Raw genomic sequence first — 44,019 nt, forward strand, 5'->3', positions numbered from 1 at the left:
TACCTGACGCGTTGATGTTCCGTGGCCGGCGGCGTTCTGCCGCACGGCCGAAGGACGGCGACGATCCGCGGCTAGTCCGGATCGTCCACCGAGGGAGCTGCCACCGAATCCCGCTTGACCAAGAGGTGAGCCACCACATGATCGACCATCGCCGTGCGCTCTTTTGCCCGGATCGTCTTCAGCAGGATGTCCAGGGCGGCATCGGCCATGGCGGCGATCGGTTGTTGCACGGTGGTCAGCTCCGGCCAGACGCCGGTAGCGGCGGAGGTGTCGTCGAAGCCGACCACCGACAGGTCGCGCGGCACGTCCAGGCCACGGCGGTGCGCCACCGAGATCGCCGCGGCCGCCATGTCGTCGTTGCTGGCGAAGATCGCGCTGGGTGCGCGCTTGCGGGCCAGCAGCTTCTCGGCCGCCAGCAGACCGGAGCGGTAGGTGTAATCGCCCGGCTGGACCAGATGGCGGTCCAGGCGCAAGCCGGCGGCCGTCAACGCGGCCTGGAAGCCTTCGAAGCGACGCGCACTGGCCGACAGGTTGGGATGGCCGGCGATGTAGCCGATGCGGGTATGGCCGTGGGCGATCAGATGTTCGGTGATCTCCTTGGCGGCGGCGAATTCGTCGATACGCACGCTGGCGACATCGGGACTGAAGTGATTGGAGGCGATCGCCACCACGGGCACCTTGGCCCGCACCAGTTCCTGCACGGCCGCCTGCGATTCGCACAACGGCGGCGGCAGGATCACCCCGGCCACGCCCTTGGCCAGCTTGCGTGCCGCCTTGCGTTCGGCGTCGGCATCCAGGTCGTCCCAGCAATCGATCACCAGCTGGATCGGCGTGCGCGAGGCCACGCGCAACACGCCCAACAACAGTTCGCGCAGATAGGCGCCGCTGGGATCGCTGTAGATCAACGCCACTCGCGTGCTCTGCGCGGCGGCCAGCGTGCTGGCGGCCAGATTGGGCGTGTAACCGAGCTTCTCGACCGCGCGCATGACCCGTGCACGGGTCGTCTCACGCACGCTGCCGTTGTTGTTGACCACGCGCGAAACCGTCATCGGCGAGACCTTGGCCAGCGCCGCCACCGCGTCGATGGTGGGCGCCTGGCTGGTACGACGGACCGATTTCCTGAGCTTTTCCAAGCCTGGCCTCTTCACGTGATGGACAACCTCATCGGTTGCCGGGTCATGGTACCGGTAAGTCCCCAGGGGAGCGATACGCGCACGGCGCGCCGCCGCGCAACGGAACATCGCGCATGAGCGGAACCGGGTTGTGTCAACGCGTGCGCCATGTGTGGCGTCTGAGCGCGCGCAGCGGCGTGCTGCTGGTGCTGTGGGCGGTCGTCGCACTGCAGGCCAGCACGGCCGCGCATGCCGAGGATGGCTACGATCTCTGGTTGCGCTACCAGCCGGTGCCGACCACCGTCCGCGCCGACAGCACGCTGCCGGCGCTGCTGCTGGCCGGCGATAGCCCAACCCTGCAGGCGGCGCGCGCCGAGCTGCAACGCGGGGTGCACGGCCTGCTGGGAACCGCGCTGGCAGACACCGCTGCGGTCGCGACCGATGGCACCCTCGTGCTGGGCAACGCCGCGGCCCCACAGATCGCCGCACTGCAGCTGCCGACCGCCGGACTGGGGCGCGATGGCTATCTGCTGCGCAGCGTGACCATCGGCGGGCACCGGGCCATCGTCATCGTCGGCGGCAGCGATGTCGGTGCGCTCTATGGCAGCTTCCATCTATTGCGCTTGCTGCAGACCGGCCAGTCGCTGCATGCGTTGGCGATCCGCCAGGTGCCATCACTGCAATTGCGCCTGCTCAACCACTGGGACAATCTCGATGGGGTGGTCGAACGCGGCTATGCCGGCGCCTCGCTGTGGAACTGGCAAACCCTGCCCGGGTATCTGGATCCGCGCTATACCGACTACGCGCGCGCCAACGCCTCGCTAGGCATCAACGGAACCGTCCTCAACAACGTCAATGCCAATGCCTGGAGCCTGACGCCACAGTACCTGGACAAGACCGCGGCACTGGCGAACGTGTTCCGGCCTTACGGCATCCGGGTGTTTCTCAGCGCGCGCTTCAGCGCGCCGATGGAGATCGGCGGCCTGCCGACCGCCGATCCGTTGGATGCGCGCGTGCAGCAGTGGTGGCGCGACAAGGTCGCCGAGATCTACGCACGCATTCCCGACTTCGGCGGGTTTCTGGTCAAGGCCAATTCCGAAGGCCAGCCCGGACCGCAGGACTATGGCCGCACCCACGCCGACGGCGCCAACCTGCTGGCCGATGCGCTGGCACCGCATGGCGGTGTGGTGATGTGGCGGGCCTTCGTCTACGCACATGCGCAGGTGGACGACCGCGCCAAGCAGGCCTACGACGAGTTCATGCCGCTCGATGGCGCCTTCCGCGACAACGTGATCGTGCAGGTCAAGAACGGTGCGATCGACTTCCAGCCGCGCGAGCCCTTCCATCCGTTGTTCGGCGCCATGCAGCGAACCCCGCTGATGCTGGAATTTCAGATCACCAAGGAGTATCTGGGCTTCTCCACCCATATCGCCTACTTGGGCACGCTGTTCGCCGAGACGCTGCAGGCCGACACCTGGGCGCATGGTCGCGGCTCGACGGTGGCCAAGACGCTCGCCGCTCCGCCGCCGGCATGGACGCGTGGACGTCCGCCACTGAGCGGCATCGCCGGCGTGGCCAACATCGGTGCCGATCGCAATTGGTGCGGATCGATCTTCGACCAGGCCAATTGGTATGCGTTCGGACGCCTGGCCTGGGATCCGCAGGCGGATCCGCAGGCCATCGCCGAGGAGTGGGTGCGCATGACCTTCGGCAACGATCCGGCGGTGGTGAGGCCGATCGTCGGCTTGCTGATGCGCTCGCGCGAGGCCGTGGTGGACTACATGACACCGCTCGGCCTGCATCATCTGATGGGACGCGGTCACCACTATGGGCCGGCGCCCTGGGATGCCGGCAGCGAACGCCCGGACTGGGACCCGGTGTACTACCACCGCGCCGATCGCAACGGCATCGGTTTCGACCGCACCGCCAGCGGCAGTAACGCGGTGGCGCAGTACGCCGCGCCGGTGGCGCGCCAGTTCGGTGATCTGCGACGCGTTCCCGAGCGCTACCTGCTGTGGTTCCATCATGTTCCGTGGACGCATCCGATGGCCTCGGGCCGTCCGTTGTGGGACGAACTGGTGTGGCACTACGACCACGGCGTACAGGAGGTGGCGGCCATGCAAACGACCTGGCAAGGTCTGGCCGGCAAGATCGATGCGCAACGCTACCGGCAGGTGGCCGACTTTCTGGCGATCCAGCAGCGGGAAGCGCACTGGTGGCGCGATGCCAGCATCGCCTACTTCCAGAGCATCTCTGGCCTGCCCTTGCCGGCCGGTGCCGCCGCTCCCGCGCATCCGCTGTCGTACTACCAGGCCCAACGTTTTCCATATGCCCCAGGGAATCCGCAATGACACGCTCCTTGTTCCCGACACTGGCGCTGCTGCTCGCGCCGCTTGCACAGGCGCAGATGCCACCGACGCTGTTGCATGGCGTGTTTCAGGATCACCTGGTCCTGCAGCGCGACGCACCGATCCCGGTGTGGGGCCAGGCGCAACCGGAGGCGCGGCTGACGGTGCGGCTGGATAATGCGCAAGTGCAGGTGCGCGCCGACCGCCAGGGCGCGTGGTCGGCACGCTTGCCGGCGCACCCGGCCGGCGGTCCCTATACCCTGCAGGTGCAGGCTGCCGGCGGTGGCCAGCAGCAGGTGCAGGACGTGCTGGTCGGCGATGTCTGGCTCTGCTCGGGGCAGTCGAACATGGAGCTGCCGGTCAACCGCACCCTGGATGCGCGCAGCGAAATCGCCGATGCCGACCACCCGACCATCCGCATGTTCAAGGTGCCGGCGCAATCCAGCCCGACGCCGCAACGCGGCTTTGGCGGCCCGACCCATTGGCAATTGACCACGCCCGAGAGCGTGCGCGACTTCTCTGCAGCCTGTTACTACTTCGCACGCGAATTGCAGAAGACCGTGAACGTGCCGATGGGATTGATCGATGCCTCGTGGGGCGGTTCGCAGATGCAGGCCTGGATCGGCGAGCGCGCCTTGCGCGCCGGCAGCGACGCCGGTCCGGCCCTGGACGTGCTGGCGCGCTACGCAGTCGATCCGGTGGCCGCCGCGCCGCGCTGGGGCGCGCTGTGGGAACGCTGGTGGAACGCGCATGGCGAAGGCCAGCCGTGGCAACCGGATGCACCCGGCGCCTGGCAGCTGGCGCCGCCGGCACTGGGCGCCTGGGACGACTGGGGCGTGCCGCAGCTGGTCGGCTTCAACGGCATGGTCTGGTATCGCACCAGCGTGACCTTGAGCGCAGCGCAGGCAGCGCAAGCCGCTGAGCTGCTGCTGGGGCCGGTCGACGAAATGGACCAGACCTGGGTCAACGGACAGCCGGTGGGCAGCAGCTACGGCGCCGATCAGCCACGCCGCTATGCGCTGCCACCCGGCCACCTGCATGCGGGCCGCAACAGCATCGTGATCAACGTCCTCAACACCTATCGCCGCGGCGGCTTGCTCGGCGAGGCCGACTCACGTGCGTTGCGATTGGCCGACGGCACCACGGTGGCGCTGGATCAGCCCTGGCAGTACCGCATCGTGCCCCAGCAGATCGGCATGCCGCCGCGCGCGCCGTGGTCGTCGGCGGCCGGATTGACCACGCTGTACAACGGCATGATCGTGCCGCTGGGTCAGCTCGGCTTGCGCGGCGTGCTGTGGTACCAGGGCGAGTCCAATGCGGGCGATGCCGCGCATTACCCGGCGCTGCTGGATGCCTGGCAGCGCGATTGGCGACAGCGCTTCGGTGCGCAGCTGCCGCTGCTGGTGGTGCAGCTGGCCAACTACGGCATGCCGCCGACACAGCCTTCGGAGAGCGGATGGGCGCAGTTGCGCGAAGCGCAGCGACGCTTCGTCGCCAGCGACCCGCATGCCGGGCTGGCGGTGGCGATCGACATCGGCGATCGCTACGACATTCACCCGGCCAACAAGCAGGAGCTGGGCCGGCGATTGGCGCGTGCCGCGCGCCATGTGGTCTACGGCGAGGCGATCGCTGCCTCCGGACCGGTGCCGCGTAGTGTGCAGCGCGACGGTGCGCAGCTGCGCATCGACTTCGACGATGTCCAGACCGCATTGGTGAGCTACGGCGCCGACGCACCGATCGGCTTCGAAGTCTGCGGCCGCAGCGCCGGTAGCTGCCGCTACGCCAGCGCCAGCGTGCGCGGCAACAGCGTCGTGCTGCCGATTGCCGACGGCAGCGAGGCCGCACGCGTGCGCTATTGCTGGGCCGACAGCCCGGTGTGCACGCTCTACGACCGCAGCGGCCTGCCAGCCGGGCCATTCGAACTTTCCGTCAACGCCTCCTCCCCCTGAGCGAACGCCATGTCAGACGCCTCATCCGATACCGCCACTGTTCCCGCACAAGGCTCGGCCCGCGATCGCGAGATCGTCGAGGCCCGCGTCATCGTCACCTGCCCGGGACGCAACTTCGTCACCTTGAAGATCCGCACCCGCGCCGGCATCACCGGGCTGGGCGATGCCACCCTCAACGGCCGCGAGCTGGCGGTGGCGGCCTACCTGCAGGAACACGTGGTGCCGAACCTGATCGGCCGCGATGCCGGCCGCATCGAGGACATCTGGCAGTTCCTCTACCGCGGCGCCTACTGGCGGCGCGGGCCGGTGACCATGAGCGCGATCGCCGCGGTGGACGTGGCGTTGTGGGACATTCTCGGCAAGATGGCCGGCCTGCCGCTGTACCAGTTGCTGGGCGGCCGCTCGCGCGAGGGTGCACTGGTCTATGGCCATGCCAATGGCCGCGATATCGCCGAAACCAGCGATGAAGTCGGCCGGTTTCGCGAGATGGGCTTCATCGCCATTCGTGCGCAGTGCGGCGTGCCAGGCATCAAGAAGACCTATGGCATTTCCATCGGCGGCAAGCCCTACGAGCCGGCCGAGAGCGAATTGCCGACCGAGACGGTGTGGTCGACACCGCGCTACCTCGGCATCGTGCCGCGCCTATTCGAGCAACTGCGTGCCGACCATGGCGACGAGATCGAGCTGCTGCACGATGCGCATCACCGGCTCACCCCGATCGAAGCCGCACGCCTGGGCCGCGATCTGGAGCCGTACCGGCTGTTCTGGCTGGAAGACGCCACCCCGGCCGAGAACCAGCGCGCGTTCGAGATCATTCGCCAGCATACGGTGACGCCGCTGGCGGTGGGCGAGGTCTTCAATTCGATCTGGGACTGCAAGCACCTGATCGAGCAGCAATTGATCGACTACATCCGCACCACGATTGTCCATGCCGGCGGCATCACCCATGTGCGCCGGCTGGCTGATTTCGCCGCGCTGCATCAGGTCCGTACCGGCTTCCACGGCGCCACCGACCTGTCGCCGGTGTGCATGGGCGCCGCCTTGCACTTCGACACCTGGGTACCCAACTTCGGCATCCAGGAATACATGTTCCATTCCGACGAGGCCAATGCGGTATTTCCGCACGACTACCAATTCCGCGCCGGACGCCTGCATTGCGGCGAAACGCCGGGGCATGGCGTGGACATCGACGAAGCGCTTGCAGCGAAGTATCCCTACGTGCCCAAACAGCTGCCGGTGGCGCGGCTGGAAGACGGCGCGATGTGGGATTGGTGATGCGCGCACTTTCCACCCTCTGTGCGACATTGCTGATGGCCTTGGTAGCGGCTGCGACCGTACAGGCGCAAGCGGCTGCCGACGTCGCCTTCGACTGGTTCGACTACCGCGGCGACGATGCGGTGTTCGCCACGCCGCTGCCAGCGGGCCATTACCGCAACCCGGTGTTGGCCGGGTTCTATCCTGACCCCAGCATCACCCGGGTCGGCGAGCGCTATTACCTGGTCAATTCGACCTTCGCGTATTTCCCGGCAATCCCGGTGTTCGAAAGCACCGATCTTGTGCACTGGACGCAGATCGGCAACGTGGTCGACCGCCGCGAGCAACTCGATTACGACGGGCTCCGCATCTCGCGCGGCATGTTCGCGGCCAGCATCCGTCATCACGGCGATCGGTTCTACGTGGTGGGCACCGCAGTCGATAGCGGTGGCAATTTCATCGCCAGTGCCAGCAACCCGGCGGGCCCGTGGTCGCCGCTGACGTGGCTGCCGAGCATCGACGGGATCGACCCGTCGCTGTTCTTCGATCGCGATGGCAGCGCCTATCTGCTCAACAACGGCCCACCGGAAGGCACGCCGCTGTACGACGGGCATCGCGCGATCTGGATGCAGCGCTTCGATATCGCCACCCATCAGCCGGTCGGTCCGCGCAAGGTGTTGCTCAATGGGGGCGTGGACCTGGCCAGCAAGCCGATCTGGATCGAGGGCCCGCACCTGTATCAACGCGACGGCTGGTACTACCTCTCGTGTGCCGAAGGCGGTACCGGGCCACAACATTCGCAGGTGGTGTTGCGCAGTCGCACCGTATGGGGTCCGTATGCACCCGCACCGAACAACCCGATCCTGACCCAACGCGATCTGCCGGCCGAGCGCGCACATCCGATCAGCAACGCCGGTCACGTGGACCTGGTCGACACACCGGACGGCCAGTGGTGGGCGGTCTTTCTCGCAAGCCGCCCCTACGCTGGCGATCGTTACAACACCGGCCGCGAAACGTTTTTGCTGCCGGTGCAGTGGCGCGATGGCTGGCCCTCGATCCTGCCGGCGGGGCAGCCGATTCCTTACATCGCCAAGGCGCCCGCGGGCATGAAGGCAGGTGCCACGCAGGCGCCATTGTCGGGCAACTTCGTCTGGCACGACGACTTCGATCAGGCCACGCTGCAGCGCGAATGGCTGACGGTCCGCGTGCCAAAGCAGGACGTGGCCGATCTCCGCACGCGTGCCGGCTGGTTGACGCTGCACGCCGGCAGCCAGGGCCTGGATGGGCCCGGCACGCCGGCGTTGTTGGCACGGCGACAGCAGCACACGCGCTTTACGGCAAGCACGGCGCTGGCCGTCCCCGCGCGGGCAGGCATCAGTGCAGGCTTGGCCGCATTTCAGAATTCCACCGCGTGGTATGCACTCGGCATTCGTCGCGATGGCGACGCAGTGCAGGTGTTCCTGGACAAGCGCGATGGCGCGGCTACCACCACGCTCGCACACACCCGCATTCCGGCCACTGCGCAGGTGCGGTTGCAGATCAGCGGCGATGGCGGTGCCTACAGCTTCGCCTTCGCCGCCGATGGCGGCAGCTGGCAATCGCTGCGCCGCAACGATGATGCCGGCTTTCTCAGTACCGCACAGGCCGGCGGTTTCGTCGGCAGCATGATCGGGCCGTTCGCCCACTCGCATCCCGACCGCCCTCAACAGGACTGACCATGCCTTCGCATCCGCCCGCCCGTTTCCGTTCGCTCGCGCACGGCGTTCTGCTCGCACTGGGGTGCGTCGCAGCAACCGCCCATGCCGCCACGCCGCCACCGTATCTGGATACGCAGCGCTCTTTCGAGGCGCGCGCGGCCGATCTGGTGTCGCGCATGACGCTGGAAGAAAAGGCCGCACAGATGCAGAACGCTGCGCCGGCGATTCCGCGCCTGGGCGTGCCGGCCTACGATTGGTGGAACGAGGCCCTGCACGGCGTGGCGCGCGCCGGCGGCGCAACGGTGTTCCCGCAGGCGATCGGCATGGCCGCGACCTTCGACCTGCCGCTGATGCACGAGGTCGCCACCGCGATCAGCGACGAGGCGCGTGCCAAGCATCATCAGTTCCTGCGCCAGAACCAGCATGCGCGCTATCAGGGGCTGACCTTCTGGTCACCGAACATCAATATCTTCCGCGATCCACGCTGGGGCCGCGGGCAGGAGACCTACGGCGAGGATCCCTTCCTCACCGCACGCATGGGCGTGACCTTCGTGCAGGGCCTGCAGGGCGAAGGCGACGATGCACCGAAAAACGCGCAGGGTGAGCGCTACCGCAAGCTCGACGCCACCGCCAAGCATTTCGCCGTGCACAGTGGCCCGGAAGCCGATCGTCACCACTTCGATGCGCGCCCCGCCCAGCGCGACCTGTACGAGACCTACCTGCCGGCGTTCGAGGCACTGGTCAAGGAGGGCAAGGTGGATGCGGTGATGGGCGCCTACAACCGCGTGTATGGCGAGTCGGCCAGCGCCAGCAAGTTCCTGCTGCAGGATGTGCTGCGCCAGCAATGGGGCTTCAAGGGCTACGTGGTCTCCGACTGCTGGGCGATCGTGGATATCTGGAAGCACCACAAGATCGTCGCCACCCGCGAACAAGCCGCCGCGCTGGCGGTCAAGCACGGCACCGAACTGGAATGCGGGGAGGAGTACTCCACCCTGCCGGCGGCCGTGCATCAGGGCCTGATCGACGAAGCGCAGATCGACACCGCGCTGACGACCTTGATGACCGCGCGCATGCGCCTGGGCATGTTCGATCCGCCCGGGCAGTTGCCGTGGTCGACGATTCCCGCCTCGGTCAACCAATCACCGGCGCACGATGCGCTGGCGCGGCGCATGGCGCGCGAATCGCTGGTGCTGCTGAAGAACGATGGTCTGCTGCCGTTGTCGCGCGCCAAGCTCAAGCGCATCGCGGTGATCGGTCCCACCGCCGATGACACCATGGCGCTGCTCGGCAACTACTACGGCACGCCGGCCGCGCCGGTCACCGTGCTGCAAGGCATTCGTAACGCGGCCCCGAACGCGCAGGTGCTGTACGCGCGCGGCGCCGACCTGGTCGAGGGGCGCGACGATCCGGCCGCCACGCCGCTGATCGAACCGCAATACCTGCGGCCGTCGGCCAACTCGCCCGAGCGCGGTTTGCGTGGCGAGTACTTTCGCAATCGCGACTTGTCCGGCACGCCGGCCCTGGTGCGGGTGGATGCGCAGATCGGCTTCAAATGGGACCGCGGCTCGCCGACCGACAATCTGCTGGCGCGTGGCGAAGCCGGCCCGAGCGAAGCGGTGCCGGCGGACAACTTCAGCATCCGCTGGAGCGGCCAGCTGGTCCCGCCGACCACCGGCACCTACCACCTGGAAGCGGCCGCCGATGACGGCGTGCGCCTGTACCTGGACGGCAAGCCGGTGATCGACCGTTGGAGCACCAGCGACCGCCTGCACGCCGATGGCGTCGACGTGCAGCTGCAAGCCGGCCGTGCCTACGAGGTGCGGCTGGAATACTTCGAAGGCGAGCGCGATGCCGCCGTGCGCCTGGCCTGGCGCCAACCCGGGGCCAAGCCGCCCTTGCAGGAAGCGCTGGACGTGGCGCGCAGCGCCGATGTGGTGGTCTTCGTCGGCGGCCTGACCGGCGATGTCGAAGGCGAAGAGATGAAAGTGAATTACCCCGGATTTGCCGGCGGCGACCGCACCGACCTGCGCCTGCCCAAGCCCCAGCGCGACCTGCTCGAAGCCTTGCAGGCCACCGGCAAGCCGATGGTGGCGGTGCTGACCACCGGCTCGGCGCTGGCGATCGACTGGGCGCAGCAGCACGTGCCGGCGATCCTGCTAGCCTGGTATCCCGGCCAGCGCGGCGGCACCGCGGTGGCCGACACGCTGTTCGGCGATGCCAATCCTGGCGGTCGCTTGCCGGTGACGTTCTACAAGGAAAGCGAAACCCTGCCGGCGTTCGACGACTACGCCATGCGCGGCCGCACCTATCGCTACTTCGGCGGCACGCCGCTGTATCCGTTCGGCCACGGCCTGTCGTATACGCAGTTCGCCTATTCCGACTTACGCCTGGATCGCGATCGCGTCGCCGCCGATGGCAGCCTGCGCGCCACCGTGACAGTGACCAACACCGGCAAGCGCGCGGGCGACGAGGTGGTGCAGCTGTATCTGCATCCGCTCGCCCCCAAGCGCCCGCATGCGATCAAGGACCTGCGTGGTTTCCAGCGCATCAGCTTGCAGCCCGGCGAGCGACGGGAGCTGCAGTTCGTCATTTCACCGCAGCAGGCGCTGCGGATCTACGACGAGGCGTCCAAGGCTTACACGGTCGATGCCGGCGACTACGAAGTGCAGGTGGGCGCGTCCAGCGCCGATATCCGCGCCAAGCAACGCTTCAGCGTCACCGCCGCCGCCGGCAGCACGCGGTGAGGGCGTACACGCCTTGCGCAGCACCGTCATGGCCGGACCAGGTCATGGCGGCGGCGGCCGAGCAGGACAGACCAGACAGCACACACGCCGCTCCTGGTGTGTTGCGCGGTGGCCCGCCGGCCATGCCGGTGGCGATGCAGCACGGACGCCCTCGCCGGGCGGCCACCGCGGATGCATCGCAACCGATGGCGGTCGTCATGGCAAGCTCTGCGCCGTCACTGCGCGCAGGCTGCAGGCGTGCACCGCCGGTGCTGCCGCTTGCTCTCTCATCACCCGTGCTCCGATCGTCGCGATGACCCACGCCCCCGCATCCCTCCCCAGGCTCAGTGCCGCCACGCTGACGCAGCTGCCGGCCGCCATCGTCCGGCCGGGCTACGACCCTGCCGCCACCCGGATCGGCATCGTCCACCTCGGCGCCGGCGCCTTCCATCGCGCCCACCAGGCCGCGTACATCGATGCGCTGCTTGGCGAGCAACCGGACTGGGGCATCTGCGCGGTGTCGCTGCACAACCCGCAGGTGCGCGATGCCTTGCGACCGCAGGACGGGCTATACACGCTGGCGCTGCTCGATGAGGCACCGCAACTGCGCATCATCGGCGCCATTCGCGAGGTCCTGTGCGGCGGCGACGAACCCGCGGCCGTGCTTGCACGCCTGGCCGATCCGGACGTCCGCCTGGTCACGCTCACGGTGACCGAGAAGGGCTATTGCCTGCTCGGCGACACCCTGGACCTGGACCATCCGGACATCGTCCACGATCTCGCCCATCCGGCCAGCCCACGCAGCGCGATCGGCTATCTGGTCGCCGGCCTGCGCACGCGCTGGCAGCACGGCACCGCGCCATTCACCGTGCTCAGTTGCGACAACCTGACCGACAATGGCCACCTGCTGCGCGCTGCCGTGCAGCGGCTGGCGCAACAGCACGACCCGGCATTGGCGCAGTGGATCCAGGCGCAGGTCAGCTTTCCTTGCAGCATGGTCGACAGCATCACCCCAGCCAGCGACGACGCGCTGCGCGCGCGGGTGCAGGCGCAGATCGACCTGGACGATGCCTGGCCGATCCAGCGCGAGCGCTACAGCCAGTGGGTGATCGAAGACCGCTTCTGCAACGGGCGGCCGGCCTTGGAGCGGGTGGGCGTGACCTTCAGCGACGACATCGCCGGTTATGCACGCGCCAAGCTGCGGCTGCTCAACGGCCCGCATTCGGCGCTGGCCTACCTCGGCAGCCTGTTGGGGCTGACAAGCGTGGCCGAGGCCATGCGCCATCCACAGCTGGCGCCCTTCGTGCAGCGCTTGATGCAACAGGACATCGCGCCGACGCTGCCGCCGCTGGCCGGCTTCGATGCGCAGGGCTATAGCGCGGCGATTCTGGCGCGCTTCGCCAATCCCGCCATCGATCATCGGCTGGCGCAGATCGCCTGGGATGGCTCGCAGAAGCTGCCGGTGCGCTTGTTCGGGACGCTGCGCGATGCGATGGACGCGGGCCGGCCGATCGATCGGCTGTGCCTGCCGGTCGCTGCCTGGCTGCACTTCGTCCGGCGGCAGGCGCACGCCGATGTCGCCCTGGTCGATCCATTGGCCGACGCCTTGCATGCCGTAGGCCGTGCAGCCAATGGCCAGGCCGAGCACGACCTGCCGGCCTTCCTCGGCCTGGACGCGGTGTTTGCACCAGTGCGCCGCGAGGCGCACCTGGTCACTGCGTTGACGGCCGCGTATCGCACCCTCGGGGATGGCAGCGCGTCCGCTGTCGAGGCGGCTCTGGCTGCAAGCGCACAGCGCTAGTCGGCAGCGCTGGACGCCGGCCTTTGCGTCTATCGTCAACGCGCAGGCGGCGCTGCGATCTCAGCCATCGATCGCCTGCCCGATCCGCAACAGATTGCCGCTGTCATCGACGATGGCGAACTCGCGCATGCCCCACGGCTTGTCGGCAAGCGGATCGCAGCGTGGAATGCCGTGCGTCGGCAAGCCTGCTTGCGACATCGCCGCGTACAGTGGCGCAACGTCGGCAACGCGCAGGTAGCAACCGGCGTAGCAGGTCGCCGGATCGAGTTCCGGATGGGCGAAGAAATGCAGCTCCACCTCGCCGCGAGTGAGAATGGCGTAGCCGGGATCATGGGGATGCGCGTCCCCGGCGAATCCAAGCCGTCGATAGAACGCCACGGTCTGCGCGATCGCGCGGCTGGGCAGCGTGGGGATCGCCTGGTCGATGCGGGCGGCGGGCATGTGCGTGATCTCCTTGCGGGGGTGGATGGCGCGGCCGCCCCAGGTGGGCGGAGACAGCAGCGGGCTCGCTCAACGCGACTCGGCGTCGCCAGCGCCGTGTAAGCGCACGAAGTCGACGAAGGCGCGCAACGGCGCCGGCAGATGGCGACGCCCCGGATAGTAGAGGAAGGGGCCACTGAAGGGTTGCCACCAGGGTTGCAACACCGGCTCCAGCGCCCCGCTGTCCAGGTGCGGGCGCAGCCACTCCTCGAACAATTGGATCACGCCCAGCCCGGCCAGTGCCGCGTCCACCGCCAGATCCACGCCGGCCCCCAGTCGCACCAGCAACGGGCCGGTGGGATCGACCCTTACGCATTCGCCATCGCGCTCGAACTCCCACGGCGGGATGGCGCCACTGGCGAACTGCCCGCGCAGGCAGGCATGGGCAAGCAAGTCGCGTGGATGCTGCGGATGGCCGCGCTGGGCCAGGTAGGCGGGCGACGCCGCGGTGGCGAAGCGTTGCACGCGCGGGCCGATCGGCACCGCGATCATGTCCTGCTCCAGGCGCTCGTCGTAGCGAATGCCGGCATCGCAACCGGCGGCCAGCACGTCGACGAAACTGTCTTCCACGATCACTTCCAGACGAATCTCCGGATAGGACTGCAGAAAGGCCGGGACGATGGCTGGCAATACCAGCCGCGCCGCTGCGCCCGGGACGTTGAGCCGCAGGTTGCCGCTGGGCCGATCGCGGAACCCATTGACCACGTCCAGCGCCGCCTGCACTTCGCCCAGTGCCGGAATCAAACGCTCGGCCAAGCGTGCGCCAGCCTCGGTGGTGGCCACGCTGCGGGTGCTGCGATTGAGCAAGCGCACGCCGAAGCCAGCTTCCAGCCGGCGCACCGCCTCGCTCAGACGCGAGGCGGAGGTGCCGCTGATCCGTGCACCTTCGCGGAAGCCGCCGGCGCGCACCACCGCCAGAAAGGCATGCAGGTCCTGCAGATCGGTGGTCATTGTGCGCGATCCCGTACGACCCGTTTCGATGAGCGCAGATTATCGCGCGGCACTGCCGCGACTACAGTGACCCCACATCCTCTTCTGCTGGAGACCGCATGAGCACGCTCGCGAACGCAGGCACCTTTCTTCTCGGCGACCGCCGCGTGACCCGGCTGGGGTATGGCGCCATGCAACTGGCCGGACCCGGCGTCTTCGGTCCACCCAAGGACCGCGACACCGCAGTGGCGGTGTTGCGTGCCGCCGTGGCCGCCGGTGTGGATCACATCGATACCAGCGACTTCTATGGCCCGCACGTCACCAACCAGCTCATCCGTGAAGCCTTGCACCCCTACCCGGCGCAACTGACCCTGGTCACCAAGGTCGGCGCCGTTCGTGGCGAGGATGGCGCGTGGTTGCCAGCGCAGGCACCGGACGCGCTGGCTGCCGCCGTGCACGACAATCTGCGCAACCTCGGGCTGGACGTGCTGGAGGTGGTCAATCTGCGGCTGATGGGCGACATGCATCGGCCCACCGAAGCCTCATTGGAGCCGCAGTTCAGCGCGCTGGCGCAACTGCAACAACGGGGCCTGATCCGCCACCTGGGCCTGAGCAACGTCACCTCGGCGCAAGTGGCGCAGGCACGCCGCATCGCCCCGGTGGTCTGCGTGCAGAATCATTACAACCTGGTCCATCGCGACGACGATGCGCTGATCGATCAGCTCGCTGCCGACGGTATCGCGTATGTGCCGTTCTTCCCGCTCGGTGGCTTCAGCCCCTTGCAGTCCGAGCGCCTGTCCAGCGTCGCCAATGCGCTCGGCGCCACGCCGATGCAGGTCGCGCTGGCCTGGTTGCTGGCGCGCGCACCGAATGTCCTGCTGATTCCAGGTACGTCGTCGCTGGCGCATCTGCAGCAGAACCTGGCCGCCGCCGAGCTGGCGCTGGATACCGCCGCGATGGAGTCGCTCGATCAGATCGGACGTCCGAAGGCAACACCGTGAACCGGTGGGACGGCGGTAGCGGCCACGCTCAGCTGGCGCCGCGCGCACGGCTGCGCTTGGCCACGGCCATGTTGTCGACCAGGTTGGGATAACGCCGCCCCGCCGCCTCGGCGCGTCGCTTGGCCTGCGCCTTCTGCGCCGGCGACAAGGTGCTGGAGCGCTTGCCGCGTTTGGGCGCAGGCCGCTTCCACGGTGGTGTCTGCTTGGCCGACGGGGCCGTCTTGGAGACCGATGTGGCCTGCGTTGCTCGACCCTTCTTGGTCGATGCCTGCTTGGCTGAGGCACGCTTTGCCGCGGCGTTCTTCGTCGATGTCTTCTTCGCTGCGGTTTTCTTGGTCGCCGTTTTCTTGATCGATTTTGGTTTCGTTGCAGCGCCCTTCGCTGTCGCTTTCTTTGTTGCCGCCTTCCTGGGTGTGGCTTTCTTCATCGCCGTCTTGCTGGTCGCGGCCTTCTTCGCCGTGGTGGCCAGGCGCTGCAGCACGCGCTCGGCCCAGCGCTGTCCCGCATCGCCGCCCCACAACAACCAGGCGATGTAGCCGGCCGACGGTGCCTTGCGATCGGCCCAGCCCTTGCCCTGCTGGTCCACGCGATGGCGCGCGAAATAGCTGTGCATGCGACGGAGGGTCTGGACCGATAGCGTGCGTTGTGCCGCCAGGTCGCGGGCGCGGGCCACGCCGATCGCGGTACCGCCGCGGCCATGCGTCTGCCGCAGGCGCAGGCCGCGTGTGGCGGCCTGCGCCACGCCCTTCGGAGGTGTCAGGTCGATGTGCGTATCTGCAGCGCTAGGTGCCATTGAGGCGGTCCTGAGTGCGGAATCTGTTCGGTAGTGTTCGCATGCATGCCTGATTTGCAACGTGAAGATCGGCGCACGTCGCTATCGCGATCGTGCATTGCACTGGCCATGCATGCGCGAGGCCGCGCGCATGGATCAGCTTGTTTGTGGGTTGCCAATCGACGCGGCAGCGCCGCTACACTGGCCGCTTTCCGCGCTGGGAGATCGCCATGTCGCTGCCGAAGCTGCGTGATGTCGTTGTGCTCATCCTCGCCGCAGGCTTGTGTCTGCCGGCATTGGCGCAGGATCGCCCGCAGGTGCCGGCACAATGGCGGTCGGTGTCCGCCGACGACCAGTTGCAGGCCCGCCACGAGAACAGCCTGGTGGCGATCGACCATCGTCTGTATCTGCTCGGCGGTCGCGGCGAGCGTCCGCTGGAGATCTTCGATACGCGCACGCGTCGCTGGTCGCGCGGCAGCGCACCGCCGCTGGCGGTCAGCCATGCGCAGGCCGCGGTCTGGGCGGGCAAGCTCTACTTGGTCGGTGGCTTTACCGGCGATTTTCCCGACGAGGCGGCACTGAGCCATGTACTGATCTACGATCCTGCCACCGATCGCTGGCAGACCGGTGCAGAGATTCCCGCCGATCGCCGTCGTGGCGCAGCCGGTACGGTGGCGCATGCTGGCGTGCTGTATCTGGTTGGCGGCAACACGCGCGGCCACAACAGCGGTTACGTGCCCTGGCTGGATGCCTTCGACCTCCGCACGCAACGCTGGACCCAGCTGGCCGATGCGCCGCATGCGCGCGATCACTTCCACGCCGTGGTGCTCGACGGCAAGCTGTACGCAGCCGGTGGACGTCGCTCCTCGCACGACACAGGCGACACGCTGTCGCTCACGATCCCGCAGATGGATGTCTACGACCTGCAGCAAGGCAGCTGGACGGTGGCCGAGGCCGCGCTGCCGACGCCGCGAGCAGGCGCCGCTGCGATCGCACAGGGTGGACGGATTCTGGTGATGGGTGGCGAGAGCGCGGCCCAAGTGGCCGCGCACGCCGAGGTGGAAGCCTACGATCCAGCCACCACGCGCTGGCAGACCGGCCCGGCCTTGCCGCGCGGCAGGCACGGCACACAGGCCGCGCAGGTTGGCGATGCGCTCTATATCGGCGCCGGCAGCGGCAATCGCGGCGGTGGACCGGAACTGCAAGACCTGCTGATGCTGCAAGCTCCGCAAGCGATGCCCTGAGCGCGACCTGCGATGCTGGCCACGCGCCGCCTACAGCCACCTGAGCAGGCGTGCCGCGATAGCGGGATGCAACGGCCGTCGTGAGGTACCTGCTAGAGCGTGTGATGCACATTGCGATGAGATGCGCCGGCCGTCAGCGGTGCGGAGCGGGTGCTGGGTGGCGCTGGCTTAGCTGGCGCCCAGGCAAGCCGCGCAGCACCCGCCTTGTCTCGACGCGCCACAGGACGCTTCGCACTCACCTCAAAGGACATCACACGCTCTAGGCGCCAGGTGCAGGACGCCGTGATGCGGTCGCGGTTCGACGCGACCGGCCCGCGCTACTGGTGGCCTGCGCGGGCACAGCGCCCATCGCATCGCGTAGCTGCTCGACATGGCCGGCGATCATCGTGCCGACCGTCTCGGCCACCGCACGGCTGCTCAGGCGCACGTCGAACAGCAATTCCACGGTGGCGTAGATCAAGTCGACCACGACGCGGCTGACCAGGCGCAACTGGCGTGGGTCGGCGGCGGGAAAGAAGCCGGCCAACAGGCGCACTTGCGCCTTGGTGACCTGCGCATGCGACTCCAGCCGTACCTGTTGCAGCGCCGGCACGGCACGCAAAGCGCGCAGGATCCACACGCCACCTTCGGTGGCCTTGGTCACCCGATAGGTGTCCAGCACCAGGCCGGTCAATGCATGCTGCAACTGCTCGCGTGAGCCGGACATCGCCTGCGGCGTGATCCACTTGGGCACCAACACATTCTGCCGCTGCATCAGGCGCGTACCCAGCTCGGACAGCAAGGCGTACTTATTGGGGAAATAGCGATACAGCGCCGGCGGCGTCAGCCCCGCGTGCGCGCACACCAGATTGGTGGACAATCGCTCCACGCCGACATCGCCAAGCAACTGCGCGGTCACCGCCAGGATGTGCTCGTAGGTTTCGGTGGCCCGGTGCTGGGCGGGGACCTTGTTGGCGGTCAGGCGGGGCGCGGGCGCCTTGGCAGGGGCCTTGGGGCGGGACTTGGCCGTGGGCATGGGCAGGGGAATCCTCGAACACTGGGTAAGGCGTCGGCCAGACCACTGCGACGATCGCGCGTGCCGATGCGCCGACGCCCCGGCCACGCGACGTGATCGTCTGCAGCAGCACCCTGCCACCGCGCGGTCATGCCATGGCACGACCGCTGTTGCGCCATCGCCACATCATACCCGCTGCGTGCTCGGCAATCCGTGCCGATGGGCGTCATCTGCGTGCCAGCCAGGCCGTCAGGGCGAGCGCCACACGCTGCTGCCAGGCCCGGTAAGGCGGAAAGAAGGCCTTGATCGTCAGCAGCCGCCCCCCGCGCAGCAGCGCGCGCTCATGCGAGAACGCCTTGAACCCGTGCTCGCCATGCCCATTGCCGATCCCGGACGCACCGATACCGCCAAACGGCAGCCCGGTATGCACGAACTGCTGCAGGCAATGATTGACCACCGCACTGCCGGAGCTGGTCCGCGCCAACACCGTGTCCACCAGTGCGCGATCCTCGCTCCACAGGTACAGCGCCAGCGGCTTGGGCGCGGCATCGAGCGTATCGAGCACCTGTTCGATGCGTTCGAACTCGATCACCGGCAGCACCGGGCCGAAGATCTCCTCCTGCGCCAGCCGCGTCTGCGGCGGTACCTGCGCCAGCAGCGTCGGCGCCACGAAACGCTGTGCGGTATCGTGCTCGCCACCGACCAGCAGCTCGGCACCGGCCGCGCGCGCCTCGTCGATCAGCGCGGCAAGACGCGCAGCATGCGCTGGATGAATCATGCGCGTCAGGTCCGGACTGGCCGCCACTGCCTGTGGCGTATCCCCGTAACGCTGTGCCAGTAGCGCGCGGCAATGCGCCAGCAGCAGCGCCCGGACATCGCGGTGCACGAACAAGGTGTCCGGAGCGATGCAGGTCTGCCCGGCATTGACCAGCTTGCCCCAGACGATCACCTCGGCGGCACGGCGCAGGTCGGCGCGCTTGTCGACAATGACCGGCGACTTGCCACCCAGCTCCAGCGTCACCGGAATCAGTTGCCGCGCCGCTGCCGCCATCACCTGGCGCCCAACCGCGGTCGAGCCGGTGAAGAAAATATGATCGAACGAGCACTCCAGCAGCGCCTGCGCCGTGGCGACGGCGCCCTGCACCAGGGCCACCTCGCTGCGCGCGAATGCCTCCTCGAGCACCGCCTGCAGCACGGCATTGACCTGCGGGGTGAACTCGGACGGTTTGACGATGACGGTGTTGCCGGCTGCCAGTGCCGAGACCAACGGACCCAGGACGGTGGCCACCGGGTAGTTCCAGGGGCCGATGATCAGACAGCGCCCCTTGGGCTGAAACGTCACCCGCGCGCGCGTGCCCAGGGTCAGCAAGGTGGGCGCTACCTTGCGGGGACGCATCCAGCGCGGCAGCCGTGCGATCGCGGTGGCGATCTCGTCCACCACCGGCAGTATTTCGGTCAGTTCCACTTCCAGCGCGGGCTTGCCGAGGTCGGCGGCGAAGGCGGCATACAGCGCCTGCCGGCGCGCCAGCAAGGCACGACGCAGCGCACGCAGGCGGGCGATGCGCTGCTCGGCGGTGGAGCGCCGCCAGGCGAGCGCGGTGGCCTGTTGCGCGGCAAACAGCGTGGCAATCGTCGCCGCTGCGGTGTCGCCGACCTGGGCTTCAACTGACACGCTGCAACTCCCGACGCTGGATCCACTGGGTCAGCGATTTTGGCAGCCACTGCGCCAATCGCACCAGCGCGCTGGTGCTGGCGGGAAAGCGATAGTCGTCGCGGCGTTGGCGAATCGCCCGCAGGATGTGCTCCACCGCTGCCTCCTCGCTGATCTGCCCAAGGGCCGGCATGCCATCGTCGCGGCTGGCTTCGGTATCGACGAAGCCCGGATAGAGGCTGACGAAACGAATGCCATGGCCGGCGAATTCGATCCGACAGGTATCGAACAGCAGCCGCAGCGCGCCCTTGGCCGCCGAGTACGGCCCCTGCAGCGCCACCCCGACAAAGCCCGCCAGTGAATTGGTCTGCACCACCATCCCGTCCTGCTGCGCCAGCATCTGCCTGAGCACCGGGAACAGGTAATGCACCACGGTGTCGTAGTTGCTGCGCATGCACGCGGTAACGTCGCGCGCCTGCAGCTGTTGCAGGTGCAGCGCCGGTGCACCACCGACATTGAGCACTGCCAGATCGATACGTCCGAAGCGGGCAATACAGTCCTGCACCACGGCCTGTGCGGCATCGGCGTCCTGCGCATCGGCGGCCAGCGCCAGGCAGCGGCCGCCATCGCGTTCGATCTGTGCGGCAAGTGCCTGCAGTCGGTCGGCCCGGCGCGCCGTCAGCGCCAGCACGGCGCCTTCTTCGGCCAGGCGCAGCGCCAACGCACGGCCGATGCCCGAGGAGGCGCCGACGATCAGCACCACCTTGCCGGCATGCGACTCGGCCGGCATCGGCGCGGAACGGCGTTGCATGCGCCCGGCGCAGACCGCCAGCACCGTCGAGGCCAGCGCGAAACCGAGGCTGACCAGCGGCACCGGTGCCGGGTCATCGTTGTGCAGCAGCAGCGATGCCAACAGTGGACCGCAGGCCGAACCAATCAGCTGCGCCGCCGGCACCAGCACCGCCACCCGGCCCTGGCCATCGGCACGAAACGCCAGGCCGACATGGAACGGCACCAGAAACATCCAGGCGAATCCGAACACGATGCAGATCGCGGCGAACTCCAGCGCCGACCCGCCGTGCGCACGGTACATCGCCACCGCCGCCAGTCCCAGCACGCCGCCGCCCACCGCCAGGGTGGTCGAGGTGCCCAAGCGGCGTACCCACCAGATCGCCGCCAGTCCGCCGGCGATCTGCGCCCCCAACGCCAGCGAGGTCTGCAACTGCGCCGCATGCGCGTCCAGCCCGGCGCGCATGCCCAGCGGTTCCAGGTAGGCCCACAGCGCGCCGATCGCGGCCATCTGCAGGAACGCGACCGCCAACGGCGACAGCGTCGACAAGGACCATCGCGGGGTGCCCGCTGCACTGGCGGCCGGCACCATCGGTGCGTGAGCGGGCAGCCGGTACGCCAGCGGTGCCACCAGCAGGCTGATCGCCGCCAGCGCCACGAATCCGCCTTGCCAGCCGGTGCGCGGCAGCACCAGCAGGAACATGACCGCTGCCAAGACGATCTGCAGCACCGTCTGCGCCACCATGAAGATCGCCGTGACCCGGTCCGGCTTGGCAGCGCGCACGATGCTGACGGTGGCGACCCACATCAACACGCCCTCGGCCAGTCCTGCCGCTGCGCGCAGGCCGACGAAAGCGCCGTCGCCGACCGCACGCAGCGTCGCTAGGTCGAGCAAGGCCACCGCGATTGCGGCGCAGACAGCGACCGGGCGTTGCCAGGTCTTGGGCAGCAGCGCATCGCCCAGCACCACGCCCAGCCCGAGGGCGACGATCTCGCACATCGCCACCATGCCCACGCCGGCCAGGCTGATGACGTGCTGGTCGACCAGCGCGCCCAGCACGATCGGCTGCACGCCCAGGATCAGCAGCGCGATCGAGCCGATCGCCAGCGCTGCAGCCAACGGCGGTTCGGCCGCGGTCGCGCGCGCCAGCGGAGCGGATAGCGATGAGGCGTGCGTGGCGCGCATGTCAGGCTCTCAATAGGAAGTGCTTTCGACCGGCAGCTCGCCGCTGGCGAAGGCCGCCACCGCGCGCCGCTGGTCCTTGCGCAGGCGCCCGTTGGCGATGCGGCGCACCCACCATGGCAGCACACCCGTCGGCGCGCCGGTGGCCGCGGCCAGCACATAGGCCTTGGCGCATTTTTCGAAGAGCTCGATATTCAAGGCCAGCCGCCGGGCACTGGTGGCCACGCACAGCGGCCGCCCCGCCACCAGCACCGCATTGCCCACCGCGCCGGCAAGCGCCGCGGCCGCCGCGTCCAACGCGGTCGGCGCGGGCATCGGCCCCAGGTGTCGCGCCTGCTCATCGAACACCTGTGGGAGCAGGCCACCCACCTCGACCAGGCAATGGCCGAAGACACCGGCCGACCACGCGACCGCACCGACATCGCCACGCTGCGCATAGACCTGCGCATGCAGGCGGAAGGGCGCGTGCAGCGCAGCGCTGTCGCGCCAGTCCAGCAGCTGTGGCGAGGCTGCAGTTGTCCCGCCAACCCACATCGTCGTCGCACCCGGGCAACGCAGCGACAAGGCCGCCGCGTCGTCGCCGAGCAAGTGTTTGGCCTGCAGGCGTTCGCGGGTCTGCAGCCAGGTATCGCGCAAGGTCTCCACGGTGTTCATCGGCTCAGACCAGCGCGAAGACATCGTCGAAACGGTTCAAGGCCTCGTCGATCACCGCATCGGTATCGGCCATGCTGGTGTAGATGCGGCTGCCGGCCAGGGTAATCAGGCCATGCGCCGAATACGCCGCACCCATCTCTTCCATCATGTGCTTGCGTGCCTTGGCCTCGTTGCGTGCGCGCCACAGCTTGTACAGGTTGCCGGTATCCAATAGCAACACGCCGGAGGTCTGCAGGTGCACGATCGAACCCATGTTGTAGACCACGTAGGGCAGGCCACGGCGCTGGATGATCGCCTCCAGGCCCGCGCGCAGACGATCGCCGGCGCGACCGGCACGGCCGGCAGCATCGTTCTGCTGTGCCTCCAGCAAGGCGTAGTAACCGGCCACGCAGGACAGCGGGTTGGCCGACAGCGTGCCGCCGACGAAGGCGCGCCGCGCCGTCGTGCCGATGCCGCCCACCAGACTCATCATCACCTCACGGCGGCCACCGATCGCCCCGGCCATCGGGTAGCCGCCAGCCAGGCACTTGCCCAGCACGGTGATATCCGGCGCAACGCCGAAGTAGCCTTGCGCACCACCGGGACCCAGCCGGAAACCGGTGACCACTTCGTCGAAGATCAACAGCGCACCAAACTCGTCGCACAGCGCGCGCACCTGGCGGTTGTAGTCCGGATGCACCGGACGGGTTCCGCTCTCCGGGCCCAAGGGCTCCAGCAGCACCGCCGCGGTACCGCCGCGCAGGCGATTGAATTGCAGTTTGCGGCGCAGCGCGTCCAGATCGTTGGGCAGGCATTCCTGGGTATGCGCGGTGGCGCCGCGCGGAATACCGATCGCCTCCATGCGCCCGGTGCCGGGCAGGCGCATGCCGTACACCAACTGATCGCTCCAGCCGTGATACGCGCCGCCGATCTTGATGATCCAGCGCTTGCGGGTATAGGTGCGCGCCAAGCGCACCGCGCCCATCACCGCCTCGGTGCCCGAGCCGAGCAGGCGCACCATCTCCACCGCCGGCATGCTGGCGCAGACCAGCTCGGCCAGCTTGACCTCGTATTCGTGCAGCAGTCCGGTCACCGGTCCGCACTGGTCCAGCACCTCGTTGACGCGGGCACGCAACGCCGGGGGATTGGAGCCGAGCAAGGTGGGGCCGCCGGCCTGCAGGAAGTCGATATAGCGATTGTCGTCGACGTCGGTCAGATAGGCGCCATCGGCGCTGCGCATCGCCAGCGAGAATGGGTAATTGAACGCCAGGTTGTGCTGCACGCCGCCGGGAATCACCCGTTGCGCTGCTTCGCCCAGCTGCTTGGAGCCTTGGCAGCGCTGCTCGAAGTAGCGCATCACCTTGTCCATGCCCTCGCGCCGGATCGGCCGCATCGGTTGCTTGACCAGTGCGTCGAAGTGGCGATACAGCTGGTCCACGTCGGGCCATTGCGAAATCGCGGAAGTCACGCTCATCGTCGGTGTCATCATGTCTTGGAAAGAAGGGACGCGCCGGACGCGTGCCGGCTGGAATCCAGCGCGCTCAGCACCCGCTGCAGGCCGGCGACGGCGCTGGGATCGCGGGTCGCGCGCGCCTGGATCTGCGCCAGCAAATGGTTGCGCGCGACCAGCTCCAATGCCTCGACCACCGCCACGGCGGCCTCCAGGTCGGCGCCGCAGCACACCACGCCGTGGTTGCGCATCAGATAGGCATTGACGCTGGGCCGCAGCTGCCGCGCCAGCAACCATGCCAAGACGCCGGTGCCCGACGGCATGTAGCCGGCAATCGGAATCGTGGCGCCGAGCAACCGACGCAGCGCCGGTTGCGCGACATCCAATGGCGCACCCAGCAAAGTGCAGGCACTGGCGATCGGCTGGTGCGTATGGATGCTGCAGCCCACGTCCGGGCGCCGGCGCATCACCTGCGCGTGCAGACCGGTTTCCACCGACGGCGTGCGCGCGCCTTCGAGCTGGTGCAGGTCCCTGGTGCGGACGATGCAGATATCCTCGGCTTGCATGCTCAGGTAGTCGATCGCCGACGGAGTAACCGCGAAGCACTCGGCGTCGATGCGCAGGGCGACATTGCCACCGGTGCCGGCCAGATAACCGCGGCGCGACAGCTCGACGCACAGCGCGACCACGCGCTGGCGCTGCTCACGGGCAAACATGTGCGGCGACCTCCGGGGCGGGGACAGGCGTGGAGGGATTCAAGCGTCGATAGATCGGCGCCAGCGTGCGCTGCAAGTCCTTGAACACCGCATAGCGATCGTCATACAGCGCACGCGTGCCCGCATCCGGCTCATAGACCCGGCGTGGGCGCTGCAGCGTGGCCAGATCGCCGAAGCCGAGCCGGCCCAGGCCAACCCCGGCGATGAAGGCCGCGCCGATCGCATTGGCCTGGATCGGGTTGTGCAGCTGGCGAATCGGCCGGCCGCTGACGTCGGCGATGATCTGGCACCACAGATCCGACTGCGCACCGCCGCCGACCGCGGCGATCGTGCCCGGGTCGCGACCGAGCAGGCGTGCGAACGGCTCCATCATCCAGCGGGTGTTGAATGCGACGCCCTCCATGACCGCGCGGATCATGTCCTCGCGACTGTGCATCAGCGAGAGATTGACCAGCCCGGCCCGCAAACTGGGGTCTTCCACCGGCGTACGTTCGCCGAACAGCCACGGCATATAGATCAGCCCGTTGGCCCCGGCCGGCACGCGTGCGGCGATCCGGTTGAGCACCTCGTAGACGTCTGGCCGCTCCTCGTCGCTGAGCAGCTCATCGGCATGGAACAGGATGCGGTCGCGCAGGAAGGATAGATTGGCGCCGGCGGTGGTCTGCAAGGCGATCGCCAGGTAGCGCCCCTCCACCGCACACGGCACCGCGGCAATCGCGCTGCGCACGTCGGTCTTCATGCGCGGCACATGCGCGCCCAGCCACGAGGACGTGCCCAGGTAGAGGTGCGCGGCGTGATCCTCCACCGCCGCGGCCACCGCCACTGCCGAGGTGTCGATCGCCCCGGCCACCACCACGGTCTGCGGCGACAGCCCGAGCGCTGCGGCCACCTGCGGCAGCAGCGGCCCCAGCACGGCGGTGGACGGCACCAGGTCCGGCAGCTTGTCGCGCTCCACGCCGACCATGTGCAACAGGCCCGCGTCGTAGCGAATGCAGTGCGGGTCGCGATTGTCGGTGACCCAGGTGGTCAGCATCGAATCGGGTGTTGCGCAGAACCGGCCGGTCAGGCGCAGGTTCATGTAATCGAGCACATTGAGGAATTTGTAGGTGCGTCGATAGCGCTCGGGCTGGTGGTCGCGCAGATAGGCGATATGGCCGGCGCAATCCTTGCCGCTGCGTGCCGGCGCGCCACCGCTCAGGCGCAGCCACTGCAGCAATCGGAGCGGCGCATAGCCACCGACATTGAGCCAGCGTCCGCGCAAACGGCGGGCGATTGCCGCCTGGCCGCGCATGTCCAGCCACAGCAAGGCGCGTCCGATCGCCTCGCCGTTGCGATCCACGCAGACGGTGCCCTCGCCCTGGGTCGAGCAGCACACCGCCACCACGCGCTGGCGAAACGCCGCATCGCCCTGCACGACCGCCGAGGCTGTGGCGATGAAGGCGTCCCACCAGGCATGCGGGTCCTGCTCGGCGCCCACACCGTGTACATGCAGCTGCACCGGTTCGAATGCCCAGGCGACTACCTTGCCGTCCAGGGTGACCAGTGCGCATTTACAGCCGGAGGTTCCCAGGTCCACCGCCAGCACCAGCGGCGCATTGCCGCCGGTGTCGTCTGCGAGCGTTTGCGTGCGCATCATCAGAACGTGTAGCCGATCGAGAACACCAGCGCATCGCCGTCGGTCTTGCGGATCCGCTCGCCGTCCTGCACCCAATACAACTGATGCGCGTTGGTGTTGGTGGTCAGCCAGTCCAGGTTCCAGTCCAGGCCCCAGCGGCGATGGGTGATGCCGATCTGGTAGTCGGCGAAGTTGCCTTCGCGGAAGTTGGCCAGCTTCTGATAGCCGGCATGCAGGCGCAGTGTGGTGGACGGTAGCAACGACGGCAGCAATGGCAACTGGGTACTGAGGTCGGCCAGCACGGTGCCGCGCGAGTCCTGTTCGCCGCGCGCATAGCACTGCAGGGCAGCGGTCGGATCGATGGAAAAGCGCAGGATCTGCCCGCACACGCCGCCGGTATCGGCACCGCGGTAGGTCTTGGACAAGACATACAACGCGCGTCCTTCGACGATGCCGTAGCCCAGTTCCATCACGGCGAAATCGCTGTTGTAGTTGGTGGTGCGCAGGTCGGTCGGCGTGCCGGTTTCCAGATCGATGCTGTGCGGCGCCATGAAGCGCGCCCCCGGGAAGCGCTCGGTGGCCAGCCCCACACCGGCGTGCCAGCGATCCGGATCGCCGAAGCGGTAGCCGCCGGCCAGGGTGACGCCCAGGCCGTCGCCGTTGACGAACTGGCGCTTGCTCACTCCGGCGACCTCGATCAAGGCGACCAGCCCGCTGGCATGCACGAACTGGGTGCTCCACTTGGCCGAGGGCCGCATCAGCGAATCGGAGATGCCGCGCGTGCGCTGCTCGCTCATCAGCTTGATCTGGTTGTCGAACTGATAGGTGGCCACGGCCCCTTCGCTCGCGGTGTCGGTTTGCTGGGCCTGCGCCGGCAGACAAGCCCCGCCCTGCAGCAGCAACGCACACGCGACGACTGCGCTGACATGGATCTTCGCCATCTGGATTCCCCCCCGGTAGAAGTAAGTGAGAACCGACGCGATCGCGGCGGTCGGTGCTGCGCGGTCGTGCCGCACTGGCCGCAGCTAGTGGCTGGCGCACACCGGCGTGGACGGCACGGTCTGCACGCGCGTGAACAGCATGTTTTCGCCCAGCACTTCTGCGCCGATGAAGGCGCGCAAGGTCAGGCTGTCGCCCTTGCTGCGCAGCGTGGCCTTGTAGCGCTTGCCGCTACGCGGATCGAATGCCCAGCCGTCGCGCCAGGTGCCGTTATCGTCGCGATCCAGCCGCGCGATCTGCACGCCGCAGGTGTCCTTCGGCGTGCCGGCGTCCTTGTCCCACACAATCCGCCCGCACACCGAGCTGGCCGCATCGCTGCAGGGCGCGAAGGCGATCACTGCATCCTTGGCCGAGGTCATCCACAGGCCCTGGACTGGCGAGGCCGTCGCCGCCACCGCCGATGCTGCCGGCAGCGCGGCTGCCACGACACAGGCCAGGGTGCGCAGAACATGGGAAAGGCGAGAGTCGATCATTGCCGCAACCTTGCGGGAGACCCGCTGAGGACAGTAGTGAAAACTACCGTATAGCGATGATTATCTTTTTGCAACACGCTCGAGTGCGGCGAGCGAGCACTACCTGCAACGCCTTGCGGCAGTAGGCGTTGCGGCCGTCGAGCGGGTCGCCAGCAGGCGGGTTGGCCGCGGATTTGATGCGACGCACCACGGTTACGACTGCTTCGAGGCGTGAATGCGGCAGGCAGCGGAGGGGCTCGACAAGGCACTGCTCGGCGCGTGCGCGACGGCACACGCCGAGCACGGCGGCAGCGGCACGACATCCCATTGGCGCTCCCCGCCGCAACGGCGTCATGAGCGGGCGCAGGTCACCGCTCGCGCCAGGTCAGACGCCTGCCCCCGCAAGCGGGCGCGGTCCATCAACGCGCGTCTGCATGACGCGCGCGTCGGTGCGCCGAAGGCCGGCGGGCTGCGCGTTTCACGTCGGCCATCGCGCGGCCGGAGCGTGCAAGCCGCTAGCGCGTGAACTCCAGACCGCGTACCTGCAGCCGCAGACGCGTCAACATGGCGTTGGAGGTCATATACAGCGTCTGCCCATCGTCGCCGAACGCGCAGTTGGAGATCGGCTGCCCGGTTTCGATGCGCCCCAGGCGCCGACCGTCGGGAGTGAACACCAGCACGCCGCCCGGACCGGTCGCGAACAGATGGCCATCGGCCGCTACCGCCATGCCGTCGGGCAAACCCGGCGCGTCCTGGGCGACCAGGTCCGAAGCGTCGGCAAACACGCGCTTGCCGGTGACCGCGCCACGCGCATCCAGCGTATAGGCCATCCAGATCGGCCGCTTCGGATCGGAATTGGAGACGTACAAGGTGCGCTCGTCCGGCGACAAGGCGATGCCGTTGGGAAAGCTCAGGCCATCGTCAAGCAGATGCACGCTGCCATCGGCGTCCAGGCGATAGACACCATTGAACCGCAGTTCCTTGATCGGCGAAGCATCCAGATCCTTCAGGCCATAGGGTGGATCCGTGAAGAACACCGCGCCGTCGCGACGGCGCACCAGATCGTTCGGGCTGTTGAAGCGCTTGCCGTCGAAGCCGCTCGCCAGCGTCGTGGTGCGGCGGCTGAGCGGATCCAGACGCGCTACTCGTCGATTGCCCGAATCGGCCAACAACACGCTGCCGTCAGGCGCGGCATACAGGCCGTTGGCGCCGGCTTCGCGCAGAGCCTCCATCGGCGGACCGGCATAACCGGAGGGCTTGAGCAGCACCGACAGCCCATCGCGTTCGGACCAGCGGTACAAGGTGTTCTGCGGCACATCGGTGAACAGCAGATAGCCACCCTTGCGGACCCAGGTCGGCCCCTCCGACCAGGTGAAGCCTTCGGCCAGCCGTTCGATGCGTGCGTCGGCAGCGACGAGACGCTGCATCGCCGGATCGAAGCGGCTCACCTGGCCGATCAACGCATGCGATGCGGGCGCAGGCTGCGTATTCGCGCAACACGTCAAGGTTGCGACAGACATGGCAGCCACGAGCAGACGGAGCGAGACACGCATCGGCAGATTCCTGAGCAAGGGTCAGCCATGATGCCACCGCCGCATGCGAGGCGATGCTGCAACGCGGGCACGACGGATCAGTGCGCTTGCGCTTGCTCCGGCACTGCCAGCACTGCGTCGAGTGCCGGCTTGGGCTGGCGATCGCGATCGAACAGCAGGGGATAATTGATACGCCCCGGCACCGGATAGTCGTTCTTCCACGACATCGCATCGCTGACACCCCACACGCTGACCCGGGCCAGCTTGTCGCGCTTGCGCCAGAACAGCGCAAACAGCTCGGCATAGCGATCGCGCAGTTGCGTCTGCACCTGCGAGGGCAAACCCGCACGATAGGGATCGAGGAAACGCTTGAACTCTGGTAGCTGGAACTGCTTGTGCGCCAGCCCGGTGCCGATGACCTGACCTTCTTTGGTCAGCGGCAGCACGTCGATGTCCAGCTCGGTGATCATCACTTTGACGCCGAGCGCAGCATAGGCATCGATGGCGTCCTCGATCTCGCGCAGGCTCGGATAATCCAGCCCCCAATGGCCTTGCATGCCGACCCCATCGATGCGCACTCCGGCAGCCTGCAACATCTTGACCATGCGCACGATGCCGTCGCGCTTGCTCGGACGCCAGGCATTGAAGTCGTTGTAGTACAGCTCGGTATTGGGCGCATAGCGTTGCGCGAACGCGAAGGCGTTGCGCACGACGGTATCGCCATCGCCGACCCGCTGCACCCAGTTGGTGTCGCGGTAGCGTCCGTCCTCGTCGATGATTTCGTTCACCACATCCCAGGCCTGCACCTTGCCGGCGTAGCGGCCCGCCACCAGCGCGATGTGCTGGCGCATGCGCTCCAGTTGTTGTGCCGGCGTATTGGGCTTGCCATCAGCGGTGGTGAAGAACCAGTCCGGCGTCTGGTTGTGCCAGACCAGGGTGTGGCCGACCACGAACATGTGCTGCGCACGTGCGTCATCGACGAAGGCATCGGCGGCGGCGAAATCGTTGACGCCACGACGCGGCGACACGACTTCGGCCTTCATCACGTTCTCGGGCGTGAGCGCATTGAAGTGGCAGGCAACCAAGGCCGCCGACGCGGCATCGCGGCCGGAAACGATCTCTGCGTTCACGGCCGTGCCGATCAGGAAGGCATCGGCATACACCTGCTTGAGCGTCTTCTCGGGACAGGGCGGGGTGGCGGCCGCCGACGGCGCAGCGCTGGCGATCGCGCTGCTGGCCACCAGGCCAGCCAGCAACAGCAAGGAGAACCAGTGACGTGCAGACATGGCGGCAGCTCGAGAACGGGGGACGGGAGACCTGACCGCACGCGGCGACGACCCTGCAACGCAGCGTGCGTGCGCAGGATGCGCAAGGCCATGGCACAGTCCGCCTACAGCAGACGATGGCGGTGATGCAGCATAGCGGCTTCCGTCTCCGCGGGCAGCGCCTGACCTGCGTCGGCGCATGCCGACGACAGACAGCAAGCACAGGCGTTGCGGCGCAGGCATGCCCGCGCCGCATCGGCGACCTGGACGGTCAGCGGAGGTGTCGATGACTCACGAGGATTTGCGCGCAGACGCCAGCAGCGTCAATCCGTGCGCCTCTGTTGGACGGCATGCAGGTCACAACCAACGCCAGTGTGCGATCGAGCCGCGGGCGCTGCGCCGAGCAGTGCAGAATCGTGGCTGCTGCGAAAATCACCGCCCGGCAAACCACGGCGTGCCGGGCGGTAGGCGCGATTAATTGCTTTGGGTGAAAGTGATCGCCGGTGAGGTACCACCCGACGCAGTGCAGCTGCCAAGCGTCAGGTTGTTCCGCTCGAAGGTGGTGCCTGCGTTGCCCAGACAGGTTGGCGCGTTGGTCGTGCCATCGTTGACGGCCACGTTCACCGTCACCCGCGAGCCGCGGTTGAACGACACCAGCGGATCGTCGCCGTTATGCCCGAAGATGTTGAACTCGGATTGCCGCCAGATCTTGTTGATGTTCAGCGTGGAGGCGCTGTCGCTGACGCTATAGGCCTGGCCATCGACGGACAGCGTCACAGTGTCGACGCCTCCGGCCTTCGCCGACCCGCTCAGCTTCATGCTGCCGATTTTCGACAGCGGTACCAATGGCGCGCTGGCCAGATTGCCATCGCGCCAGCAGGCGTTCTGGTCCGCATAGGTGTTCCAGCCGGACGGGCAACCTTTGGACGTGTATTCGGAACTGCTATCAGCATAGAACCAGTACTCGATGAAGACCGCCGGCGTCCGGCCATTGCTGCTATCGCCGTCGTAGTCGGTGTCGTAGATGAACTGCTCCCAGGTTTCGCACGAGGAGTAACCGAACTGTGCGCAGGTGGTCGGATTGCTGATGCTGTCGGTATTGATCTGCAACGAATAGTCGACCACGCCGGTCGTCACGCCGCTCACGCTGGGAAAGGAGCCGATCGCCGAGCGTGTCAGTCGACTCGTGCGGGCGGCGTAGTCGTTGCCATTGCCGACCACGAAGGTGCTATCGGTGTGTGCGGTCGTGGAACGGCTCTCACCGCGATTGACGGTCGCCGGCGACGGGGTTCGCTTGGACGGCGCCATGCAGCGTGTTGCCTGCCAGCCCATATTCGGAAAGCTCGAACGGAAGCAGCCCTCCATCGCGGGCGCCTCCTGGCGGATCGTGGCTTCCCAGGACGAGATCGCCGCGGTGCGGCCAGCCGATGCGGTCGCCGCTGTTTGCCCGGTTTCCGCTGCATTGGCCGTGGCTGCGATGATGCAGGCGGCAAGCAAGGACTTCACTGCGATATGCCTCATGTGCGTTCCTGATGATGGGTGGAGCGCAGGATCACGCTCGCCAGCGACGTCGCACGACCGCCAAGCCAGAAGCGATCTGCGCGCCGGCGAAGGCGCTGGTAAGGCGGCATGCACAAATCGGCCTCCATCACAGCCTAGCCGTGATGCAATGCCATCTGCGACCTGCTGGGTCTGGATTGCGGCACCGCGATCGGAGCGATGCGGCCATCGACGGCGATAAAGACCATGGGCATGTGTCAGCAGCGCCGCGCGTGAAGCCATGACACGCGTGATCCGCAGACCTCGCGGATACCCCGGGCGCAGCACAAGCCTCGCGTCATCGGGCGGCCGAAACGCCTACGACGACAAACGCCCGGGAAGGCCACTGCCTTCCCGGGCGTTGAGCACGCATGCGTCGCGTTAGTTGCTTTGGGTGAAGCTGATGCGCGGCGACGAACCACCCGAGGCAGTGCAGCTGCCGAGAGTCAGGTTGTTCTGCTCGAACGTGGTACCGGCGTTGCCCAGGCACGTCGGGGCATTGGTCGTGCCGTCGTTGACGGCCACGTTCACCGTGACACTCGAGCCGCGGTTGAACGACACCACCGGATTGTCGCTGCCGTTGCCGAAGATATTGAACTCGGACTGCCGCCAGATCTTGTTGATGTTCAACGTGGAGGCGGGCTGGTTCACGCTATAGGCCTGGCCGTTGACCGAGAACGACACCGTGTCCACGCCGCCGGCAGTCGCCGAGCCGGTCAGCTTGATCGTACCGATGTTCTTGACCGCGACCAGCGGCGCACTCACCGCATTGCTGTTGCGGTAGCAGGCGTTCTGGGCGGAATAGGCGTTCCAGCCGGACGGACAGCCCACCGAGTTGTACTGCGAGCTGCTGCCCGCGAAGAACCAGTCCTGGATGAAGACGACCGGGGTACGGCCATTGCTGGCATCGCCGTCGCTATCGGTGGAGTAGATGAACTGCTCCCAGGTCTGGCAGGTGGAGTAACCGAACTGCGAGCAGGTGGTGGGATTGCTGGCGATGTCGGTGTTGATCTGCAGCGAATAATCGGCAACGCCGGTGGTCACGCCGCTCACGGTCGGGAACGAGCCCACTGCAGAACGCGTGAGATTGCCGGTGCGCGCAGCGTAATCGGTGCCGTTACCGACCGTGAAGACACCATCGGTGTGCGCGGTGGTGGTGCGGCTATTGCCATTGGTGACGGCCGGCGGTACCGACACGAACTTCGGGGGCGCTGCGCAACGCGTCGCCTGCCAGCCGTTGTTCGGGAACGCCGAGCGGAAGCAACCCTCCATCGACGGCGCTTGCTGATGGATCGTCGCTTCCCAGGACGACATGGCCTCGGCACGGCCGGCGGCGCTGATGGCCGAGCCCTGCGTGGCGGCTGCTGCGCTGGCCACACTTCCGATGATGCAGACGACAAGCACTGACTGTAATCCGAACTTCTTCATTCCGGTTCCTTATGAAGGTGGAGTAAACGATCTTCCTCGCACGGCCGGGCCCGCGATGCACGGTGATGAAGACGTATACGGAAAAGCGAAGTCGACCGTTCGCGAAAAGCGACATCTATGGGGTCTGTCACGTTCTTTTGTTAAGCGCGCATCCGCACGGCGTCGATGCTGCGTGACGGCATCCGCAATCGGAGTCGCCGATGCGTTCGCTGCGCGGGTGCTGCGCAATGCCGCTGGTCGACAGCCCGGTGCTTGCAGGGGCGCCGTCATGGGCGCCCGTGAGAACGTGCGAACCGTCACGCACATTTCGTGACGGAACCAGCCTTAAGCGGGGATCGCCAGGCCGAGTCAGCTGGTTCGGCTGCGGACAGCGCACGGCACCCTTGTATTCACGCCTTGCTGCCACTGCCGATGCCCGAGGGTTGGGCATCCCTGTGCCTGGCGCGTGGGCCGCACCTACCCAGCGCTGCCCACGGCCACAGGCTGGCGTCCCATGCCAGCTGGCAGCAGGGCGCTGCGGCGATGGGGACCTACCAGGACGACAAACGCCCGGAAAGGCCAGGGCCTCGCCGGGCGTTTGCGCAGGCGTCAGTTGCTCTGGGTAAAGGTGATGGAGGGCGATGCACCGCCAGAGGCTGTGCAGCTGCCGAGCGTGAGGTTGTTCTGCTCGAACGTCGTCCCGGCGTTGCCCAGGCACGTCGGCGACCTCCGCGTGCCGTCGTCCACTGCCACGTTCACCATTACCTGCGAGCCGGCGTTGAAGGAGACCAAAGGGCTGCCGCCGCCATTGCCGAAGATATTGAACTGGGATTGATGCCAGATCTTGTTGATGTTCAGCGTCTTGGCGTTCTGGCTGACACTATAGGCCTGACCGTTGATCGAGAACATCACGGTATCCACACTACCGGCGGTCGCCGAGCCGCTCAGCTGGATGCTGCCGATCCCCGAGACTGGCACCAGCGGCACCTCCACCCCATCGCTATTGGTGTAGCAGGCGTTGTAGTCGCTGTCGGAATAGGCAAACCAGCCACCCGGGCACCCTTTCGCCTTGAATTCGGCGGCGCTGCCGGCAATGAACCAGTCCTGGATAAAGGCGACCGGCGTGCGGCCATTGCTGGGATCGGCGTCGCCATCGGTGGAATAGATGAACTGCTGCCAGGTCGCGCACGAGGTATAGCCGAACTGCACACAGGTGACGAAGTTCTTGTCGATGTTGGTGTTGATCTGCAGCGAATAGTCCTCCACGCCGGTGGTCACGCCGTTCACCACGGGAAACGATCCCACCGCCGAACGCGTGCGCGAGCCGGTGCGTGCGGCGTAGTCGACGCCGTTACCGACGGTCATCGTACCTTCGGTGCGCGCGGTGAGGCTGCCATCGTTGCGGTGAGCGATCGCCGGCGGCCGCGAGACCACCGTCGGCGACGGCGCGCAGCGCACTGCCTGCCAACCGTTGTTGGGGAACGACGAACGGAAGCAGCCCTCCATGGCAGGCGCGTCCTGCCGCAGCGTCGCCTCCCACGCCGACATCGCCGCGACGCGGCCAGCGGCGTCGATCCCCGCGGACTAGTGGCGGCCGCTGCACTGAAAACACTTCCAATAATGCATGCACCAAGCACATACTTCGCTCCGATCTTGTCCATTCGCCTGCCTCACGTGAATGGAGTGTCAAGCATCCTTCCTGTGACAGTCACAACACCGCCGAATCGGAAGCCGTCCCCGCAGCAGCGAAGGCGCCGCTCTGACGAACGCGCAAGTCCTCTTCTGCGTCACAGTCTGATCGAACGGCTTTTTAGCCAGTCGCTGCACCTGCGGTGGCGTGCGATGCTCCAATGCATGACGCACGCGCGCAGCGGCGAAGCAGCAACAGCGGCATGCCGTCGCTGTGCAACGCTTACAGGTTGTAGGCCTGCTTGGGCAGACGGTACGCCAGGTCGATCGCCACCTCGGTCGCTTCGTCCTCATCGAGCCGATGCTCGGCCACCAGCGTGGCGAGGAAGGCGCTGTCCACGCGGCGGGCAACATCATGGCGTGCCGGAATGGACAGGAAAGCGCGGGTGTCGTCGTTGAAGCCCACCGTGTTGTAGAAGCCCGCGCTGGCCAGGGTCTGCGCGCGAAAGCGCCACATACCCTCGGGGGCGTCATGGAACCACCAGGCCGGGCCGAGCAGCAAGGCCGGGTAGTGACCCGCCAGGGGCGCCAGCTCGCGGCTATAAGTGCTCTCGTCCAGCGTAAACACGATCAATCGCAGGCGTGGCTCGTTGCCGTAGCGATCCAATAAGGGCTTGAGCGCATGCACGTAATCGGTGCGCAGCGGAATGTCGGCGCCCTTGTCGCGTCCATGGCGTTGCAACAGCGAACGATTGTGATTGCGGAAGCACCCCGGGTGCAGCTGCATCACCAGCCCATCGTCCAGGCTCATCGCTGCCATCTCGGTCAGCACCTGGGCACGGAACAACTCGGCCTGTACCGGCGTGGCCTGGCCGCGCACCACGGTGTCGAACAGGCGCTGCGCCTCGGCAGGCGACAAGTCCGCCGTGGCGGCGCTGGGATGGCCGTGGTCGGTGGAGGTCGCCCCGGCCTGGGCGAAGAAGGCGCGGCGTTGGCGATGCGCGCGCAGGTAGCCGGACCAGGTCACTACATCCTCGCCGGTGAGTTCGCCGAATCGCTGCAACGCCTCGGCGAACTGCGCATGCTCCGGATCGACGACCGGATCCGGACGATACGCGGTAATCACCCGGCCGCTCCAGCCACTGGCACGGATCGCGGCATGGTGCTGCAGCGGATCCAGCGGCGACTCGGTGGTGGCGATCACCTCGATGCCGAAGCGCTCGAACAACGCACGCGGGCGAAAGTCCGGCGTCTGCAGCGCTGCGGTGATGTGGTCGTAGTAGTGATCGGCACTGTCGGCGCTCAGCCGCACGCGCAAGCCGAACACCTCATGAAAGACGTGATCCAGCCAGCTCGCCGAGGGCGTGCCGCGGAACAACGCGTAGCGGGCAGCGAACAGCTGCCACGCCACGCGCGGATCGACCTGCGCCCGCGTGCCATCGGCGCGCGGGATGCCCAGCTGATCCAGATCGATCCCCTGGCTGTACAGCATGCGGAACACATAGTGATCCGGCACCAGCAACAGCTCGGTCGCATTGGCGAACGGGGCATTGGTGGCGAACCAGGCCGGGTCCGTGTGGCCATGCGGGCTGATGATGGGCAGTTGCGCGATCTGCGCGTACAGCCGGCGCGCGATCGCACGCGTGCCCGGATCGGCCGGCAGCAGCCGATCGGGATGCAAGGACAACGGGGAAGCGGACATGGTCGATCTCAGCCAGAGGGAAAGTGGCGGGCGCCGGTCAGGGTTTGCTCGCCACGTAACTGCGCAGCCAGGTCAGTGCCGGGCGTTCGCTGCCGTCCGTATTGATCAAATAGGCGCCCTCGTCTTCACGCCAGAGCCCATGACGAAAGCCCCACAGGTTGACGCCGCGCACCGCCGGGTGCTCCCAGAACAGCGGAAAGATGCGCTGGTAGGCCGCCAGTTGCTCGGCATCGGTCGGGCCGTCCAGATCGAGCTCGGTGATGTAGATCGGCAAGCCGGTGGTGGCCAGCAGGTCGAGATTGGCCCGCTGCACCGACAGGGGCGCGTAGGCGGTCTCGAAGGCGTGCCCCTGAATGCCGATGGCGTCGACCAGATGTTCCTGCTGTAGCAGCTGGATGGTCCGCAGGTACAACTTGGCGGCATTATTGTCTCCAGTGATGCCAAAGTCGTTGATCATCAACTTGGTATTGGGAAAATACTTGCGTGCCAGGCGGAACGCCTGCAGCACCCAGTCGACGCCGGTGCTGCCGGTACCGCCCAGGGCCTGCAGATAATTGCCCGAATCGCTGTGGCGGTTATCGGGCTGGTTGTGATCGGGAAGCGTCTCGTTGGCGACCTGCATCAGGTCGATGTCGGGGTAGCGCTGCGCGATGGCGGCGAACCAGTGCTCGAGGGCGGCAAGCTGTTCGCTCGGCGGTAGCGTGCGCACCCACAGCGGCTGCTGGGCGCCCCAGATTCCGCAATGGAACTGGAACTGCAGCTTGTTCCGCTTGGCCAGTTGGTACGCCTCGTCGAGCTGGCCCCAGTTCATCTGGCCGCGCACCGGCTCGACGCTGCCCCACTTGCCGGCATTCTCCGGGACGTTGCTGTTCCAGTACTTGAGGAAGTCCTGCGCTTGCGACGGGCTGTAAGCACTGCCGAGCGTACGCTGTTTGCCAGCGGCGATCGGCGCGGCTGCAGCGCAGGTGCAGGCACCCAGTAGTAGAACGACCAAGAGCGAACGACAGGTTTTCAACATGCTGAAACTCCTAGATCCGTGATTGAACAGTCATCGATGGGGCAGCGGCACGGACCAGGCCCGATTCCACTGCACAAAGCGCATCGCCTGGCTGTCCTAAGCCGGTGGATCCAACCGCGCTGGCTCCAACCGCGGCACCAGCCGATGCACCACCAGCAACGCTATCAAATACGCTGAGCTCGCCATCAGGAACACCGGCACATAACTGCCGGTTGCCTGCAGCAGAAAGCCGATGAAGGTCGCGATCAGCATGCCACCCACCGCGCCGGCGAATCCGCCGATACCGACGACCGTGGCGACCATCGGACGCGGGAACATGTCCGATGGCAGGGTGAACAGATTGGCCGACCATCCTTGATGCGCTGCGGTCGCCAGGCCAATCAGCGCCACGGCCAACCACAGGTTGTCTGCCCGCGCGGCGAAGACGATCGGCACCACCGCCAACGCGCACAGCAGCATGGCGCTCTTGCGTGCGCGATTGACGCTCCAACCTCGGGCAATGAAGCGCCCGGCGATCCAGCCACCGGCGATGCTGCCGACATCGGCCAACACGAAGATCACGATCAATGGCGCCCCCAGCTGCAACAGGCTCAGCCCGTACTGCGCATGCAGGAACTTGGGCAGCCAGAACAGGAAGAACCACCAGATCGGGTCGGTGATGAATTTGCCCAGCACGAAGGCCCAGGCCTGGCGATGGCGCAGCACCTGCAGCCAGGACAGTCGCTGTACCGGTTCGGGCGGATCGCTGCGAATATGCGCCAGCTCGGCGGCCGAGATGCCGGGCTGCCGTTCCGGCGGGTGGTAGCCGAACCACCACACCGCCAGCCAGCACGCGCTGAGCACGCCGGTGAACAGGAAGGCCGCCTGCCAGCCCAACGTTGTCGCGATCACAGGCACCAGCAGCGGCGCGACGATGGCACCGATGTTGGAGCCGGAGTTGAAGATGCCGGTGGCCAGGGCGCGCTCGCGACGCGGAAACCATTCGGCCACGGTCTTGATCGCGGCAGGGAAGTTGCCCGATTCGCCCAGCCCCAGAAAGAACCGCGCCACCGCAAAGCCCACCACGCCGGTGGCCAGCGCGTGCCCCATTGCCGCCACGCTCCAGATGCCGATCGCCAGCGCATAGCCGATCCGCGTGCCGAAGCGATCGATGATCGCCCCGCTGCACAGCAATCCCAGCGCGTACGCCGCCTGGAACGCGGTGACGATGTAGCCGTACTGAATTTCGTTCCAGCCGATCTGCGCTTGCAGAAACGGCGCCAGCACCCCGAGCACCTGGCGGTCGATGTAATTGATCGTGGTCGCCGCCAGCAGCAGCGCACAGATGCGCCAGCGCATGCGACCCAGCGGCTGCACGCGCGTGGCCGTCTCCGCCTGCTGGTCGGGGCGCTCAATCGACGCCATCGGACCGTTCCCGGCTGGGCGATACCTCACGGGGCATATCTGTGTGGCCGATACGCTGCCCTGACGGGCATGCTGAGCGCCGGCCGTGACGGCCATCCTCGCGTCGATTCATCGCCACTCCACCTGCGCTGGATGATCCGGGGCTTCCGGTGATAGCGCTACCATTAACACGCATGCGCCAGGATGCCAACGCGCAGTGCAACAACCTGCATTGGCAACCGGTACGCCGCGCACCGATCCATTCCCCAGCATGGCGCCACCGCTGATGCCATGCTGCCCTGCAGCGTGCCGTGACGGATTTGGTAGCGCTACCATCGGGCGGCAGTGTTCAACAGGCGATTCTGGCGTCACCGTCCGCGCCCCACGCGCGAGTGCCGCACCGCCTGCACAGGGGTTGCACGCAAGCCACTCGCTCACCTGATAGGAAGGGATTACGGTGAAGAACAGCTACGCAAGAACGTCGTTGTCGTGTGCGCTGGGATCGGTACTGTTGAGCATGGCCGGTGGCGCGTGGGCGCAGTCCGCCGACCCTGCGCCGGCCGGCGGCACGCCGCAGTCGCCGCCGACCAGCAGCGATGCAGTGACCCAGCTCGATACCGTGACCGTCTCCGGCTATCGTCGCAGCATCCAGTACTCCACCGATGCCAAGCGCGACTCGGTGACCTTCAGCGACACCGTGTTCGCCGAAGACATCGGCAAGTTCCCGGACATGAATATCGCCGAGTCGCTCAACCGCATCCCCGGCGTGCAGTTGGCGCGCGACGTCAACGGCGAAGGCCTCAACATCGCCATCCGCGGGTTGGGCACCAGCTTCACCAAGACCACGCTCAATGGCTCCAGCATCGCCACCGCCTCGATCGGCCTGAACGCGCAGAACCAGAATCGTGAGGTCGACCTCAACCTGTTTCCCACCGAGTTCTTTACCCAGCTCACCGTCAGCAAGACGCCCACCGCGAGCATGCTCGAGGGCGGGGTCTCCGGCGTGGTGGACATGCGTAGCGCCCGCCCGTTCGACCGCCCGGGCGTGCATCTGACCTACCAGGCGCAGGCCGACTGGAACAGCACCAGCGAAAAGACCACGCCGCGCGGTGCGGTGATGGGCAGTTGGACCAACGAGGCCGGCACCTTCGGCGCGCTGTTTGGGGTTGCCTCGGTGCGCAGCAAACTGGGCGTCAAGGGCTTCGAAAGCGTCGGCTGGACCAATCCGGGTCTGACCTACACCCAGTGCGGCCTGACCCCGCCCGCGGGCACGCCAGCCACCAACCAGCCGGCTGCGTGCAACATCAACGGCGGCGGCAACTGGCGTATTCCCGATACCGTGCCGACCACCGCCGGTGCCGGCCTCACTGCCGGGCAGACCATCGACGCCGCCTGGCTGCTGTCGCGCAATCCGGGCCTGAGCATCGACCAGATCAGCGATGCGCTGATCCCGCGCCTGGGCCGCACCGTCTACATGAGCGGCGATCGCGATCGCGATGCCTCGGTGATGTCGCTGGAATGGCGCCCCAGCGACAGCATGCACTTCTATCTGGACACCTTGTTTTCCGAAGCCAAACGCACGACCGAGCGGATCAGCATGAATCTGGTCGGCCGCAACGGCAACATGATTCCGCTCGGCATGCAGCTGGACCAGAACAACGTGGTCACCAGCGCGACCTTCACCAATGCGCAGTTCTTCCTGGAAGCACGCCCGTATCGCGAGAACGTCAAGTTCTGGAGCATCAATCCCGGCGCCGAGCTGCTGTTCGGCCAGGCGCAGGACATCAAGCTCAATGTGCAGGCCAATGCCACCCGCAGCTGGTTGGCGCGCGAGTCGCCCAGCATCCTGGTCACGTCCCCGTTCACCACGGTCGACTACCGCAATCAGGGCGGCGATCGCCCTGTCATCAGCAGTCCGCTGGATTTGAACGACCCCAACCTGGGCTGGGGCTGGACCGGCGGGCGCGTCAACATCCAGAACGAGAAGCGCGAAACCGAAACGCAGGGCGCGCGCGCCGACCTGCAATTCGGCGAGGATCGACGCAACATCAAGATCGGCGTCGCCTACGACGAAGCCCAGCGCACCATCCGCGGTTTCGACAACAGCGCGGCCTGGGAGCAGGTGGTCTGCCGCGGCAATGGCGGCAACGTCTGCGACGGCGGACCTGGTTCGGCCATTCCGCAGGCGGTACTGGCCAGCTATCTGCGCCCCGGTCCAGATGGCTTCATCACTGCCGACTTCGGCCGCTTCCTGCGCGACACCAACTACTATCCGCTGCGCGACGCCGCTCCGGAAAGTAATTCCGCCAACACCGGCGCCTCCACCGGTGGCATCCGCGAAAAGAACTACGGTTTCTACATCGAGACCAACGCCGAAGCGGAGGTCTGGCACCGCACCCTGCGCTTCAACGCCGGCGTGCGCTACGTGACCACCGACCAGACCATCAGCGGCCCGGTCACCATCAACGGCAATCGTCAGCTGCAGGTGCTGGATTCGGACTACAAGGAGATCCTGCCCTCGTTCAACATGGCCTGGGATGTGGCCAACAGCGTGGTGCTGCGCTTGTCCGGCTCGCGCACGCTGACCCGCCCCGACCCGAGCGCGATGCTGCCCAACACCAACTTCAGCGATCCCTCCGCGCAGACCGCCACCCAGGGCAATCCGAACCTCAAGCCCTACCTGTCCACCAACGTGGACTTCGGCGGCGAGTGGTACACCGGCGGTGAAGGCTTCGTCGGTCTGACGCTGTTCAACAAGCGCATCACTGGCTTCACCGTCAACGGCGTACGCCGCATTCCCTTCACCGCATTGGGCGTGCCCTACGACAACCTGGCGGCGATCCAGCAAGCCGGCCTGCAGCAACGCGGCGGTCCGGACGTGGCCACGGTCGATGTGCAGACCCAGGTCAATGCCGATGGCGTGCTCAATATCCGCGGCACCGAGGCGATCTGGGTGCAGCCACTGGACCGTCTGGTCGATGGACTGGGTTTCAGCCTGAACTACACCCACGTCAGCCAGGACTCGGAGGGCGAAGGCGTGCCGGCAGTGGCGGTCGGCGTGGCGCCGAACCTGTGGAACGGCACCGTGTACTGGGAGAAGGGTCCAGCGTCAGTGCGTCTGTCCTACACCTGGAACGACGACATGGTGATCTCCGGCGCCAACCAGAACGGCATTCCGTATGCGCGCCTCAACGCCGATGCACGCGGCCAGCTCGATCTGTCGGCCAGCTATGCGCTGGACTGGCTGCCGTCCAAGCCGCAGCTCACGCTCAACGTCACCAACATCACCGACGAGCCGTTGCGGACCACCTACGCCTGGCCCAATGCGACCTACGATCTCTACCAACCCGGGCGCACGATCATGCTTGGCATCCGGGGTACCTTCTAGGTGCTGCGCTCACCGGCCATCGACGCCACCACGTCGGCTCCGACCACGGCACAGCGCGCGCCGCGGCGTTTTCCGCGCCCCTCGACTCCCTCGCCTGCCGCCATGAACGAGCGTTCCCTCCCGTTGTCCCTGCGCGAAAAGATCGGCTACAGCCTGGGTGACCTGGCTGCCAATCTGATCTTCCAGACCCTGGTCACGTTCCTGGCGTTCTTCTACACCGACGTGTTCCGTATCCCCGCCGGGGTGGCGGCGACCTTGATCTTCGTCGTCGGCCTGCTGGGCGCCTTCGTGTTCACCCCGGTGATCGGCATCCTGGCCGACCGCACGCGCACCCGCTGGGGCAAGTTCCGTCCGTGGATCCTGTGGACGGCGCTGCCGTTCGGTGCATTGTCGCTGGCCGCCTTCAATACACCGGCGTTGGGCGAGCAGGGAAAGATCGCCTATGCGTTCGCCACCTACACGCTGCTGATGCTGGTGTACGTCGCCAACAACCTGCCCTACTCGGCGTTGAGCGGCGTGCTGACCGGCAGCATGGAGCAACGCAATAGCCTATCGGCGTATCGCTTCCTGGCGGTGACCTTGGCCCAGTTCGTCATCCAGGTCTTGTTGCTGCCATTGGTGCTGATCCTGGGCAACGGCGACAAGGCACAGGGCTTTCGCAACACCATGGCGCTGTTTGCCGGCATCGGCACGCTGTGCTTTCTGATCACCTTCCTGACCACCCGCGAGCGCGTGCTGCCGATCAGCGAGCAGCGCAGCAGCGTGCGCCAGGACCTGACCGACCTGGTGCGCAACCGCCCTTGGCTGGTGATGCTGGCGCTGACCATCCTGGTGTTCGTCAATCTCGCCCTGAAGGGCGGGATGTACATCTACTACTTCAAGTACTACCTGGATGCGGGCGCACTGGCGCACTTCCTTGAGACCACCGGTTTCAATGGCCTGATCGCCGGCAGCAATCGGCTGCTGACCGGTGCCGGCATTGGCGCCCTGCAGTGGCCGCAGGATGCACCGACCTCGGCCTTCAGCGTCTTCAGTGCCGGTGGCATTCTCGCCATGATCGTCGGCATCGGGTTCTCCAAGCGGCTAGCCGACCGCTACGGCAAGCGCAATGTGTTCGGTAGCGCCTTGCTGGTGTCCACGCTGTTCCTGCTGGCGTTCTATGTCTATCCGCCCACGGCGATCGGCTGGGTGTTCGCCTCCTACGTCCTGCACGGCTTCTTCTACGGCATCACGATTCCCCTGCTGTGGGCGATGATCGCCGACGTGGCCGATTACTCGGAATGGAAGAACCATCGGCGTGCCACCGCCATCATCTTCTCGGCGATGCTGTGTGGGCTGAAGATCGGCCTGAGCGTCGGTGGCG

29 protein-coding genes and 3 pseudogenes are annotated in these 44,019 nt (G+C 66.9%); 10 read left to right on the forward strand and 22 right to left on the reverse strand.

Features of this window, described 5'->3' with window-relative positions:
• Positions 1–71: 71 nt before the first annotated feature.
• Complete coding sequence (locus CKY51_RS20125; protein ID WP_031338942.1) at positions 72–1,133, reverse strand: LacI family DNA-binding transcriptional regulator; 1,062 nt, start codon at positions 1,131–1,133, stop codon at positions 72–74.
• A gap of 221 nt (positions 1,134–1,354) precedes the next feature.
• Between CKY51_RS20125 and CKY51_RS20130 the strand changes: the two are divergent.
• The 6 genes and pseudogenes from CKY51_RS20130 to CKY51_RS20155 form a co-directional block, all read left to right on the forward strand.
• Positions 1,355–3,463: pseudogene (locus CKY51_RS20130) on the forward strand (alpha-glucuronidase family glycosyl hydrolase); the annotation flags it as partial.
• Positions 3,460–5,409, forward strand: coding sequence for a sialate O-acetylesterase (locus tag CKY51_RS20135; protein WP_022971402.1), 1,950 nt, complete (start codon positions 3,460–3,462; stop codon positions 5,407–5,409). The pseudogene CKY51_RS20130 and the gene CKY51_RS20135, both read left to right, overlap by 4 nt.
• A 9-nt stretch (positions 5,410–5,418) precedes the next feature.
• A complete protein-coding gene (manD, locus tag CKY51_RS20140; protein WP_152249777.1) occupies positions 5,419–6,684 on the forward strand; it encodes a D-mannonate dehydratase ManD in 1,266 nt (421 codons plus the stop codon).
• On the forward strand, positions 6,684–8,378 hold the full coding sequence (locus CKY51_RS20145) for a glycoside hydrolase family 43 protein (RefSeq protein ID WP_022971404.1): 1,695 nt from the start codon (positions 6,684–6,686) through the stop codon (positions 8,376–8,378). Before manD ends, CKY51_RS20145 begins: the two co-directional genes overlap by 1 nt.
• A gap of 2 nt (positions 8,379–8,380) precedes the next feature.
• Positions 8,381–11,104: a glycoside hydrolase family 3 protein gene (locus CKY51_RS20150; RefSeq protein WP_022971405.1), complete on the forward strand. Its 2,724-nt coding sequence runs from the start codon at positions 8,381–8,383 to the stop codon at positions 11,102–11,104.
• Between the two features lie 292 nt (positions 11,105–11,396).
• Entirely contained in the window at positions 11,397–12,884 is a 1,488-nt protein-coding gene (locus CKY51_RS20155; protein WP_022971406.1) for a mannitol dehydrogenase family protein, read from the forward strand.
• A 60-nt stretch (positions 12,885–12,944) separates the two neighbouring features.
• Here CKY51_RS20155 and CKY51_RS20160 read toward each other — a convergent pair whose 3' ends face one another.
• Together CKY51_RS20160 and CKY51_RS20165 are read right to left on the reverse strand one after the other, a co-directional pair.
• Entirely contained in the window at positions 12,945–13,325 is a 381-nt protein-coding gene (locus CKY51_RS20160) for a bleomycin resistance protein (protein ID WP_022971407.1), read from the reverse strand.
• Between the two features lie 69 nt (positions 13,326–13,394).
• The gene (locus tag CKY51_RS20165; RefSeq protein WP_202902246.1) at positions 13,395–14,294 is read right to left on the reverse strand and encodes a LysR family transcriptional regulator; all 900 of its coding nucleotides are present in this window, start codon (positions 14,292–14,294) and stop codon (positions 13,395–13,397) included.
• A 119-nt stretch (positions 14,295–14,413) separates the two neighbouring features.
• Between CKY51_RS20165 and CKY51_RS20170 the strand changes: the two genes are divergently transcribed.
• Positions 14,414–15,295 (forward strand): oxidoreductase, encoded by an 882-nt coding sequence (locus CKY51_RS20170; RefSeq protein ID WP_022971409.1) that lies wholly within the window; start codon positions 14,414–14,416, stop codon positions 15,293–15,295.
• A 28-nt stretch (positions 15,296–15,323) separates the two neighbouring features.
• On the opposite strand, the gene CKY51_RS20175 is transcribed toward CKY51_RS20170, so the two are convergent.
• The gene (locus CKY51_RS20175; RefSeq protein ID WP_031338950.1) at positions 15,324–16,088 is read right to left on the reverse strand and encodes a hypothetical protein; all 765 of its coding nucleotides are present in this window, start codon (positions 16,086–16,088) and stop codon (positions 15,324–15,326) included.
• 209 nt (positions 16,089–16,297) lie between these two features.
• Between CKY51_RS20175 and CKY51_RS20180 the strand changes: the two genes are divergently transcribed.
• On the forward strand, positions 16,298–17,311 hold the full coding sequence (locus tag CKY51_RS20180) for a Kelch repeat-containing protein (RefSeq protein ID WP_031338952.1): 1,014 nt from the start codon (positions 16,298–16,300) through the stop codon (positions 17,309–17,311).
• 259 nt (positions 17,312–17,570) lie between these two features.
• Here CKY51_RS20180 and CKY51_RS20185 read toward each other — a convergent pair whose 3' ends face one another.
• From CKY51_RS20185 to CKY51_RS20275, 18 genes and pseudogenes are all read right to left on the reverse strand, one after another.
• Complete coding sequence (locus tag CKY51_RS20185; RefSeq protein WP_022971411.1) at positions 17,571–18,326, reverse strand: TetR/AcrR family transcriptional regulator; 756 nt, start codon at positions 18,324–18,326, stop codon at positions 17,571–17,573.
• A gap of 205 nt (positions 18,327–18,531) precedes the next feature.
• Positions 18,532–19,977, reverse strand: a complete 1,446-nt coding sequence (locus tag CKY51_RS20190; protein WP_022971412.1) for an aldehyde dehydrogenase family protein — start codon at positions 19,975–19,977, stop codon at positions 18,532–18,534.
• A complete protein-coding gene (locus tag CKY51_RS22790; RefSeq protein WP_238319445.1) occupies positions 19,967–20,746 on the reverse strand; it encodes an SDR family NAD(P)-dependent oxidoreductase in 780 nt (259 codons plus the stop codon). The genes CKY51_RS20190 and CKY51_RS22790 overlap by 11 nt, the downstream gene beginning before the upstream one ends.
• A pseudogene (locus tag CKY51_RS22795) lies at positions 20,738–21,853 on the reverse strand (MFS transporter); the annotation flags it as partial. The gene CKY51_RS22790 and the pseudogene CKY51_RS22795, both read right to left, overlap by 9 nt.
• A gap of 87 nt (positions 21,854–21,940) precedes the next feature.
• Positions 21,941–22,582: a hypothetical protein gene (locus CKY51_RS20200; protein ID WP_022971414.1), complete on the reverse strand. Its 642-nt coding sequence runs from the start codon at positions 22,580–22,582 to the stop codon at positions 21,941–21,943.
• A 4-nt stretch (positions 22,583–22,586) separates the two neighbouring features.
• Positions 22,587–24,035 (reverse strand): aspartate aminotransferase family protein, encoded by a 1,449-nt coding sequence (locus tag CKY51_RS20205; RefSeq protein WP_031338956.1) that lies wholly within the window; start codon positions 24,033–24,035, stop codon positions 22,587–22,589.
• 11 nt (positions 24,036–24,046) lie between these two features.
• Positions 24,047–24,727, reverse strand: a complete 681-nt coding sequence (locus tag CKY51_RS20210) for a class II aldolase/adducin family protein (RefSeq protein ID WP_022971416.1) — start codon at positions 24,725–24,727, stop codon at positions 24,047–24,049.
• On the reverse strand, positions 24,714–26,360 hold the full coding sequence (locus CKY51_RS20215) for a xylulokinase (RefSeq protein WP_031338958.1): 1,647 nt from the start codon (positions 26,358–26,360) through the stop codon (positions 24,714–24,716). The genes CKY51_RS20210 and CKY51_RS20215 overlap by 14 nt, the downstream gene beginning before the upstream one ends.
• Before the next feature lie 2 nt (positions 26,361–26,362).
• Positions 26,363–27,283, reverse strand: coding sequence for a TorF family putative porin (locus CKY51_RS20220; protein WP_022971418.1), 921 nt, complete (start codon positions 27,281–27,283; stop codon positions 26,363–26,365).
• 84 nt (positions 27,284–27,367) lie between these two features.
• Positions 27,368–27,814 (reverse strand): DUF2147 domain-containing protein, encoded by a 447-nt coding sequence (locus CKY51_RS20225; protein ID WP_022971419.1) that lies wholly within the window; start codon positions 27,812–27,814, stop codon positions 27,368–27,370.
• 494 nt (positions 27,815–28,308) lie between these two features.
• On the reverse strand, positions 28,309–29,346 hold the full coding sequence (locus tag CKY51_RS20230; RefSeq protein WP_022971420.1) for an SMP-30/gluconolactonase/LRE family protein: 1,038 nt from the start codon (positions 29,344–29,346) through the stop codon (positions 28,309–28,311).
• A gap of 77 nt (positions 29,347–29,423) precedes the next feature.
• Complete coding sequence (locus CKY51_RS20235) at positions 29,424–30,611, reverse strand: endo-1,4-beta-xylanase (RefSeq protein WP_022971421.1); 1,188 nt, start codon at positions 30,609–30,611, stop codon at positions 29,424–29,426.
• A gap of 453 nt (positions 30,612–31,064) precedes the next feature.
• Positions 31,065–32,111 (reverse strand): hypothetical protein, encoded by a 1,047-nt coding sequence (locus CKY51_RS20240; RefSeq protein ID WP_022971422.1) that lies wholly within the window; start codon positions 32,109–32,111, stop codon positions 31,065–31,067.
• Positions 32,112–32,510: 399 nt separating this feature from the next.
• On the reverse strand, positions 32,511–33,557 hold the full coding sequence (locus tag CKY51_RS22530) for a hypothetical protein (RefSeq protein ID WP_031338959.1): 1,047 nt from the start codon (positions 33,555–33,557) through the stop codon (positions 32,511–32,513).
• Between the two features lie 588 nt (positions 33,558–34,145).
• Positions 34,146–35,197, reverse strand: a pseudogene (locus CKY51_RS20255) (hypothetical protein).
• A gap of 251 nt (positions 35,198–35,448) precedes the next feature.
• Positions 35,449–36,867: a glucuronate isomerase gene (uxaC, locus tag CKY51_RS20265; RefSeq protein ID WP_031338964.1), complete on the reverse strand. Its 1,419-nt coding sequence runs from the start codon at positions 36,865–36,867 to the stop codon at positions 35,449–35,451.
• A 37-nt stretch (positions 36,868–36,904) separates the two neighbouring features.
• Positions 36,905–37,885, reverse strand: a complete 981-nt coding sequence (locus tag CKY51_RS20270; RefSeq protein WP_152249783.1) for an endo-1,4-beta-xylanase — start codon at positions 37,883–37,885, stop codon at positions 36,905–36,907.
• A gap of 96 nt (positions 37,886–37,981) precedes the next feature.
• Positions 37,982–39,289 carry an MFS transporter gene (locus CKY51_RS20275; protein WP_022971428.1) on the reverse strand — a complete coding sequence of 436 codons (1,308 nt, stop codon included), beginning with the start codon at positions 39,287–39,289 and terminating at the stop codon, positions 37,982–37,984.
• 436 nt (positions 39,290–39,725) lie between these two features.
• Between CKY51_RS20275 and CKY51_RS20280 the strand changes: the two genes are divergently transcribed.
• Positions 39,726–42,656 (forward strand): TonB-dependent receptor, encoded by a 2,931-nt coding sequence (locus CKY51_RS20280; RefSeq protein WP_031338967.1) that lies wholly within the window; start codon positions 39,726–39,728, stop codon positions 42,654–42,656.
• 102 nt (positions 42,657–42,758) lie between these two features.
• Positions 42,759–44,019: MFS transporter (locus CKY51_RS20285; RefSeq protein ID WP_152249785.1), on the forward strand; the 1,261-nt coding region annotated here is incomplete at its 3' end.

Source organism: Xanthomonas maliensis, assembly GCF_009192945.1.
GTDB lineage: Bacteria > Pseudomonadota > Gammaproteobacteria > Xanthomonadales > Xanthomonadaceae > Xanthomonas > Xanthomonas maliensis.

Bases quoted from the DNA above. Each gene is read 5' to 3' on its own strand.
- CKY51_RS20150 (WP_022971405.1), top strand. From the start codon at position 8,381: ATGCCTTCGCATCCGCCCGCCCGTTTCCGTTCGCTCGCGCACGGCGTT.
- CKY51_RS20215 (WP_031338958.1), bottom strand. From the start codon at position 26,360: ATGCGCACGCAAACGCTCGCAGACGACACCGGCGGCAATGCGCCGCTG.
- uxaC (WP_031338964.1), bottom strand. From the start codon at position 36,867: ATGTCCGCTTCCCCGTTGTCCTTGCATCCCGATCGGCTGCTGCCGGCC.
- CKY51_RS22530 (WP_031338959.1), bottom strand. From the start codon at position 33,557: ATGAAGAAGTTCGGATTACAGTCAGTGCTTGTCGTCTGCATCATCGGA.
- CKY51_RS20175 (WP_031338950.1), bottom strand. From the start codon at position 16,088: ATGGCACCTAGCGCTGCAGATACGCACATCGACCTGACACCTCCGAAG.
- CKY51_RS20275 (WP_022971428.1), bottom strand. From the start codon at position 39,289: ATGGCGTCGATTGAGCGCCCCGACCAGCAGGCGGAGACGGCCACGCGC.
- CKY51_RS20135 (WP_022971402.1), top strand. From the start codon at position 3,460: ATGACACGCTCCTTGTTCCCGACACTGGCGCTGCTGCTCGCGCCGCTT.
- CKY51_RS20240 (WP_022971422.1), bottom strand. From the start codon at position 32,111: ATGAGGCATATCGCAGTGAAGTCCTTGCTTGCCGCCTGCATCATCGCA.
- CKY51_RS20210 (WP_022971416.1), bottom strand. From the start codon at position 24,727: ATGTTTGCCCGTGAGCAGCGCCAGCGCGTGGTCGCGCTGTGCGTCGAG.
- CKY51_RS20180 (WP_031338952.1), top strand. From the start codon at position 16,298: ATGTCGCTGCCGAAGCTGCGTGATGTCGTTGTGCTCATCCTCGCCGCA.
- CKY51_RS20160 (WP_022971407.1), bottom strand. From the start codon at position 13,325: ATGCCCGCCGCCCGCATCGACCAGGCGATCCCCACGCTGCCCAGCCGC.
- CKY51_RS20170 (WP_022971409.1), top strand. From the start codon at position 14,414: ATGAGCACGCTCGCGAACGCAGGCACCTTTCTTCTCGGCGACCGCCGC.
- CKY51_RS20185 (WP_022971411.1), bottom strand. From the start codon at position 18,326: ATGCCCACGGCCAAGTCCCGCCCCAAGGCCCCTGCCAAGGCGCCCGCG.
- CKY51_RS20155 (WP_022971406.1), top strand. From the start codon at position 11,397: ATGACCCACGCCCCCGCATCCCTCCCCAGGCTCAGTGCCGCCACGCTG.
- CKY51_RS20145 (WP_022971404.1), top strand. From the start codon at position 6,684: ATGCGCGCACTTTCCACCCTCTGTGCGACATTGCTGATGGCCTTGGTA.
- CKY51_RS20200 (WP_022971414.1), bottom strand. From the start codon at position 22,582: ATGAACACCGTGGAGACCTTGCGCGATACCTGGCTGCAGACCCGCGAA.
- CKY51_RS20270 (WP_152249783.1), bottom strand. From the start codon at position 37,885: ATGTTGAAAACCTGTCGTTCGCTCTTGGTCGTTCTACTACTGGGTGCC.
- CKY51_RS20235 (WP_022971421.1), bottom strand. From the start codon at position 30,611: ATGTCTGCACGTCACTGGTTCTCCTTGCTGTTGCTGGCTGGCCTGGTG.
- CKY51_RS20225 (WP_022971419.1), bottom strand. From the start codon at position 27,814: ATGATCGACTCTCGCCTTTCCCATGTTCTGCGCACCCTGGCCTGTGTC.
- CKY51_RS20220 (WP_022971418.1), bottom strand. From the start codon at position 27,283: ATGGCGAAGATCCATGTCAGCGCAGTCGTCGCGTGTGCGTTGCTGCTG.
- CKY51_RS20205 (WP_031338956.1), bottom strand. From the start codon at position 24,035: ATGAGCGTGACTTCCGCGATTTCGCAATGGCCCGACGTGGACCAGCTG.
- manD (WP_152249777.1), top strand. From the start codon at position 5,419: ATGTCAGACGCCTCATCCGATACCGCCACTGTTCCCGCACAAGGCTCG.
- CKY51_RS20230 (WP_022971420.1), bottom strand. From the start codon at position 29,346: ATGCGTGTCTCGCTCCGTCTGCTCGTGGCTGCCATGTCTGTCGCAACC.
- CKY51_RS22790 (WP_238319445.1), bottom strand. From the start codon at position 20,746: ATGCCGGCCGAGTCGCATGCCGGCAAGGTGGTGCTGATCGTCGGCGCC.